The sequence below is a fragment of the Flavobacterium sp. genome, assembly GCF_965657075.1.
Lineage (GTDB): Bacteria > Bacteroidota > Bacteroidia > Flavobacteriales > Flavobacteriaceae > Flavobacterium.
Map to the genome: position 1 here is coordinate 1 of NZ_CBFHMV010000005.1, position 55,906 is coordinate 55,906.

At 30.7% G+C, this 55,906-nt stretch carries 71 protein-coding genes (1 of these 71 cut by a window edge); 13 read left to right on the forward strand and 58 right to left on the reverse strand.

All coding sequences use genetic code 11. From position 1 onward, the window contains the following. Positions 1–226: 226 nt before the first annotated feature. The 19 genes from ACTF56_RS04935 to ACTF56_RS05025 all read right to left on the reverse strand — a co-directional run bounded on the left by ACTF56_RS04935 (position 227) and on the right by ACTF56_RS05025 (position 20,482). Positions 227–808, reverse strand: a complete 582-nt coding sequence (locus ACTF56_RS04935; RefSeq protein ID WP_438965809.1) for a sugar transferase — start codon at positions 806–808, stop codon at positions 227–229. After that, positions 798–1,421: an acetyltransferase gene (locus tag ACTF56_RS04940; RefSeq protein ID WP_438965810.1), complete on the reverse strand. Its 624-nt coding sequence runs from the start codon at positions 1,419–1,421 to the stop codon at positions 798–800. Before ACTF56_RS04940 ends, ACTF56_RS04935 begins: the two co-directional genes overlap by 11 nt. 5 nt (positions 1,422–1,426) lie before the next feature. Beyond that, positions 1,427–2,029 (reverse strand): sugar transferase, encoded by a 603-nt coding sequence (locus tag ACTF56_RS04945; protein WP_438965811.1) that lies wholly within the window; start codon positions 2,027–2,029, stop codon positions 1,427–1,429. Continuing rightward, a complete protein-coding gene (locus ACTF56_RS04950; protein ID WP_438965812.1) occupies positions 2,022–3,179 on the reverse strand; it encodes a glycosyltransferase family 4 protein in 1,158 nt (385 codons plus the stop codon). Before ACTF56_RS04950 ends, ACTF56_RS04945 begins: the two co-directional genes overlap by 8 nt. Then, a complete protein-coding gene (locus tag ACTF56_RS04955; protein ID WP_438965813.1) occupies positions 3,172–4,266 on the reverse strand; it encodes a glycosyltransferase in 1,095 nt (364 codons plus the stop codon). The genes ACTF56_RS04950 and ACTF56_RS04955 overlap by 8 nt, the downstream gene beginning before the upstream one ends. After that, on the reverse strand, positions 4,263–5,138 hold the full coding sequence (locus tag ACTF56_RS04960) for a glycosyltransferase family 2 protein (RefSeq protein ID WP_438965814.1): 876 nt from the start codon (positions 5,136–5,138) through the stop codon (positions 4,263–4,265). The genes ACTF56_RS04955 and ACTF56_RS04960 overlap by 4 nt, the downstream gene beginning before the upstream one ends. Before the next feature lie 120 nt (positions 5,139–5,258). Further along, on the reverse strand, positions 5,259–6,335 hold the full coding sequence (locus tag ACTF56_RS04965; protein WP_438965815.1) for an EpsG family protein: 1,077 nt from the start codon (positions 6,333–6,335) through the stop codon (positions 5,259–5,261). Between the two features lie 128 nt (positions 6,336–6,463). Further along, positions 6,464–7,426 (reverse strand): glycosyltransferase, encoded by a 963-nt coding sequence (locus tag ACTF56_RS04970; RefSeq protein ID WP_438965816.1) that lies wholly within the window; start codon positions 7,424–7,426, stop codon positions 6,464–6,466. 130 nt (positions 7,427–7,556) lie between these two features. Beyond that, complete coding sequence (locus ACTF56_RS04975) at positions 7,557–8,561, reverse strand: glycosyltransferase (protein ID WP_438965817.1); 1,005 nt, start codon at positions 8,559–8,561, stop codon at positions 7,557–7,559. Then, positions 8,539–9,114: an acyltransferase gene (locus ACTF56_RS04980; protein WP_438965818.1), complete on the reverse strand. Its 576-nt coding sequence runs from the start codon at positions 9,112–9,114 to the stop codon at positions 8,539–8,541. Before ACTF56_RS04980 ends, ACTF56_RS04975 begins: the two co-directional genes overlap by 23 nt. A gap of 62 nt (positions 9,115–9,176) precedes the next feature. Continuing rightward, on the reverse strand, positions 9,177–10,655 hold the full coding sequence (locus ACTF56_RS04985) for a lipopolysaccharide biosynthesis protein (protein ID WP_438965819.1): 1,479 nt from the start codon (positions 10,653–10,655) through the stop codon (positions 9,177–9,179). 3 nt (positions 10,656–10,658) lie between these two features. Beyond that, entirely contained in the window at positions 10,659–11,705 is a 1,047-nt protein-coding gene (rfbB, locus tag ACTF56_RS04990) for a dTDP-glucose 4,6-dehydratase (RefSeq protein WP_438965820.1), read from the reverse strand. A gap of 421 nt (positions 11,706–12,126) precedes the next feature. Then, positions 12,127–13,404, reverse strand: coding sequence for a nucleotide sugar dehydrogenase (locus ACTF56_RS04995; protein ID WP_438965821.1), 1,278 nt, complete (start codon positions 13,402–13,404; stop codon positions 12,127–12,129). An 11-nt stretch (positions 13,405–13,415) separates the two neighbouring features. Beyond that, positions 13,416–14,804: a UDP-glucose 6-dehydrogenase gene (locus ACTF56_RS05000; protein WP_438965822.1), complete on the reverse strand. Its 1,389-nt coding sequence runs from the start codon at positions 14,802–14,804 to the stop codon at positions 13,416–13,418. Positions 14,805–14,983: 179 nt separating this feature from the next. After that, on the reverse strand, positions 14,984–15,970 hold the full coding sequence (locus ACTF56_RS05005; RefSeq protein WP_438965823.1) for an SDR family oxidoreductase: 987 nt from the start codon (positions 15,968–15,970) through the stop codon (positions 14,984–14,986). 1 nt (position 15,971) lies between these two features. After that, on the reverse strand, positions 15,972–18,428 hold the full coding sequence (locus tag ACTF56_RS05010) for a polysaccharide biosynthesis tyrosine autokinase (protein WP_438965824.1): 2,457 nt from the start codon (positions 18,426–18,428) through the stop codon (positions 15,972–15,974). 6 nt (positions 18,429–18,434) lie between these two features. Further along, positions 18,435–19,226, reverse strand: coding sequence for a polysaccharide biosynthesis/export family protein (locus ACTF56_RS05015; protein WP_438965825.1), 792 nt, complete (start codon positions 19,224–19,226; stop codon positions 18,435–18,437). Positions 19,227–19,296: 70 nt separating this feature from the next. Beyond that, complete coding sequence (gene recR, locus ACTF56_RS05020; protein ID WP_438965826.1) at positions 19,297–19,917, reverse strand: recombination mediator RecR; 621 nt, start codon at positions 19,915–19,917, stop codon at positions 19,297–19,299. An 88-nt stretch (positions 19,918–20,005) separates the two neighbouring features. Beyond that, positions 20,006–20,482, reverse strand: a complete 477-nt coding sequence (locus tag ACTF56_RS05025; RefSeq protein WP_438965827.1) for a hypothetical protein — start codon at positions 20,480–20,482, stop codon at positions 20,006–20,008. 160 nt (positions 20,483–20,642) lie between these two features. Between ACTF56_RS05025 and ACTF56_RS05030 the strand changes: the two genes are divergently transcribed. Beyond that, a complete protein-coding gene (locus tag ACTF56_RS05030) occupies positions 20,643–22,085 on the forward strand; it encodes a sodium:solute symporter (RefSeq protein ID WP_438965828.1) in 1,443 nt (480 codons plus the stop codon). Here ACTF56_RS05030 and ACTF56_RS05035 read toward each other — a convergent pair. Next, positions 22,062–22,421 (reverse strand): CoA-binding protein, encoded by a 360-nt coding sequence (locus ACTF56_RS05035; protein ID WP_438965829.1) that lies wholly within the window; start codon positions 22,419–22,421, stop codon positions 22,062–22,064. The two genes, ACTF56_RS05030 and ACTF56_RS05035, sit on opposite strands and share 24 nt — an antisense overlap. Positions 22,422–22,519: 98 nt before the next feature. Between ACTF56_RS05035 and ACTF56_RS05040 the strand changes: the two genes are divergently transcribed. The 3 genes from ACTF56_RS05040 to ACTF56_RS05050 all read left to right on the forward strand — a co-directional run bounded on the left by ACTF56_RS05040 (position 22,520) and on the right by ACTF56_RS05050 (position 25,122). After that, the gene (locus tag ACTF56_RS05040; protein ID WP_438965830.1) at positions 22,520–22,942 is read left to right on the forward strand and encodes a hypothetical protein; all 423 of its coding nucleotides are present in this window, start codon (positions 22,520–22,522) and stop codon (positions 22,940–22,942) included. 55 nt (positions 22,943–22,997) lie between these two features. After that, entirely contained in the window at positions 22,998–23,621 is a 624-nt protein-coding gene (locus ACTF56_RS05045; protein WP_438965831.1) for a MarC family NAAT transporter, read from the forward strand. Positions 23,622–23,694: 73 nt separating this feature from the next. Beyond that, a complete protein-coding gene (locus tag ACTF56_RS05050) occupies positions 23,695–25,122 on the forward strand; it encodes an SDR family oxidoreductase (RefSeq protein ID WP_438965832.1) in 1,428 nt (475 codons plus the stop codon). A gap of 80 nt (positions 25,123–25,202) precedes the next feature. Here the strand turns inward: ACTF56_RS05050 and ctlX are convergent, their stop codons facing one another. Beyond that, positions 25,203–26,138 carry a citrulline utilization hydrolase CtlX gene (gene ctlX / locus ACTF56_RS05055; protein ID WP_438965833.1) on the reverse strand — a complete coding sequence of 312 codons (936 nt, stop codon included), beginning with the start codon at positions 26,136–26,138 and terminating at the stop codon, positions 25,203–25,205. Positions 26,139–26,217: 79 nt separating this feature from the next. Beyond that, positions 26,218–27,132, reverse strand: coding sequence for a dimethylarginine dimethylaminohydrolase family protein (locus ACTF56_RS05060; RefSeq protein WP_438965834.1), 915 nt, complete (start codon positions 27,130–27,132; stop codon positions 26,218–26,220). A 153-nt stretch (positions 27,133–27,285) separates the two neighbouring features. Here ACTF56_RS05060 and ACTF56_RS05065 point away from each other — a divergent pair, with 153 nt between their 5' ends. After that, entirely contained in the window at positions 27,286–27,651 is a 366-nt protein-coding gene (locus ACTF56_RS05065; protein WP_438965835.1) for a hypothetical protein, read from the forward strand. Between the two features lie 60 nt (positions 27,652–27,711). Here the strand turns inward: ACTF56_RS05065 and ACTF56_RS05070 are convergent, their stop codons facing one another. From ACTF56_RS05070 to rpsL, 35 genes are all read right to left on the reverse strand, one after another. Then, positions 27,712–28,995 (reverse strand): citrate synthase, encoded by a 1,284-nt coding sequence (locus ACTF56_RS05070; RefSeq protein WP_438965836.1) that lies wholly within the window; start codon positions 28,993–28,995, stop codon positions 27,712–27,714. 207 nt (positions 28,996–29,202) lie between these two features. Continuing rightward, positions 29,203–30,495 carry a phosphopyruvate hydratase gene (gene eno, locus ACTF56_RS05075; protein ID WP_438965837.1) on the reverse strand — a complete coding sequence of 431 codons (1,293 nt, stop codon included), beginning with the start codon at positions 30,493–30,495 and terminating at the stop codon, positions 29,203–29,205. Positions 30,496–30,662: 167 nt separating this feature from the next. Next, positions 30,663–31,781, reverse strand: coding sequence for a glutamine-hydrolyzing carbamoyl-phosphate synthase small subunit (gene carA / locus ACTF56_RS05080; protein ID WP_438965838.1), 1,119 nt, complete (start codon positions 31,779–31,781; stop codon positions 30,663–30,665). A gap of 247 nt (positions 31,782–32,028) precedes the next feature. Continuing rightward, entirely contained in the window at positions 32,029–32,538 is a 510-nt protein-coding gene (rplQ, locus tag ACTF56_RS05085; RefSeq protein ID WP_438965839.1) for a 50S ribosomal protein L17, read from the reverse strand. A gap of 61 nt (positions 32,539–32,599) precedes the next feature. Further along, the gene (locus ACTF56_RS05090; protein ID WP_438965840.1) at positions 32,600–33,592 is read right to left on the reverse strand and encodes a DNA-directed RNA polymerase subunit alpha; all 993 of its coding nucleotides are present in this window, start codon (positions 33,590–33,592) and stop codon (positions 32,600–32,602) included. Positions 33,593–33,612: 20 nt separating this feature from the next. Continuing rightward, complete coding sequence (rpsD, locus tag ACTF56_RS05095) at positions 33,613–34,218, reverse strand: 30S ribosomal protein S4 (RefSeq protein ID WP_438965841.1); 606 nt, start codon at positions 34,216–34,218, stop codon at positions 33,613–33,615. 117 nt (positions 34,219–34,335) lie between these two features. Then, positions 34,336–34,719 (reverse strand): 30S ribosomal protein S11, encoded by a 384-nt coding sequence (rpsK, locus tag ACTF56_RS05100; protein ID WP_438965842.1) that lies wholly within the window; start codon positions 34,717–34,719, stop codon positions 34,336–34,338. An 11-nt stretch (positions 34,720–34,730) separates the two neighbouring features. Beyond that, positions 34,731–35,105 carry a 30S ribosomal protein S13 gene (gene rpsM / locus ACTF56_RS05105; protein WP_438965843.1) on the reverse strand — a complete coding sequence of 125 codons (375 nt, stop codon included), beginning with the start codon at positions 35,103–35,105 and terminating at the stop codon, positions 34,731–34,733. Positions 35,106–35,107: 2 nt separating this feature from the next. Continuing rightward, positions 35,108–35,224 carry a type B 50S ribosomal protein L36 gene (gene ykgO / locus ACTF56_RS05110; RefSeq protein WP_002987490.1) on the reverse strand — a complete coding sequence of 39 codons (117 nt, stop codon included), beginning with the start codon at positions 35,222–35,224 and terminating at the stop codon, positions 35,108–35,110. Positions 35,225–35,234: 10 nt separating this feature from the next. Continuing rightward, complete coding sequence (gene infA / locus ACTF56_RS05115; RefSeq protein WP_008254466.1) at positions 35,235–35,450, reverse strand: translation initiation factor IF-1; 216 nt, start codon at positions 35,448–35,450, stop codon at positions 35,235–35,237. Between the two features lie 5 nt (positions 35,451–35,455). Next, a complete protein-coding gene (secY, locus tag ACTF56_RS05120) occupies positions 35,456–36,802 on the reverse strand; it encodes a preprotein translocase subunit SecY (RefSeq protein ID WP_438965844.1) in 1,347 nt (448 codons plus the stop codon). A 10-nt stretch (positions 36,803–36,812) separates the two neighbouring features. After that, entirely contained in the window at positions 36,813–37,265 is a 453-nt protein-coding gene (gene rplO / locus ACTF56_RS05125; protein WP_438965845.1) for a 50S ribosomal protein L15, read from the reverse strand. Positions 37,266–37,276: 11 nt separating this feature from the next. Beyond that, a complete protein-coding gene (gene rpmD, locus ACTF56_RS05130; RefSeq protein ID WP_438965846.1) occupies positions 37,277–37,456 on the reverse strand; it encodes a 50S ribosomal protein L30 in 180 nt (59 codons plus the stop codon). A 14-nt stretch (positions 37,457–37,470) separates the two neighbouring features. Next, entirely contained in the window at positions 37,471–37,995 is a 525-nt protein-coding gene (gene rpsE, locus ACTF56_RS05135; RefSeq protein ID WP_438965847.1) for a 30S ribosomal protein S5, read from the reverse strand. Positions 37,996–38,001: 6 nt separating this feature from the next. Continuing rightward, complete coding sequence (gene rplR / locus ACTF56_RS05140; protein ID WP_438965848.1) at positions 38,002–38,352, reverse strand: 50S ribosomal protein L18; 351 nt, start codon at positions 38,350–38,352, stop codon at positions 38,002–38,004. An 11-nt stretch (positions 38,353–38,363) separates the two neighbouring features. Beyond that, positions 38,364–38,906, reverse strand: coding sequence for a 50S ribosomal protein L6 (rplF, locus tag ACTF56_RS05145; RefSeq protein ID WP_438965849.1), 543 nt, complete (start codon positions 38,904–38,906; stop codon positions 38,364–38,366). A gap of 12 nt (positions 38,907–38,918) precedes the next feature. Beyond that, positions 38,919–39,317, reverse strand: coding sequence for a 30S ribosomal protein S8 (gene rpsH / locus ACTF56_RS05150; RefSeq protein ID WP_438965850.1), 399 nt, complete (start codon positions 39,315–39,317; stop codon positions 38,919–38,921). Positions 39,318–39,420: 103 nt separating this feature from the next. Then, entirely contained in the window at positions 39,421–39,690 is a 270-nt protein-coding gene (gene rpsN / locus ACTF56_RS05155; protein WP_379739005.1) for a 30S ribosomal protein S14, read from the reverse strand. 3 nt (positions 39,691–39,693) lie between these two features. Continuing rightward, positions 39,694–40,245: a 50S ribosomal protein L5 gene (gene rplE / locus ACTF56_RS05160; RefSeq protein ID WP_438965851.1), complete on the reverse strand. Its 552-nt coding sequence runs from the start codon at positions 40,243–40,245 to the stop codon at positions 39,694–39,696. A 2-nt stretch (positions 40,246–40,247) separates the two neighbouring features. After that, a complete protein-coding gene (gene rplX, locus ACTF56_RS05165; protein WP_438965935.1) occupies positions 40,248–40,562 on the reverse strand; it encodes a 50S ribosomal protein L24 in 315 nt (104 codons plus the stop codon). 11 nt (positions 40,563–40,573) lie between these two features. After that, positions 40,574–40,942 carry a 50S ribosomal protein L14 gene (rplN, locus tag ACTF56_RS05170; protein WP_129436249.1) on the reverse strand — a complete coding sequence of 123 codons (369 nt, stop codon included), beginning with the start codon at positions 40,940–40,942 and terminating at the stop codon, positions 40,574–40,576. 2 nt (positions 40,943–40,944) lie between these two features. Further along, on the reverse strand, positions 40,945–41,202 hold the full coding sequence (gene rpsQ, locus ACTF56_RS05175) for a 30S ribosomal protein S17 (RefSeq protein WP_338378160.1): 258 nt from the start codon (positions 41,200–41,202) through the stop codon (positions 40,945–40,947). 17 nt (positions 41,203–41,219) lie between these two features. Continuing rightward, the gene (gene rpmC / locus ACTF56_RS05180) at positions 41,220–41,408 is read right to left on the reverse strand and encodes a 50S ribosomal protein L29 (RefSeq protein ID WP_026717861.1); all 189 of its coding nucleotides are present in this window, start codon (positions 41,406–41,408) and stop codon (positions 41,220–41,222) included. Positions 41,409–41,420: 12 nt separating this feature from the next. Then, positions 41,421–41,846, reverse strand: coding sequence for a 50S ribosomal protein L16 (rplP, locus tag ACTF56_RS05185; protein WP_338378159.1), 426 nt, complete (start codon positions 41,844–41,846; stop codon positions 41,421–41,423). Between the two features lie 20 nt (positions 41,847–41,866). Beyond that, a complete protein-coding gene (rpsC, locus tag ACTF56_RS05190; RefSeq protein ID WP_438965852.1) occupies positions 41,867–42,601 on the reverse strand; it encodes a 30S ribosomal protein S3 in 735 nt (244 codons plus the stop codon). Positions 42,602–42,609: 8 nt separating this feature from the next. Beyond that, positions 42,610–43,020 (reverse strand): 50S ribosomal protein L22, encoded by a 411-nt coding sequence (gene rplV, locus ACTF56_RS05195; RefSeq protein ID WP_438965853.1) that lies wholly within the window; start codon positions 43,018–43,020, stop codon positions 42,610–42,612. 6 nt (positions 43,021–43,026) lie between these two features. Beyond that, the gene (rpsS, locus tag ACTF56_RS05200) at positions 43,027–43,305 is read right to left on the reverse strand and encodes a 30S ribosomal protein S19 (protein ID WP_026717857.1); all 279 of its coding nucleotides are present in this window, start codon (positions 43,303–43,305) and stop codon (positions 43,027–43,029) included. Between the two features lie 10 nt (positions 43,306–43,315). Then, positions 43,316–44,140 (reverse strand): 50S ribosomal protein L2, encoded by an 825-nt coding sequence (gene rplB, locus ACTF56_RS05205; protein ID WP_438965854.1) that lies wholly within the window; start codon positions 44,138–44,140, stop codon positions 43,316–43,318. 9 nt (positions 44,141–44,149) lie between these two features. Beyond that, a complete protein-coding gene (gene rplW, locus ACTF56_RS05210; protein WP_338378155.1) occupies positions 44,150–44,440 on the reverse strand; it encodes a 50S ribosomal protein L23 in 291 nt (96 codons plus the stop codon). 7 nt (positions 44,441–44,447) lie between these two features. Then, entirely contained in the window at positions 44,448–45,077 is a 630-nt protein-coding gene (gene rplD / locus ACTF56_RS05215) for a 50S ribosomal protein L4 (RefSeq protein ID WP_438965855.1), read from the reverse strand. Beyond that, the gene (rplC, locus tag ACTF56_RS05220; RefSeq protein ID WP_438965856.1) at positions 45,077–45,694 is read right to left on the reverse strand and encodes a 50S ribosomal protein L3; all 618 of its coding nucleotides are present in this window, start codon (positions 45,692–45,694) and stop codon (positions 45,077–45,079) included. Before rplC ends, rplD begins: the two co-directional genes overlap by 1 nt. A gap of 226 nt (positions 45,695–45,920) precedes the next feature. Continuing rightward, positions 45,921–46,226 carry a 30S ribosomal protein S10 gene (gene rpsJ / locus ACTF56_RS05225; RefSeq protein WP_008254495.1) on the reverse strand — a complete coding sequence of 102 codons (306 nt, stop codon included), beginning with the start codon at positions 46,224–46,226 and terminating at the stop codon, positions 45,921–45,923. An 11-nt stretch (positions 46,227–46,237) separates the two neighbouring features. Then, complete coding sequence (fusA, locus tag ACTF56_RS05230; protein WP_438965857.1) at positions 46,238–48,394, reverse strand: elongation factor G; 2,157 nt, start codon at positions 48,392–48,394, stop codon at positions 46,238–46,240. Positions 48,395–48,404: 10 nt separating this feature from the next. Then, positions 48,405–48,881: a 30S ribosomal protein S7 gene (rpsG, locus tag ACTF56_RS05235; RefSeq protein WP_026717851.1), complete on the reverse strand. Its 477-nt coding sequence runs from the start codon at positions 48,879–48,881 to the stop codon at positions 48,405–48,407. A 16-nt stretch (positions 48,882–48,897) separates the two neighbouring features. Next, entirely contained in the window at positions 48,898–49,281 is a 384-nt protein-coding gene (rpsL, locus tag ACTF56_RS05240) for a 30S ribosomal protein S12 (RefSeq protein ID WP_338378150.1), read from the reverse strand. 201 nt (positions 49,282–49,482) lie between these two features. Here rpsL and ACTF56_RS05245 point away from each other — a divergent pair, with 201 nt between their 5' ends. Both ACTF56_RS05245 and rlmB read left to right on the forward strand, forming a co-directional pair. After that, positions 49,483–51,144, forward strand: a complete 1,662-nt coding sequence (locus ACTF56_RS05245) for a hypothetical protein (RefSeq protein WP_438965858.1) — start codon at positions 49,483–49,485, stop codon at positions 51,142–51,144. Between the two features lie 127 nt (positions 51,145–51,271). Further along, entirely contained in the window at positions 51,272–52,006 is a 735-nt protein-coding gene (rlmB, locus tag ACTF56_RS05250; protein WP_438965859.1) for a 23S rRNA (guanosine(2251)-2'-O)-methyltransferase RlmB, read from the forward strand. Positions 52,007–52,122: 116 nt separating this feature from the next. Here rlmB and ACTF56_RS05255 read toward each other — a convergent pair whose 3' ends face one another. Next, complete coding sequence (locus tag ACTF56_RS05255; RefSeq protein ID WP_438965860.1) at positions 52,123–52,881, reverse strand: rhomboid family intramembrane serine protease; 759 nt, start codon at positions 52,879–52,881, stop codon at positions 52,123–52,125. A gap of 254 nt (positions 52,882–53,135) precedes the next feature. Between ACTF56_RS05255 and ACTF56_RS05260 the strand changes: the two genes are divergently transcribed. The 6 genes from ACTF56_RS05260 to ACTF56_RS05285 form a co-directional block, all read left to right on the forward strand. Next, positions 53,136–53,303 (forward strand): hypothetical protein, encoded by a 168-nt coding sequence (locus ACTF56_RS05260; RefSeq protein WP_438965861.1) that lies wholly within the window; start codon positions 53,136–53,138, stop codon positions 53,301–53,303. Continuing rightward, a complete protein-coding gene (locus ACTF56_RS05265; protein ID WP_438965862.1) occupies positions 53,263–53,700 on the forward strand; it encodes a Crp/Fnr family transcriptional regulator in 438 nt (145 codons plus the stop codon). Before ACTF56_RS05260 ends, ACTF56_RS05265 begins: the two co-directional genes overlap by 41 nt. A 159-nt stretch (positions 53,701–53,859) precedes the next feature. Then, positions 53,860–54,264 (forward strand): inner membrane protein YiaA, encoded by a 405-nt coding sequence (gene yiaA / locus ACTF56_RS05270; RefSeq protein ID WP_438965936.1) that lies wholly within the window; start codon positions 53,860–53,862, stop codon positions 54,262–54,264. Between the two features lie 117 nt (positions 54,265–54,381). Next, entirely contained in the window at positions 54,382–54,630 is a 249-nt protein-coding gene (locus ACTF56_RS05275) for a type II toxin-antitoxin system ParD family antitoxin (RefSeq protein WP_338378143.1), read from the forward strand. Beyond that, a complete protein-coding gene (locus tag ACTF56_RS05280) occupies positions 54,627–54,932 on the forward strand; it encodes a type II toxin-antitoxin system RelE/ParE family toxin (protein ID WP_438965863.1) in 306 nt (101 codons plus the stop codon). Before ACTF56_RS05275 ends, ACTF56_RS05280 begins: the two co-directional genes overlap by 4 nt. A 143-nt stretch (positions 54,933–55,075) precedes the next feature. Continuing rightward, positions 55,076–55,906: the 5' portion of a replication-associated recombination protein A gene (locus ACTF56_RS05285; RefSeq protein WP_438965864.1), read on the forward strand. Its footprint extends 447 nt past the window's final position; the window shows 831 of its 1,278 coding nt (coding positions 1–831); its start codon is at positions 55,076–55,078; its stop codon lies beyond the right edge, outside the window.

A 55,906-nucleotide genomic window follows, 5' to 3' on the forward strand; every position in this document is an offset into this window, starting at 1 on the left:
AACTCGGAATTTTTGAAATTTTCTTTTTTGTTGACATATTATTTAATATTTAGTCAACTTTTTTCAGGACAAGACACACCAACAAAAAATCCCCTCTCCCAGAGGGGTGGTCGAAGACCGGGGTGTAAAAAACCATAAACCAAAAACCACCAACCATCAACAACCAACCAAAAATCCCCTCTCCCAGAGGGGTGGTCGAAGACCGGGGTGTAAAAAACAAAGCCCATCAACCATCAATAAACCCATCCACATCAAAAGACAAAGGAATAAAAGTATAAAAAACAATTTTCACATCCATAAAAAAAGTACGATTAGCAACATACCAACGATTAATACGAACCTTATCAGGCCAAATAACGGTATCGTTATAAAATTCAGGATGGATTTGATCAGCTAACAACTGCTCCTCATTTCTATATTTTAACGAGGCTAATCCCGTGACGCCAGGTTTTAGACTTAAAATAATTCGGTCTTCACCTTGCAAAGCATCTGCATAACCAGACACGTCAGGTCTAGGTCCTACAAAACTCATTTGGCCCAATAAAATATTTAAAAGTTGGGGCAACTCATCTAACTTAGACTTTCTTAATAGTTTAGCATAAAAAGAAATACGCTTTGAAGTGTCATTAACCGTTTTTATTTTGAAAATCTTAAAGGTTTTACCAAATTGACCAATTCTTTCTTGAAAGAAGAGGCCAAAGGATTGTGTATCAAAACTGGCCAGAAAAAAGAGAAGTACAACAAACCAACCAATAAAAAGGAGCATGAAAAAGGAAATAAAAAAATCAAATATTCTTTTAAAACGCATCAGAATTTATTTTAATAATCTTTCCAGGATTTCCTACCACCACAGCATAATCAGGAACATCCCTTATTATGACAGCTCCCGCACCAATTGTAACCCATTTCCCAATGGTAATTCCTTGGATAACTACAGCTCCAATTCCTACATGAGTCCCTTCTCCAATAATTACATTGCCAGCTAAAGAAGCATTGGGAGAAACATGAACAAAGTCACCCAAAACACATTCGTGTTCCACTATGCTACCAGAATTAATAATACAATGCTTACCGACTATTGCATTAGCGTTAACGACTGCTTTAGGCATGACCACAGAACCTTCATCTATAGTGACACTTTGCGAAACAAAAGCTTCTTGATGAACCGCTTTAAAATAACTATAATTGTTTTTTTCAACTACTTTTTTTCTAATCCAATTATTTCCAATAGAAATTAAAAAAACAGCCTCTGGACCAACAGATACTTCTGCTGGAATCAAAACAGAAACTGAATTGATATGATCTTCTTTAGAATAATCATCAATTACGGCATTAATTTCAATATTTGGATGGGACGCAATAACATCTAATACGACTCTAGAGTGTCCGCTTGCCCCATACAAGTAATACTTCTTTTCCATACTTATTAATTTCCTTTAAACACTTCCATAGTAGCTTGACCTTCCTGTGAAATTCCCTCACTCACAAATACTTTTTTAAGGGTTAAAAATAGTATTTTTATATCAAGTATAAAATTACAGTGAGTTACATACCAAACATCATATTCAAATTTTTGGTTCCAACTTATAGCATTTCTACCGTTAACTTGTGCCCAACCTGTTATACCTGGTCTTATGTTGTGTCGTTGCTTCTGAAAATCATTATATAAAGGTAAATATTGTACTAACAAAGGTCTTGGTCCAATTAAACTCATATCCCCTTTGATTACATTTAGTAATTGAGGAATTTCATCTAAAGACGTTTTTCGAACAAAAGAACCAATCTTAGTTAATCGCTTACTATCTGACAACAACTCTCCATTACTATCTTTTTTATCATTCATGGTTTTGAACTTGATGATATTAAAAAGTTTTTCGTTTTTACCAGGACGAGTTTGAAAGAAAAATGGTTTCCCTTGATTGGCAAAAAATAAGGCTATCATTACAACTAGAAAAACTGGACTTAATAGGACAAATCCGATTAGGGATGCTATTAAATCTAGTATTCTTTTGAAAATGGTTTTATACATATTTTTCTAAACTTTTATATTCATCTAAAATGGCCTTCCAAACTACATTTTGTTCATAGTTATCTACAATTCGTTTTCGTGAATTTTGTTTAAGATCATTATAAAAATCAACATCTTCAACCATTTTTCTCATGGCATCAAATATAGCTATTGTATTTTTAACTGGAATTACTAAACCGTTGTAGTTTTCAATTATAATTTCATTGCATCCGTTAATGTTTGTTACGATACTTGGCAAACTCATAGCTCCGGCTTGCATTACTACGTTTGGAAAACCTTCTCGATAACTCGGAAAAACAAGAGCATTAGCAATGCTAAAATAAAACCTTACATCTTTTTGAAAGCCAACGCTTATTATATTTTTGTTCTGTGAAATTTCATTTAGAGTTTCACTATGTAATGGATCTAATTTTTCTTCAAATAATCCTACCAATAGTAATTTACTTGTAGAAAATTGTTTACTTACTTGTTTAAAAGCTTCAATTAATTCGTTAATACCTTTATCCCCAACCAATCTACCTACAAAAATAAAAACAAAATCGTCTGTTAATATACCTAATTCATTTTTTAATTGGTTTTGTTGTTCCATTGAAACTTGATTAACATTAAAATAATCTACATCAATACCGTTAACATTACCATTAGCAATTATTTTCAGAGGTTTTGTAGTAATTTTATAGGATAGTAAATCATTTTTAACACCTTGACCTTCAGGATAAATATTCGTGGCATGACAACATAATATTTTATCCATAAATATAAGTATCCTTTGCAATAAACCTCTTTTAGAGGGGAAAATCAGCCCTGTAAATGTATGCATACGAACTGGTACTCCTGCATATTTTGCGGCTATCATAGACAATAAGCCAGCTTTTGGAGTAATGGAGTGAACTATTTGAGGTTGCTCTTTTTTAAAATACAAATACAGTTTTATTAAACTAATTAAATCTTTTAAGGGTGAAATTTGACGTTGCATTTCAATAGCATGAACATGAACTTGTTCTCTTTTTTCAACTTCTTTCAAGTCTTCATCATTTCCAGATACAGCAACAACATTGTAATGATTATTCAAAAAAGACAATTGACCTTTTAGTAAAACGTTTAAAGACAATGCTATTGTTGAAGTTCGAATTATTTTTTTTTTAGGCATTAACTAATGATTTATATAATTCAATATGTTTTTCTATCATTATTTCAATATCATAAGCTTTAGCTCTTTCTTGACATTGAGTTGCTATCTGCTTATAGTAATGTTCGTCTGCCAATAATTTTTTTATATGATTAGCTAAATCAAAATCGTTATTATCTTCAAACAATAAACCTGCTCCTTCAACTACTTCTGTTAATCCTGGCACATTTGATGCAATAAATGGTTTACCTGATGCTAAACCTTCTATGCTTGATAATGACATGCCTTCATGGTGAGAAGATAAAACTACAATATCAGCTGTTTTTAATAATTGTGACACATCCATTCGAATCCCTAAAAAGAAAACCCTACTATTAACTTGATTTTTTTTTGCATAATTTTTCATGTTTTCCATTTCAATACCTTCACCCACAAGAACTAAAATTATATCATCATCTAAATATTTAAGGGTACGTATTAAAGTCTTGTGATCCTTAGGATATTGAAAAGAAGAAACTTGAATAATAATTTTTCTATTTTCATTTATTATGTTAGTGATTTCACTCTTAATTGTAGGTTCGGAATTATTTATTGTAGAAATATCAACGCCATTATTAATATATTGAAATTTATTGTGTTTAATATTTATGCATTTTTTAATCGCAAAATCAACTTCTCTAGAAATGGTAACTATTATATTAAATTTAGAATACACAAAATTATCAACGTGTTTAAAAAAGACATTATTCATACGTCTATTTGACGTACTATGTTCGGTAAAAACTAATTTTATTTTTGAAAAACTAATTATTTTAGCAAATGCAACCCAATACAAAGCAGGAAATAAATGTACGTGAATGATATCGTATCTTTTTAGGAATGGCATTAATTTTAAAAAATTTAGCGGATTGTATGATGACTGATTTCCTAGTATAAAAATTTGACAACAATTTAATTTTTGTAGTTTTTCTAAAAAAGGTTCGTCATTAGCAGTAAATACCAAAACATCAGTTTTGACACCTTTTTTATTATATAATGGCACCGTTTCTAATATTAATTTTTCTGCACCTCCTGTTGCTAATGAATTTATAATTTGTAGAATTTTCATTTTTGTTGGATTTTATCTTTTATGAACAAAAACAGGCCCAAAGGAAAACAAAGTATCGAATATAGTACATTAATCATTTTAATTTTTTTAATAAAATCGAGGTTCGAATTAAAAGAAAACCTCCAAAAATTGATTGTCGCTCTTACTTTTTGATGTAGTGGAATATTGTAAGAAGCCAATTCAGAATAAGTAAGCATAGAAGCAATGGGAGATGTCATTCTTATTTTTACGATTTTTGACGTTAATCCATCGGGCAAATATTGTGTGGTGTAAATACCTTGATTAAAAAAGTACAGATCATATTTTTGTGCAATTCGATTCCAAACTAAAGCTTCTGGGCAAAATTTCTCATTTAAAATTTCTGGAAATAGATTCTCTTTCAAAATTGCTGTTTTAAAAACTTCTACTAAATCTCCTTTAATATTATATTTGTAACGAATATCAATTGAATTTGAAATTAACTCTTCAAAAGTTTTGTTACCAACAATAGAACCATCTTTATAATTTCTTCTTCCTGCAATACCTCCAATTTTAGAATTATTTCTTATTTTATCGTATTTTATTGAAACAAGTTCTAATGCGTTCATTGGCAACTCATCATCACTATCTAAAATAAAAAATAATTCACCATTTGCAATACTAACTCCTTTATTTATAGCAAAGTGCTTTCCTTTGTTTTTTTGTAAAAAATAATTTATTTTTATTTTATTCTCTTTAATATAACTTTCAATTACTGAATTTGTATTATCATTACTACCATCATCAACAACAATCCATTCAAAATTTTGATAGGATTGATTTAATAAACTTTCATACACATTAATCAAAAGATTTGCTCTATTATAAGTTGGTGTAAAAACAGATATTTTCATAGATTAAATATTTTTATATTTTGATTCAAATATTGATTTTTTAATGTAAAATATTTAAAATATAAAATTAATTTTATTGCAATACACTTTTTATAATGTTTACTATTACTTTTAATTCTTTTAACTTCTATATTCTAAAAATTCCCACATTCCATTTCTTTCAAAATCTTCAAAAATAAATTTAAAAGGTATAAGGTCCCCACCATCATAATAAATCAATAGTCTTAAAAAAACCAAACTAAAATAAACATACATAAGCAATTTATAATTACTTTTTAATTGTATTGAAGGTATAAATTTATAAATATTTGATAAAAAAAGAAGTAAAAAGATTAAATAATACCAGCCTATCCTTGTAAAGGTAGCGTTGGTTAAACCCATTAGTTGCATACAAACATAAACAAACATACCATTGTAAATAATAATTCCTTTTTTAAAGGCATAAAATTTTTCTCTATATTTAAAGAGTAAATAAATTAATATTGCAGATTCTAATAAATAAAAAATATTAACTCCTGAAAACTTATCAGAGTAAGCAACATATTTATTGTCTATATTTTCAGCAAAATATAGAGTTAAAAAACTACCCAAGGGACTCAATGCGATAGCTAGAAAAAAAGCAAAAATAGCTAACATTTGCAAATAGGAAAATGTTTTTTTATATATAAATAGAAAAGGAATAAACATTATTGAGGACTTATGAAAATAAAAAGCAACTATCACAAAAAAATAAGTGAACCATTTTTTTTCTTTAAACAAAAAATATATAGCCAACCAGATGATTGCCATACCGATGCCCTGCCTTAAATAAATAAATGTAAATAAAAAAAACTTACAAAAATAAACATAGACCGCTAGATTAGTTAACACTGAAGTTTTTCGTATGAGCCAAATATGAGAAGCTAAAATAATAAAGGCTGTAACAAAAAACATAAACTCTCTGCTAGTTCCAAAAAAATACAATATTCTGAAATAGTAATTAAATCCTAATTCAAAGAGTTCATAATCTCTTATTATATTTTGCTTTTCAAAAACCTCACCATATATATAGACATCAAAACCACCAATCATATCACGTAAACCTGAAATGACAATTAAGAAAAATACAAATAAATTGATCTTAACGTTAGAAGGTTTATTTGAATTGTCAAAATAAACTATAGCACCTAAAAAAAATAAAAAAAAATAAGGAAGCATTAATTATTATTTTTTTAATTGTTGTTGAATATCAATCGAAACTGTTTCAACTGAAAATAAAAAAAGAATAAAAGACATACCAAAAAAAAGATTATTAAGTTATAAAGAAACATAAACTATTATTGGAATTATTTTAATATTTTGTATAATTTAAAAAACAAATAAAACAGTTTTTTATTATTAATTAATTTAAACATGCAAATTAAAGAAAATTTTTCATTTTTAATGGTTTTTAATGGCAGTAATGAATTTTCTTCATAGCGTTTGTAATATTTTTTTAAATCAGAAAAATTATACGGTTGCACTAACAAACTATAAAAAAATCCTGCGATGCTTTTATTAACTATCATTTCTGTAATTATTTTAGGTTTTTTTTTAATGTAATTTTGTAATGATAAATGAACTGTAAAAGAATCTTCAGCTAATTTTATCAAATTTTTACGTGATTTATTTCTAGATGTTGATTGGTCATTTTCATAATAATTGTACAAAACTATTGGAATTATTATTCCTTTTCTTGCTTTATTGAAAAATTTAACACTAAACTCAAAATCTTCAATATTTATAGTACCTTCTAAAAAAGAAAAATTATTTTTTGAAATTAATTGTTTTTTAAACAAATTATTCCATAAATATAAAGCTTCTTGTTTTTCTAATATTTGTACTCCATTAGTAATGGTCTCTTTATTTAAAGTTATTGTATTACAAATTACATTTTCTTTATCTAACTTATTATATCCAAAATGAATAAAATCAAAATTTAAAGAAACAATAAATTTTTCTAATAATTGAAAAGAATTTTGTTCGATAAAATCATCAGCATCAATAAACCAAATATAATTGCCAGTTGCATTTTTTATTCCAACATTTCTTGCAACACTCACACCTTTGTTCTCTTGTGAAAATATCTTAATATTAGAATATTTTTCACCCAGTTTCTTAATAATGGCTAAAGAATTATCAAACGAACCATCGTTTATTATGATAACCTCATAATCAAGATTATTTTGATCTTGATTCATGATTATTGTTATACATTTTTCAATGTATTTTTCGGCATTATAAACAGGTATAATTATAGATAAATTCATTATTATTACTTGTAAAGTTTAATTTCCTCTCTGAAAAAAATAGTTTTTCATTAAAAGTGATTTAAAGAACGAAAACATTTTTTTATCAATTCAAAAAAAATTGTACAAATCTTTGTTTTATTAGTCTTTACTATGACCTTAATTTCAATATTATTTTTAAAAGCCACTCTTGATTAAAGAAAAAACAACTTACTTTTTGAAAATTTGTTTTTAATGCTCCTTTTATTGGGTATAATTCTTTTTCTTTTAACTCCCTTAAACACATTATTTTAAAATCATAATCTACTTCTTTGGGCTTCGAATAAAAACGCCAGATTAGATTCCATATTATTGAATTATAGTTTTTTTGAATAGCAACCTTTAATTCTGTTGAAAAATATTTTTCTATTGTTTTTTTTACATTTATAGCTACTATAATTTCATCTGAAATAAGTTGTTTAATTTTTTCAATTGTTTTTGGTTTTGTGATGGAGCCTTGTCGTTGTAAATAATGGTAAATTATTTTATCTGTAAAAATAATTTTTTTAGCCACAATCATCATTCGTGATGTAAAATCAACATCCATGTGAGTGATTTTTGGTGTAATACGTAAATTATTTTTATTTAAAAAAGATGTTTTAAATAAAAAAACACAAATTGAAGATGGATTAAAGCCTTCAATTAAAGCCTGATGACCTGATATAATAATGTCATGTGTAACGTTTTGTATAGGCCTTTCGCTTAAAACAATTCCATTTTCATTAATATAATCTAATCTATAAGATATGGCATCTAAATTATTATCTATGGCTTTTTGCAAAAGCACTAAAATTTTATTTACTTCTAAAAAATCGTCTGAATCCAAAAACTGTATGTATTGACCTTTTGCCAAATCAATTGCGGTATTTCTTGCTCCAGAAGAACCTTGATTTTCTTGAGTAATAACTGATATAAAAGAATTATTTTTCTCTATTTCTCTTAACAATTCTAAACTATTATCAGTTGACCCATCATTAACATAAATAATTTCAAAACTAACTTTGGAACTATATAGAGGTTTTAGTTTTTCAAAACCACTTATTAAATAGGGCTCGCAGTTGTAAACAGGGATTATTATACTTAATAATTTTTTCTTAGTGTATTCCAAACTTTCCATATAATTTTTCGTTTTTTGTTAAGATATCAAAAACTTTTAAATCTCTATTTGCCACAACTCTTTGTCCCATACCACCAATAATCTCTCCTTTTTTAATGTTTTTGGTTACTATTGTTCCCATACCAATTATTGCACCATCTTCAATAGTTACACCTGGTAAAATACAAACATTCATTCCGATCCATACAGAATCTCCTATTTTTACTTCTTTTTCAATATAAGTATCGTCATATGGTATTAAATCTGTAGATAAATAATTATGATTAGCAGAATATATAGTTACATTTCTTGATAGAATTGTATTATTACCTATTGTAATACCTCCTAATGAATGAAAAAAATAATTATTCCCTATTCTACAATTAGAACCTATTTTTAAATTTTTTGAATTGTATATTGTTCCTCTACCATATATTTTTGTGCTGGTTCCAATTTTTGCATCAACTATTTGTGTATTTGTAATATAAGTATCAATTGATGGCTTTATTATTGATATATATATTTTAGCAATTAATTTTCCAAAAATAATTTTGATAAATTTTGATATTTTCATTTTTTATTTTTTATTTTTTATTTAATTCAATTAATGTTTGTTATTATTCTTCATATCATAAACTACTTTCGTCTCAATAAACTAAATGCTTTTTTTATTAACATTCTATCTTTTTTAAAAAACACTAAATATAGTATAAAAAACATTGTAATTATTGTACTCCTATAAAGTAAGTTATACAAAATATTTGAAAAATCTATAGCGTATTTTCTAAAAAAGAAACCTATTATAATGAAGAAAAATATGAAAAGTGTGTTTTTTTTATGAAATTCAATTACATTTATTGGAGTGTTTTTAAGGGTGAAAAATGCAGAAAAAAAATAAGTAATAATATTGGCAAGTACATAAAACCACGAAAATAAAGTAATTGAATAATTTACACCAATGATAAATGATACAATAATTATAATTGCATTATAGATACCCCAATAAAAATATTTTTTAGATTTTCCTAAAGAAATTAGTACGGTACCAAATGTTCCATAAATTGGTTGAAAGAAAGAGGCGATAGCTAATATCGAAAAAATCTGAGTGGTTATTCCCCATTTTTCTCCTAACATTATTAAAACAATAGATTCTGAATTTACCCACATTAATAAGACTATATAAGTTATCAAAATTCTAAAAATTGAAATAAAAGTGTTATAATAATCTTTATATTTTACTTCATCATTTTTTAATTGACTTAAAGATGGTAAAACTACAGCCATAAATGGTATTCTTATTTGAGAAAGGGGCAGCGACATTATTTGATATGCTCTACTATAAAATCCTAATATAACTGCACCTTTAAATTTTCCAATTAATATATTGTCTAAATTTTTTGAAAAATAATTGATGACATCAAAAAATGTAATAAACTTTCCAAAATGTAAAAATGATTTAATTTCATCAGACCAAATAAATTTTGAAGGATACCATTTAAATTTAAATGTTAAAAAAATTGCTAAAAATAATCCATTTGCTAATATTCCAAAAATTAAAGCCCAATAGCCATAACCTAATTTTGCTAATAATAAGCAAATTGTTAGTTCAATAAGAGATGCTATTATAGTTGCAATAGCTAATGTTTTAAATTCCATTATTTTTTTTAATAAAGCTAAATACTGAGAAGAAATTCCGCTCAAAAAAAAACTTAATGAAGAAAATATTCCTATTAATAATAAACGGTCATCATTGTAAAACCATGCCATTATGGGTGATATAAAAACAAAAAGAATAGTCAGCAATATACCTATCAAAAAATTAAGTATGTAGACACTATTAAACTTCTGACTATCTAAATTATCAGATTGAATAGTAGATGTAGTTAATCCTATATCACTAAAAACTGTTACAAAACCAGAAATTGTGGTACACATAGCTATTAAACCAAAATCTTCAGGGTTTAATATTCTAGACAAAACCGACAATGAAATAAGTTTAAATGAAAAATTAAAAAATTGTGAAATTACACTCCAAAATCCGCTTTTTAAAGATTGGCTTTTTAAATTTTCAATTTTTTGAAAATATTTTGAATTTATTGTATTTGAAAATTTCATTTTTTATTGGTATTGCTCCACATAATACTTCAGATATTCTCCAGAAGTAACATTTTTCAACCATTTTTCATTAGCCAAATACCAATCTATGGTTTTTTCTAATCCTTGTTCAAAGGTTACCGAAGGTTTCCATCCTAATTCTTTATTTATTTTTGAAGCATCAATGGCATATCGTAAATCGTGACCTGGTCTGTCTTTTACGTAGGTGATTAATTTTTCAGATTCTCCAGCTGCTCTTCCTAATTTAGCATCCATCTGTTGGCACAATAGTTTTACCAAATCAATATTTTGCCACTCATTGAATCCTCCAATATTGTAGGTCTCATGATTTTTACCTTCATGAAAAACCAAATCAATAGCAACGGCATGATCTTCAACAAACAGCCAATCACGCGTATATTTTCCATCACCATAAACCGGTAAAGGTTTTTTCTCAATTATATTATTTATAAACAATGGAATTAATTTTTCTGGAAAGTGATTTGGCCCATAATTGTTAGAACAATTCGTAATCACATAAGGCAATCCATACGTCTCTCCATAAGCTCTAACAAAATGATCGGAAGCTGCTTTTGAGGCTGAATAAGGAGAATTTGGATCGTATGCAGTAGTTTCCGTAAACAAACCTGTTTCACCCAATGTTCCATATACCTCATCAGTTGAAATGTGATAAAAACGTTTGTATTCAAAATTATCCTTCCAATGTTTTTTGCATACATTTAACAAGTTCATTGTTCCAATTACATTGGTTTTTACAAAAGCTAATGGATCGGTTATAGAACGATCCACGTGAGATTCTGCAGCTAAATGTAAAACTCCATCAAACTTATATTTAGAAAACAAATTCTCAAGAAAAGCTTCATCTAAAATATCTCCCTTTAGGAAAGTATAATTAGATTTGTGCTCTATGTCCTTAATATTTTCCAGATTTCCTGCATAAGTCAAGGCATCTAAATTATAAATATGATAATCTGGATATTGAGTAACAAATCTTCTTACCACGTGTGAGCCAATAAAACCAGCTCCTCCTGTTATAAGTATATGCTTCATTTATATGAAATTAGTAATAGTAATAAAGTTAATCTACAAAAATAAACTTTATTTATGAGTTATAAAGCTTATTTACAAATTAATAATCTTATTAAAGGTTGTAACTGAAACTTATTGAAGATTATAAGGCAATATGTAAATTAATTTTAAGGTGTTCATATAAATAAAACTTAGTACTAACCGTTAGTTCGAGTGTCCCGATTCATCGGGATGAATCGAGAACCGTTGTTATAAAACAAATCAAAACTAAGACCCACAGATAGCTATAAATCTATAGGACATTTCGTTGACGTTTGTTGTCCGTTGTCTATTTTGAGTTGTGAATAATAAATTAAAAAGAATATAAAAAAATCACTAAACTGTGTTCTATAAAAAAAGCCCTGTAATAAGCAAGGCCTTGTATGTATTGTCTTAAAAACAATTAAAGTTTACCATCTACGTTGTTTCCTAAAATTCCTTTTACATCATATAAAACACTATTCTCTTTTTGTAATGACGGAATATCCAATCCTAAAAATTCTTTGTGAGAAACACCTAACACAACTGCATCAAATTTTTGATTTGGAATTTCATCTGTGCTTGTAATTTTATATTCGTGTTTTACTTCTGTAGGATTCGCCCAAGGATCATAAGTGGTCACTGATATACCATATTCTTGTAATGAAGATATTACATCTACAATTTTAGTATTTCTTACATCCGGACAATTTTCTTTAAAAGTAATTCCTAACATTAATAAAGAAGCTCCATTAACGGTAACCCCTTTTTTTATCATAGCTTTTACTACTTGTGAAGCAACATATTCACCCATACTATCATTTAATCGTCTTCCTGCTAAAATAATTTCAGGATGATAGCCTTTTTCTTGAGCCTTTTGAGCCAAATAATAAGGATCAACCCCAATACAATGTCCACCAACTAATCCAGGTTTAAAAGGTAAAAAATTCCATTTTGTTCCAGCAGCTTCTAAAACATCATGGGTATTGATGTCTAATAAATTAAATATTTTAGCCAATTCATTTACAAAAGCAATATTAATATCTCGTTGCGAGTTTTCAATAACTTTTGCAGCTTCAGCTACTTTGATGGTAGGTGCTAAATGAGTACCAGCTGTGATTACACTTTTATACAAATCATCTACTTTTTTTCCAATTTCTGGAGTAGAGCCTGAGGTTACTTTCAATATTCTTTCAACCGTATGCTCTTTATCTCCTGGATTAATTCGTTCTGGAGAATAACCCGCAAAAAAATCAACATTAAACTTCAACCCACTAACACGTTCTAAAACAGGAATACACTCTTCCTCAGTTACACCTGGATAAACAGTAGATTCATAAATTACTATATCCCCTTTTTTAAGCACTTTCCCAACAGTCTCACTCGACTTATATAATGGGGTTAAATCAGGTCGGTTGTTTTTATCTACTGGAGTTGGGACTGTAACTATATAGTAGTTACAGTTTTTAATATCGTCTAAATTAGCTGAACAATATAATCCATTTGCATCAGAAGGTGTTTTTACTAATACTTTTTGTAATATACTGTCTTTTACTTCCAATGTATTATCTTTACCCGCATTTAATTCATTAATCCTACTTTGGTTGATATCAAAACCTATAACCGGATATTTTGTGGCAAACAATCTTGCTAAAGGCAAACCAACATATCCTAATCCAATAATTGCTATTCTTGTATTCATATATGTATAATTTAAGAACCTATCCCTTGATAAACAAATCCAATACGTTCTAATTCTTTTTTGTTTAATAAATTTCTTCCATCAAAAATAAAGGCAGGTTTTTGCATAGCATCGTAAATTTTTTGCCAATCATAAGTAACAAAAGCGTCCCATTCTGTTAAGACCGCAATAGCATGTGAATCTTTACAAACATCGTAAGGATCATGTGCTACTTTTAAACCATTTCTATTCGCTTCATCTGAACGAGTTTCTAAATAATTCAAATCAAAATAAATCTGATTTTCATTCACTTTAGGATCATAAACAGTAACTTGAGCTTGCTCTGCTAATAAATCATCAGCAACATATATAGCCGCTGATTCTCTGGTATCGTTGGTGTCTTTTTTAAAGGCCCAACCCAAAAAGGCAATTTTCTTTCCAGAAACGGTATTATATAAAGTTTTGATGATGTTTTTAGCAAATCTTCTTTTTTGATGGTCATTCATGATGATGACTTGTTCCCAATAATCAGCTACTTCATTCAATCCGTAGGATTTTGCAATATAAACCAAATTCAAGATGTCTTTTTGAAAACATGAGCCTCCAAAACCTACGGAAGATTTTAAAAATTTAGAACCAATTCTACTATCCATTCCAATAGCTTTTGCTACTTCATTAACATCAGCACCTGTTCTTTCACAAAGTTCTGACATTGCATTTATGGAAGAAACACGTTGCGCTAAGAAGGCATTAGCAGTCAATTTAGACAATTCAGAAGACCAAACATTAGTCGTCAAAATTTGTTCACTTGGCACCCAATTAGCATAAATATTCACAAGAGCTTCAATGGCTTTTTGACCTTCATCACTTGGATCACCACCAATTAAAACCCTATCTGGAGCTAATAAATCTTCCACAGCAGTACCTTCAGCTAAAAACTCTGGATTAGATAAAATTTGAAATTGAACACCATTTCCTGTATGATCTAAAATACTTTTAATAGCACTTGCGGTTCTGACAGGCAATGTTGATTTCTCAACTACAATCTTATTAGAGGTGGCAACTCTTGCAATTTGTCTTGCACAAAGTTCAATATATTTTAAATCCGCAGCCATTCCTTTTCCAACACCATAAGTTTTAGTAGGAGTATTTACCGAAATAAAAATCATTTCTGCTTCTTCAATAGCTTCATCAACGGCTGTTGAAAAAAACAAATTTCTTCCACGAGCTTCTTTTACAATAGCACTCAACCCAGGCTCATATATAGGAATATTATCAACATTTGGATCATTCCATGCCGCAATTCTCTGTTCGTTTAAATCAACAACAGTGACTTTTATATGAGGACACTTTTGTGCAATAATAGCCATTGTAGGACCTCCAACGTATCCTGCTCCGATACAACAAATACTTTTAATCATTTTTATATAGTTATAAATTATATATACAGCTATGGGTCATAAGATAAATCTTTAACTTCATAACCAAAATCTCCAAACCCTAATTTTCTCCAAATCACAAACTCTCAGTCTCCAAATCACACCATCACCAACTCCCCATTCACTCAATCTCCTATTCACCCCATCAACCATTCTCCAGATCACTTAACCTTCAAAAACTCCCAATACCAATCAACTGCTTCTTTCAAACCCTCTCTCATAGAATACTTAGGTTCATATCCTAAAAGTGATTTTGCCTTTTCAATACTTGCTAGTGAATGAGGAATATCTCCTGATCTATTAGGTCCATAAACGACATCAACATTAGCTATCTCAGGATCATAAACGGTCAAAAATTCTTTTATATAACCAATTAAATCGTTTAGAGTGGTTCTATCCCCAAAAGCAGTATTATAAACCGTATTTATTGCGTCTGGATTAGTCGTCAACAAGGCTTTTTCATTCATTTGAATCACATTATCAATATAGGTAAAATCTCTTGAAAACAAACCGTCTCCATTTATTACAGGACTTTCATGATTCATAAATTGAGATACAAATTTAGGAATAACAGCGGCATAAGCTCCATTGGGGTCTTGATTTCTTCCAAAAACATTAAAATAGCGCAAACCAATAGTTTCTAACCCATAGGTGGAATTAAAAATTGTGGCATACAATTCATTCACATATTTTGTTATAGCATACGGCGAAAGAGGTTTTCCAATAACATCTTCTACTTTAGGCAACGCTTCAGAATCTCCATAAGTTGAAGAACTAGCTGCATATACAAATCTTTTTACATTAGCATCTCGAGAAGCAACCAACATGTTCAAAAAACCAGAAACATTAACATCATTAGAAGTAATTGGATCTTTCAAAGAACGAGGCACGCTTCCTAAAGCCGCTTGATGTAATACATAATCAACTCCTTCAACAGCCTTCTTACAAGTCTCCAAATCCCGAATATCACCTTTAATCAAACTAAACCTTGGATTTGAATACAATTTTTCAATATTATATTTATGTCCAGTTGAAAAGTTATCCAAACAAGTTACTTTGTTGTTATTCAATAAAAAATACTCGCATAAGTTAGAACCTATAAATCCAGCTCCACCAGTGATTAATATATTTTTATTAACTAAACTCATTTTATTTTTTTCTTTTCAAAAAGTTAGTCCAAAGGCTTTTCTTTACTACTTTTTCATCATTATATTCCTCGCTGTAAGCACCGTATCCGTAACCATATCCGTAACCATATCCATAACCGTATTTGGCCTTATTTTGAAAGTCATTTAATATGATACTTATATTATGTAATTCTCCACTTTTATGTTTTTCATTTATGATAGAAAGCATTCCTTTTTTAGTTACTCCTTGTCTTACTACAAACAATGTTGCATCACAAAATTGAGCTAATTCTAAAGCATCTGAAACCAAACCTACAGGAGGAGTGTCTAGTATAATATAATCGTATTTTAACTTTAATTCTTCAATTAATTCAGCCATAGCTTCACTCATTACAAGTTCGGAAGGATTTGGCGGAACTGGTCCTGAGGTAATTACATCCAAATTTGGAACATTTGTTTTCTGAGTAATTTCTTCTAAAGTTTTTTGACCAATTAAATAATTTACTGTACCAATAACATTTTGAATATTAAAGTCATTAAAAATTCTAGGTTTTCTTAAATCTACTCCAACAATCACCGTTTTTTTATTACTCATTGCAAAAACAGTTGCTAAATTGATTGTACAGAAAGTTTTACCTTCACCACTAATTGAAGAAGTTAACATAACACATTTTGAACCTTGTACTTTTTGTTTTTTATACAAAAATTGTAATGACGATCTGATTCCCCTGAATGATTCAGATAATGTGGATTTTGGTCTGTTAAAGACTGCTAAATTATCTAAATCCGTTTTATTACCTATTACTCCTATAATTGGAATTTTGGTTTGTTTAGATATATCTTCAATGGTATTAATTGAGTTGTCTAGTAATGTAATGACAAAAACAATTAAAAAAGGAATTGCCAAACCTACCAACAATGCTAAAATATAATTTACGCCTGTTTTTGGTCCAATTAATCCACCACCAACATCTTTAGCTGGATCAATAAAATCAATATCGGATAGGTTAGCTGCCCTAACAATGTCGGCTTCACTTCGCTTTTCTAAAAAAGTGTTGTATATTTTATCTTTTAAATTAAAGTTTCTAGTAAATTTTATATAATCTTGTTGTTGCTCTGGAAGTTGATTTAAAGAACTTTCTAATCTGGCAATTTTTGATTCTAAAGTGGACATATCTAATTGCAAACTAGTTTTTGAACTGGCAATATTATTTAGTAAGACACTTTTTATAGCATTCATTTGCATGTCAAACTCCTTAAACATGTCGGCATTTTTGACTGAATATGCCATTTTTGCTCTATCTGTAGACAATTCAATTAATTTTGAAACTCCTCCAATCACGTTTGGATCTTCAATTCCGGCAACTGATGGTGCTGGTAATTTAGAATAATCATTGTTTTTTTCTAAATAACCTTTAAGTAAATTGTAATAGGCCATTCTTCTGTCCAACATATCTTTTTCTGCATCAAACGATGTTAACTTATCAGAAAGTACACTTCCACCATCTTCTAATTCAAATATGTTTTTATTTTTCCTAAAATCTTTTAATTCTCCTTCAGCAATTTTTATTTGATTTTCAATATCAACCAATGTACTGTCGATAAAATTAATTGTATTTGTAGCAAACTGATTTTTACTTTCAAGTTGTTTTTCTTTTAAAGTGATAACAGTCTCATTCAAATAATCAACTAGTCTATTTTTGTTGGTCCCAGCCATAGCTAACTTTATGACAGATCCACTTTTTATGTCTGCCTCAACACTAATGTTTTTGTAAGCTCCTACAGTACCATTAAAGTCATTGAACTGAATCAAATATTCTTTATTGATGTTATTCAGGTTATTTAAGTCTAAAAGGACTTTAAAACTCAAAAAGGGCAAATTAATTTCTTCGTTAAGATTGAATATTTTTTCAAATTTTCCTACAGGTACATTTACTATACTTGTTGTATTATCTCTATAATGATTTAAAGAAACCATAGGATTAACAAAGTCAATTATTAACTTAAATTGATTTTGATTGACTAGTTTTATCTTGACTGGAATTCCGCTTAATTGTCCTTTGTTATCATCTATTTTTAGTTTAAATGGAGTGTTTCCATAAACATCAACTAGGTTGTATTTTCCTTGTTCTAAATAACTGATATAATACTGCAATTTAGTTACAACATCTTCATTATGTGATCTGGATTTTAGCGTTGTTATTACTGTTTGAACTTTATCTGAAGTACCACCCCAATTAAAAACCAAACTCGTATTTGAGGTAAAAAAAGGATTATTTTCATCTTTAACCACAATTAAAGATTCCATGCCATAGATTTTTTCTTTTCTAATGTTTACTTGATACGCTAAAGTATAAGTGATAATTAAGCAAAGGACAAACCATTTCCAAAACCCAATTAAACGAGATAAAAAACTTTTAAAATCAAAGCTGTTTGATGTAGTGGATTCAAAAAAATTAAAATCTTTGGTATCTAACATAAATTTTTAAATGTTTCTAAATAATAAAATTGATGTTGTTATCAAAGATAAAGCCGAAACAACAGCTCCAACTGTTTGAATAACTGTTGTTCCTGTTCCCCAAGATTTTTGTTTAAGAGGTTTAACATAAACATAATCATTAGGTTGCAAATATAATTTAGGAGAAGTTAACAATGCTCTATCTGTTAAGTCTACATGAATAATTTCATATCCATTTGGATTCTTTCTGATAATTTCAACATCTTTACGATTACCTGTTAGAGCAATATCTCCTGAATTGGCAATAGCTTCTAAAATAGTAACTTTGTCCTGAAAAATATAGGTGATTCCAGGACTACCAATTTCACCATTTATAACATATCTAAATCCCGCTAAATTGACTGTAACATATATTCTGGCATCTTCTGTAAAATATTCAGCCAACAATCTTTTTTCAATAAGATTTCTAATTTCTTCAACTGAAAAACCCAATACATTAATTTCTCCAAGAACAGGAACTCTAATATTTCCATGAGAATCAACTGAATAACCTGTGAAATATAATTCTTGTTCTGTTTGTCCACCACCACCAGAATTTGTGGTTGAGAAAATTTCAACTAATTTTGGATCTAAAGCTTTTATTTTAATACTTATCAAATCATTAACTTGAACTCTATAGGGTTTTGAATCAATTTCGTTGATTTGTATGCCTTCAGTTTTTGTTCCTTTGTCTTGTATGTAAACTAAATCTTTATTAGTTATACATGAAACTGTTGAGCTTAAAATCAGGAATATTACTAAAAATTTTAAAAATTTCATTATTGTAAATTTGTTGCAAATATAAGTTAAATAGCCCTAAATTTAGGGTAAAAAATTGGTTTAATAACTATTAATTATTCTTTATAGAATGTTCAAAAGGAATTCTGTGCATTAAACTTCTACCTAAGGTAACCTCATCTGTATACTCCAACTCGTCACCTATAGCAATTCCTCTTGCAATTGTAGATAACTTAACCTCGTTTTGTTGAATTTGTTTATAAATATAAAAATTTGTGGTATCACCTTCCATCGTTGAGCTTAATGCAAAAATGAGTTCGTCAACTTCTTCGTTTTTTACTTTATTTACTAATGAATTAATATTCAGTTGTGATGGACCAATACCATCAATTGGTGATATTTTTCCGCCTAATACATGATACAATCCTTTAAAAATACCAGTGTTTTCAATCGCCATAACATCTCTAATATCTTCAACTACACAAATTGTTCTTTTATCTCTTTTTGGATTTGAACAAATTTCGCAGATTTCATAATCAGACAAAGTGTTACAATTTGTACAAAACTTTAAATTTTGTCTGACATTTTGCAATGCTTCTGCCAAAAACTGGGTTTGTTCAGCAGGTTGTTTTATTAAATGAAGTACTAATCTCAAAGCCGTTCTTTTTCCAATTCCAGGCAAAAGAGCCATTTCATTCACCGCTTTTTCTAATATTTTTGATGATAATTCCATTGTTACAAATATAAAATATTTAAATAAAAAAGTTAGTAACTAGCGAACTAATTACTAACTTTAAAATACTATTTAAGCAGTACTTGTATTAAATAATTTTTGCTGAAGCAATTGCTTTTTTACCTTCTTGCTCAAATGTTTTTTTAGATTCAGACTCATACATTGACATCACTACAATACAACTGTCTTTTGTTGCAGGTTTTAATAAGATTTCTAACAAAACCAAAACACCAGTTTCATCTGTCATATTTCCAGTAACATAAAATACTTTTTGCCCTTTAATATCTGTTGTGCCGCTTTTTACATTTTTTAATTCTCCAGCAGTGAAATCTTTTTCAAATTCACTAATTGCTGCTTCAAAAGATTGAGGATTAACTGAAGCAAACAAAGCCGCTTTGGGACTTTCTGAAGCATAAGTATTTCCAAAAGCAACCGGATAAAGTGATTTGTTAAAATCCATACTTATTTCAACCGAACTTTCCATAAAATCTTCTTCACCATCTTGTGCAAATACTAAACTAAAATTTGCCACAAGCAACACTACTAATAATTGTAATTTTTTCATTTTAATTTTTTTTTAAATTTTAATTAATTTCATTATTGCTTACTATTATTAGACTTGAAGATCAAAAATAAATAATTTTTAGGCAATTATATTTTTCAAAAGTAGTATAAAAAATAATACTGTTAATTATATTCTGCTATTTTTGTAAAAAAAATATTTCATGCAACCCTTATCTATATTATACCTTGTACTTTCTTATTTTTTAGTTCTAATTGTTTTCTCTTATTTAAGTGGAAAAAAATCAGATTCAGGTAACGATACTTTTTTCAAAGCCAACAAACAATCGCCATGGTATTTAGTTGCTTTTGGAATGATTGGAGCTTCTCTTTCTGGAGTTACTTTCATTTCTGTGCCGGGAAAAGTTGAAGCTGCTCAGTTTGCGTATTTTCAAATTGTTTTAGGTTATATTTTAGGGTATTTTATAATTGGTGTTATATTACTGCCTTTATATTATAAACTTCAACTGACTTCTATTTATACTTACTTGGAAGAACGCTTTGGTGCTTATTCCTATAAAACAGGTGCTTGGTTTTTTATTGTTTCTAGAACCGTAGGGTCTAATTTGAGGTTGCTTTTAGTTGCTGATGTATTACAAACCTTAGTTTTTGATTCTCTTGGAATTCCCTATTGGATTTCAGTTACTGCAATTATTTTTCTGATTTGGGTTTACACTCAAAAATCAGGAATTAAGACCATTATTTGGACTGACACCCTTCAGACCTTATTTATGTTGATTTCTGTAGTTATTTGTATTGTAGTAGTTTCACAAGATTTAGGATTAAATATCAATACTTTAACTTCCTATGTAACGGAAAGTGATTTTTCTAAAACGTTTTTCCTAGACGATGTAAGTTCTCCAAAATATTTCTGGAAACAATTCTTTTCAGGAGCATTTATAGCTATTGTAATGACTGGTTTAGATCAAGATATGATGCAAAAAAACCTAACCTGTAAAACATTAAAAGATGCTCAAAAAAACATGTTTTGGTTTACTATTGTTTTAACTTTTGTAAACTTTCTTTTTTTAGTTTTAGGCCTTTTGTTTACAGAATACGCTTTAAAAAACGGGGTTGATGCACACAAAGACCAACTTTTTGCTGTTTTAGCCAATGGATATTTAGGTACTATTGTAGCTTTTAGTTTTATTTTAGGATTAATTGCTGCAGCATTTTCTTCCGCTGATAGTGCTTTAACATCATTAACAACATCGTTTAGTATAGATATTTTAAATATTGAAAAACGTTATGCGGCTGCAAAACAAGTAACGGTCAGAAAACAAATTCACATTTTATTTGTAGTAGTATCTATATTGGTGATTTTAGGATTTAAATACGGATTTAATGACGCTAGTATCATCGATAAAGTATTGAAATTTGCTGGATTTACTTATGGCCCATTGTTAGGATTATATGCTTTTGGTTTATTTACACAATGGCAGGTAAAAGATAAATTGGTTCCAATTGTAGCCTTGTCTTCTGTAATAATTTCTCTATTGTTAAATGCTTACGGAAAAGTTTGGTTTCACTATACTTTTGGTTTTGAAATTCTTATGGTGAATGGCTTTTTAACTTTTCTAGGGTTAATATTGATTCGTAGAAAGTAATACTAATGTACAAGCTTCTTCATATTTAATTCCGTTTGCGTTTAATAATTGATAAAATTCTGGGTTTTCAGTACCAGGATTAAACAAAACTCTTTTAGGTTTTAATTCTGTAATATAATTGTAATAATCTCTTTGTCTTAATGCATTAAGATATAAAGATACTGTGTGAATGTTTTTTAATGGAATTGTTTTGGTTTGAATACTAACTCCTTCAACTTCACCATTTTTTTGACCAATTGCAACTACAGGATGTTTGTGAGATGACAACATCTTTATGGCTTTAAAACTATATCTTTCTGGATTTGTGGAAGCACCTAACACTAATGTCTTTTTCATTTTTTTTGATAATTTGAACAAAAATACAAATAAACGAATTATAAATATTTCATAAGACTGCTTTTAATTTTAATTTTATGATTAATTTTAAATAAAAAATGCTTTTTAATATTTCACACAACGACAAAAAAACTACTCAAAAAATAAATGATTTGGTAGGAAAAAGTTTTAGCTTTCTGGAAAACATAAAACTAAAAGGAATAGGTTCTCCAAGATTGATAATTACAAAATCAAGTGCTAAAATCGAAGCCATTCTCAATAAAAACAACGCTATAAAATATGCCAACATAGAACTGAGACCTCAAGGCATTATTATAGGTTTTCAATCTCAATTAGAAGTTTATGCCTTAGTCATTCCCTTTTATAAATTAGTTACATTTAAACCAGGAAATTCAATAACTTTTCATGTTGATGAGCATTTTATAAGTATCGATTGTTCTAAAAACTATTCAAAAATTGCCTCATTTTTAGCCAAGGTTGATTCTTTGAAAATGAAACAAGATTATGAATTTATTAATTAAAAACGAAATCAAATAAAATAATTATTTTTTATAGTACCTTTGTAAAAAATAATTAATGGACGTTTTTTTATTATTGTTTGCCGCTTTATTTTCAGTATTAAACCCCATTGGAACCGTTCCAATATTTGTTGGGTTAACCGAAGGCTATACTAAAAATGAACTTTCTAAAACATCTTTATGGACAGCAATTAATGTATTTATTATATTAATGATTGCCTTTTTTATGGGACAATATGTACTTTCTTTTTTTGGAATTACTATTACTGCTCTTAGAATTGCTGGTGGAATTTTAATAACCAATTCTGGATTTGCACTCTTAAATGGTAAATTCAGTAAAAACAAAGGTATTAATAAAAAGGTAGAAGAAGAATCACAAGAAAGAAGTGATATAGCATTAACTCCTTTAGCAATGCCTATGTTAGCTGGTCCAGGTTCTATGTCTTTGTTAATTGCTTTTTATCAAGAACACAATTCTACCAAGGAAATCATTTGGTCTTGCATAGCTATATTAGTTGTTGCAATTGTGATTTTCATCATTCTTAGAAGCGCCTATTATTTATCAAGAATTTTAGGTTCTGCAGGAATTGTAGCTATTTCTAGAATTGTAGGTTTTCTAACCATTGCAATTGGAATTCAATACATTATTAGTGCCATCCTAAGCATAGTTAGAGGGATTTAAACAATTCCCAATTTTTTATAAAAATCGTATTTATCATATCTTTTTTTCATAACTTTAAGAAAATTTGAAATAGATGCGAATTCTCTTAACTGGTGCTAATGGTTATGTTGGCAAAAGGCTTTTACCTGAGTTATTAAATAACGGCCATGAAGTGGTTTGTTGTGTTAGAGACAAAAATCGTTTGGGTTTAGACGCTACAACACTATCAAAAATTACGGTTTGGGAAATTGATTTTCTAAATGAGCCAAACTTTAATAATTTGCCTAAAGCTTTTGATGTTGCATTTTATTTAATTCATTCCATGACTTCTTCCACAGACAAATTTGATGAATTAGAAACCAAAGCCGCTACAAATTTCAACATCTATCTCAATACAATTGGTGTAAAACAAGTCATTTATCTGAGTGGTATTGTAAATCAAGACTATCTCTCAAAACACTTAAAATCAAGATTAAATGTTGAAGAAATTTTATATGAAGGAAATTTTAAAACAACCGTTCTAAGAGCTGCTATTATTGTAGGTTCTGGAAGTTCTTCATTTGAAATTATTAGAGATTTATGTGAAAAACTCCCAGTAATGATAACTCCAAAATGGGTTTTGACTAAATGTCAACCTATTGCCATTCGTGATGTTATTCAATATTTAATTGGTGTTATGCTGCACGATAAGTGTTATGACAAATCTTTTGATATTGGTGGTCCAAACATTATAACCTACAAACAAATGATGTTGCTATATGCTAAAACAAGAAAAATTAGATTGTGGATTTTTACCATTCCCGTAATGACTCCCAAATTGTCCTCTTATTGGCTTTACTTTGTGACTTCAACTTCCTACAAATTGGCTATAAATTTAGTAGACAGTATGCGAATGGAAGTAGTTTGTAACGACAATCGTTTGAGAAATATACTAAACATAAAACCCATTTCTTATGTAGATGCAATAAAATTGGCTTTCTTAAAAATCGAACAAAATTTAGTAATTTCAAGCTGGAAAGATAGTTTAGTTAGTGGAAGATTTAAAAAAGAACTTGCTGGTTATGTTCAAGTACCCACTTATGGTTGTTTAAAAGACGAAAAATCAATTAAAGTTGAAAATATAGATAAAGTTTTAGAAAACATTTGGTCTATTGGTGGAGAAAAAGGGTGGTATTACGGCAATTGGATGTGGGAAATTAGAGGTTTTATGGATAAATTAGTTGGTGGTGTTGGCTTACAAAGAGGAAGAACTCATGCCAATGAAATTGCAACTGGAGATTCATTAGATTTTTGGAGAGTATTATTAGCTGATAAAGAAGAAAAAAGATTATTGCTTTTTGCAGAAATGCGATTACCAGGTGAAGCTTGGTTAGAATTTAGAATCGACAAAAATAATGTTTTACATCAAATAGCAACTTTTAGACCTAAAGGGTTGTTTGGAAGGTTATATTGGTACATTTTAGTTCCTTTTCATTATTTCATTTTTGGAGGAATGATTAGAAATATTGCTAAAAACACTTAAAGAACTTCCCGAAAATAAAAATTCCAAATTCCAATAAAAAACATTGAAATTTGGAATTTTAGTATTGACTATTTTTAAATTTATTTTTTTGGTAAAAATATCTCAGCCATCATGCAACGCGCACTTCCACCGCCACAAGCTTCAATAGTATCTAAACTTGAACTTAAAATAGTAGCATGTTTTTCAATAGTTGTAATTTGTGCTTTGGTTAAACTTTCATGAGCAGATTTACTCATAACTAGATAACTTTTGTCATCTGTTCCCTTTAATTGCAACATGTTTCCAGCGAAATTATTAACTTGAGCTTCTGTAATTAAAATGATTTCTTTTCCATCTTCTTTCAAGCTTTGCAACACTTGTTTTCTTTCACTTTTATCATCTATACAATCGGCACAAATGACTGCAAAAGTTTCACCTAAACACATCATTACATTGGTATGATAGATTAATTTTCGTTCCCCATCAACGGTTTGAAAGGCTTCAAAAATAACAGGACCCATGTCAAAATCTTCACAAAATTCAATCATCAACTCTTCATCAGCTCTAGGAGATAAGGCACAATAAGCCTTTCCGTTTGCTCTATCCAACAATAAACTTCCAGTTCCTTCTAAAAAAATATCATCTTCTTCTGCAGAAGTATAATCCACAATATCATTTAGTTGGAATCCTTTTTCTTCTAATAAATCTAAAACATCTTCTCTTCTTTCTGCACGGCGATTTTCCGCAAACATAGGATACATAGCTACATCGCCATTTTCATGAAAAGAAATCCAATTGTTTGGAAAAATACTGTCTGGTGTATCTGGCGTTAGAGTATCGTCGACTACAGTTACATCTATACCAACCATTTTAAGTTTTTGTACAAAAGTATCAAACTCCTCTTGAGCTTTTACGTTTACATTTTCTGGAGTTAATCCATCTAATACTTTTTGATAATAATTATTTACCGCTGTTTGCTCATTCATACGAAAAGCAACCGGTCGAATCATCAATATTGAATTTGTAGTTTGTTTCATTTTTTTATTTGTTGTCAGTTGTTTTTTTGTTTGTTGTTTCGTTTAACTATAAACCATAAACTTCAAACTATAACCTCTTTTAATCCCTAATCAACGGCAAAGTTGAACATCTTAATAAACCTTCTTGTTTTGAGATTTCGGCATACGGAATTTCTTCTACAGTAAAACCTTTTTCTCTTAACCATGCATTTAATCTTGTGAAGTTTTTTTCAGAAACCACCACATCAGGTGCTATTGAAAATACATTGGAGTTCATGTGATACATTTCATCTCGTGTAATATGAAATAGATTTTCTTTACCAAAAAGCTTTACCAAGTACATATAATCTGCTTCTTCACGAAAACCACTTTTGTAAATGATTCCTTTATCTATTCCAACAGGTTGAAAGCAACAATCTAAATGTAAAGCATTGTCTCTAGCTTCGATTTTTGACTTTACTAAATCAAATTCCTTTACAATTTTGTTAGGAAATAATTCTTTAATGTATTGAACACCTTGCCAATTTGTTCGTGCAGTAATGTAATCTTTATAATCTGAACCTTTATAAGTTCCAATGAAAATATAATCATTCCAAAGCATCACATCACCTCCTTCTATGTGAACTTCTTCTGGTGGACGCACCACTTTTTTAGGATCAATTTGATCAATAACATACTGAATCGCATCCAATTCTCTCTCTCTATCAGGAAGAATATTGGCTTTAACAAAAACATCATCTATAACAAAACCGATATCTCTTGTAAAAATTTGATTGTAATTTTCAATCCTATTAGGTCGAAAAACTTGAACACTGTATTTTTGAAAAACTTGATTAAAAGCTTCCATTTCTTTTACCATATCCTCTTCAACAGGATAAGTTCCCGCTAAAATATGTTCTAATGATTTTGGATCATAGGCTTCTTCAACTGAAGGTGTAGGGCCATTACTTAACGCTGAACCTAAAACAACTGCTCTTAATCTTGACGATTCATTTTTTACATTTAATTGTAACATAAATTTACTATTTAGCATCTTTACAAAGATAAAAAGTCTAATTGTATTTGAACTATAAATGAACAATATTAATCGTTTATTCTATTTAGATTGCTGGTCTGATCAAAAGTTTTTTATACTTTTGATTTTCAAAACAATAACAAACAATAAATTATGGGAATTTCAAATTTTTTTAGTTCACTTTTTGGAAAAGCAAAAGGAACTATGGACAGCGTATCAGAAACTGTAAGTGATGTTGCTGAAAATGCAATTGATAAAGCTACAGAAGTGGCTGGTGATTTAAAAGAGAAAGCATCAGGATTAATAGATGATGCTACTGAAAAATTAGACAAAATGGGTGTTGGAGAAAAAGTATCTGAATTTGTTGATGCTGCCAAAGAAAAATTGGAAGATGCTTCTGAATGGGTCGAAGAAAAAGCAGAAGATGCAAAAGAAGCTGCTTCAAATTTTGTAGACAAAGCGGAAGATAAAGTAGATGAATTAAGAGGTAAAAAAGAGAATTTCGAAGAAGCTGATTAATTCTTACTTAATACTATAAAAAAATCCCGTTTAGCATTTACTAAACGGGATTTTTAACTTTTATCTATCTTTAATTTCTTTAAAAGGTCTTAAATTATAACCTGTATAAACTTGTCTAGGTCTACCTATTGGCTCTTTATTGATTCTCATTTCTTTCCATTGAGCAATCCAACCTGGTAAGCGTCCAATAGCAAAAAGAACCGTGAACATTCCAACAGGTATTCCCATAGCACGGTAAATAATTCCAGAGTAGAAATCTACATTTGGATATAAATTTCTTGATTTGAAATATTCGTCTTCTAAAGCTACTTTTTCTAATTGTTTTGCAATGTCTAATAATGGATCATCAACACCTAAAGCAGTTAAAACATCGTCTGCTGCTTTTTTAATGATAGTAGCTCTTGGGTCAAAGTTTTTATAAACTCGGTGACCAAATCCCATTAAACGGAAAGGATCTTCTTTATCCTTTGCTTTCAATACAAATTTAGCAACATCACCTCCATTGTTATGAATTTCTTCTAACATTTCTAAAACTGCCTGATTTGCACCACCATGTAATGGACCCCATAATGCAGAAACTCCTGCAGAAATAGAAGCAAATAATCCAGCATGTGAAGATCCAACAATTCTTACAGTTGAAGTAGAACAATTTTGTTCGTGATCTGCATGAAGAATGAATAATTTATCTAAAGCATCAATTACTTTTTTGTCAAATTTATAAGGTTCAGTAGGCAATTCAAACATCAATCTCATGAAGTTTTCTACATAACCTTTTGTATTATCATAATTATTTAACGGATAACCCATTGATTTTCTGTAAGTCCAAGTTGCAATAACTAAAAATTTAGCCATTGTTTTACAAACAGCATCGTACATTTCTTTTTCGTTATGCGGATTAACCGATTTAGGATTAAAAGCTGTTAATGCAGAAGTTAACGAAGCTAAAACGCCCATTGGATGAGCTGTTTTTGGAAAACCATCAATGATGTTTTTCATTTCTTCATTAACCAATGTGTGTTTTCTAATGTCATTTTCAAACTTTTCTAGCTCTTCTTTTGTAGGCAACTCTCCAAAAATCAACAAAAAGGAAACTTCTAAAAAATCAGCTTTATCTGCTAATTCTTCAATAGAATAACCTCTATAACGAAGGATTCCTTCTTCACCATCTAAAAAAGTAATTTCACTTTTACATGAACCGGTATTTTTGTAACCTGGATCAATTGTTATTGCTCCAGTTGCACCACGCAAAGTATCCACTTCGATAGCAACTTCATTTTCAGTCCCTACAATAACAGGAAACTCATATTTTTTACCATCTAATTCTAATGTAGCCGTTTTTGACATAATATTGTTAGGTTTTTTAATCTTAAAAATTTTATTTCACAAAGTTAAGGAATAACTTATTAAATTAAAAAGAATTAAGAAAAGGTTTTCGTTAATAAAATTATAAAATTGCAAAGTTGGTATACACATATTTTATATAACTATAAAAAACAAACCCTTCTAGAGTTTTGAACTCTAGAAGGGCTTTAGAATATAATTTAAAAAATCTTACTTCTGCTTAAAAGCTTTCATTCCTGGAAAATAAGCTACTTCTGCTAATTCTTCTTCGATTCTTAATAATTGGTTGTATTTTGCCATTCTATCTGAACGGGAAGCTGAACCTGTTTTGATTTGTCCACAGTTTAATGCTACAGCCAAATCTGCAATAGTATTGTCTTCTGTTTCTCCAGAACGGTGACTCATTACTGAGGTATAACCTGCATTGTGAGCCATATTTACAGCTGCAATTGTTTCAGATAAAGTTCCAATTTGATTTACTTTAATTAAGATTGAATTAGCAGTATCATTTGCAATTCCTTTAGCTAATCTTTCAACGTTTGTAACGAATAAATCATCACCCACTAATTGCACTTTATCACCAACTAATTCTGTTAATGTTTTCCAACCAGCCCAGTCATTTTCGTCCATTCCATCTTCGATTGAAATGATTGGGTATTTTGTAGTTAATTCTGCTAAATATTCAGCTTGTTCTTGTGAAGTTCTTATTTTACCTGTTGGACCTTCAAATTTTGAATAATCGTATTTTCCATCTACAAAAAATTCAGCGGCTGCACAATCTAGAGCAATCATCACATCATCACCAAAAGTATAACCTGCATTTGTAACGGCTAATTTGATTGAATCCAAAGCATCTTCTGTTCCACCTTCTAAATTGGGAGCAAATCCACCTTCATCACCTACAGCCGTTGACAAACCTCTGTCGTGTAATACTTTTTTAAGGTTATGAAATATTTCAGTTCCCATTTGCATTGCATGTGTAAAGTTTTTCGCTTTCACTGGCATAACCATAAATTCTTGGAAGGCAATTGGAGCATCAGAATGTGATCCACCATTGATGATGTTCATCATTGGAACAGGCAAAGTGTTAGCAGAAACACCACCAACATATCTATATAAAGGCATTCCTAATTCATTTGCAGCAGCTTTTGCTACCGCTAAAGAAACTCCCAAAATTGCATTAGCTCCTAAATTGGATTTATTTGGAGTACCATCTAATTCAATCATCATTTTGTCAATGGCATTTTGTTCAAAAACAGACATTCCAACTACTTCTTGAGCAATCGTTGTGTTTACATTTTCAACCGCTTTAGAAACACCTTTTCCCATGTAAGCTTTTCCACCATCACGTAATTCAACAGCTTCATGTTCTCCAGTAGAAGCTCCACTAGGTACAGCCGCTCTTCCTAAAATTCCATTTTCTGTAATTACATCAACTTCAACTGTTGGGTTTCCACGAGAGTCAAGTATTTGTCTTGCGTGAACTTTAATAATTATGCTCATTTTTAATGATTTTTTAAAATTAGTATAACAAAATTAAACATTCTATATTTTAAACCCCAAAAAACTTATAAACGATAACGTTTTAGTTATATTGGCATCATCTTATTCTTTTTAAAGTTTTTAAAAAAACCTAACAGGTTTAGAAAACATGTTAGGTATAAATATTATTAAACTTCTTGCAAATTCTGTTTCTTTATATTCTCAATAAAAGTATCAAACAAATATTCAGAATCATGTGGTCCGGGACTTGCTTCAGGATGATATTGTACCGAAAAACAGTTTTTAGATTTCATTCGCATTCCAGCTACAGTATCATCATTTAGATGTAAATGTGTGATTTCCATATTAGGGTGCTTTTCTAATTCATCTTTATTTACTGCAAAACCATGATTTTGTGATGTAATTTCACCTTTTCCTGTCAATAGATTTTTTACAGGATGGTTGATTCCTCTATGACCGTTAAACATTTTGTAAGTCGAAATTCCGTTGGCTAAAGCAATAACTTGATGTCCTAAACAAATACCGAATAAAGGTTTGTTTTTGGCAATAATTTCTTTAGCTGTAATTTGGGCTTGGTGCAATGGTTCTGGATCACCAGGACCATTGGATAAGAAATATCCATCTGGATTGAAACTACTTAAATCTGCGTAAGAAGCATCAAAAGGAAATACTTTTATGTAACAATCTCTTTTGGCTAAATTTCTTAAAATATTGGTTTTTATTCCTAAATCTAAAGCTGATATTTTATAAGTAGCATTTACATCGCCATAAAAAAAAGGATCTTTTGTCGAAACTTTTGAAGCCAACTCTAAACCTTTCATGTTTGGAACATTAGCTAATTGAATTTTTAAATCTTCAATTGATGTACCATCTGTTGAAATAATTGCATTTTGAGCTCCATTATCTCTAATATAACTTACCAATGCTCTAGTATCGACATCTGAAACAGCTATGATATTTTGTTTTTTAAAATAATCATACAAACTTTCAGAAGCATCTGTTCGAGAATAATTAAAACTAAAGTTTTTACAAATTAGTCCAGCGATTTTTACACCATTTGATTCTACCTCATTTACATTTACTCCATAGTTTCCAATATGAGGATTGGTTGTAACCATGATTTGTCCGAAATAAGATGGATCAGTAAAAATTTCTTGGTAACCGCTCATTCCAGTATTGAAACAAACTTCTCCAAAAGTTGTACCGCTAATTCCAATTGATTTTCCGTGAAAGACTGTTCCATCTGCTAGTAATACGATGGCTTTTTGTTTTGTAGTATATTGCATTTGTTGTGTGTTGTTTTGCAAATTTAGTATAATTCTTTTTTCTAAAAAAATAAGTTTATAAACAATCAAATGGATTATCTTCTAGCCCTTATGGGTATGGAAATCCTCGAAGAGATTGTAATGGACGGCAGGAAATACATAACCAAATAAAGCCAGAGCCTCAATGCTTCAAAAAAAATAAAACTCAAAAAAAAAGGATAAACTAGTAATTAGCTTATCCTTTTTTGTATTTATGAACTGACATTCATTATTCAGCTTCTTTTTCTGTAGATTCTTCAGATGTTTCAGGAGCAGAAGCTTCTGCAACAGGAGCTTCAGTAGTAGTTTCAGCTTTTTTAGCTTTTCCACCACGACGGCTTCTTCCTTTTTTCTCTTCTTTTTTACCACCGTTGTACAATTCATTGAAGTCAACTAACTCAATCATTGCCATATCAGCATTATCTCCTAAACGATTCCCTAATTTGATGATACGAGTGTATCCTCCTGGACGGTCACCAACTTTAGCAGCTACTTCTCTAAATAATTCAGTTACAGCATATTTGTCTCTTAAATAAGCGAAACAAATACGACGATTGTGAGTTGTGTCTTCTTTTGATTTCGTAACTAACGGTTCTACAAACTGTTTTAAAGCTTTTGCTTTAGCAACTGTAGTGTTGATACGTTTGTGCTCAATAAGTGAACAAGCCATATTCGCAAGCATAGCCGCTCTATGTCCTTTTTGTCTACTTAAATGATTGAATTTTTTTCCGTGTCTCATGACTTTTTATTTAACCTTCATCTTGCTACTATCCACTTTGGAGAGCAAAATATGAAGTAATTTATTCTTTATCTAATTTATATTTTGCTAAATCCATTCCAAAAGTAAGACCTTTTACAGCGACTAACTCGTCTAATTCTGTTAAAGATTTTTTACCAAAGTTACGGAACTTCATTAAGTCGTTTTTGTTAAAAGAAACTAAGTCACCTAAAGTATCAACTTCAGCTGCTTTTAAACAATTTAATGCTCTTACTGATAAATCCATATCCACAAGTTTAGTTTTTAACAACTGTCTCATGTGTAATGACTCTTCGTCATAAGATTCTGTTTGAGCAATTTCATCAGCCTCTAATGTAATTCTTTCATCAGAAAACAACATAAAGTGGTGAATTAATGTTTTAGCTGCTTCAGTTAATGCATCTTTTGGATTGATAGAACCATCAGTTTGGATTTCGAAAACTAATTTTTCATAATCCGTTTTTTGTTCCACACGAAAGTTTTCAATTACATACTTAACATTTTTTACTGGTGTGTAAATAGAGTCAGTATATATAGTTCCAATTGGAGCATTAGGTTTTTTATTTTCTTCTGCAGGCACATAACCTCTACCTTTTTCAATAGTCAACTCCATATTAATAGAAGTTTTACTATCTAAATTACAGATAATTAAATCTGGGTTTAAGATTTGAAAACCTGAGATGAATTTTTGAAAGTCACCTGCTGTTAAAACTTCTTTACCAGATAAAGACATAGAAACAGATTCATTATCAATATCTTCAATTTGACGTTTAAAACGTACTTGTTTTAGATTAAGGATAATTTCTGTTACATCTTCAACTACACCAGGAATTGTAGAGAATTCATGTTCTACTCCTTCAATTCTTAATGATGTTATTGCAAATCCTTCAAGAGCAGAAAGTAAAACTCTTCTTAGTGCGTTACCGACAGTCAATCCGTAACCAGGTTCTAAAGGTCTGAATTCAAACTTACCTTCAAAATCGGTTGAATCGATCATGATAACTTTATCGGGTTTCTGAAAATTAAATACTGCCATAATTCGACTAATGTGTATTTTTATTTGTTATACAACTCAACAATAAGTTGTTCTTTAATATTTTCTGGAATCTGAAGTCTTTGAGGTACAGAAACAAAATTTCCTTCCATTGTATCATTATTCCAAGTCATCCACTCATAAACACGAGAAGAATTAGCTAAAGAATTTTTAATAGCTTCTAAAGATTTAGATTTTTCACGAACTGCAACTTTATCACCAGGTTTTAAGTGATAAGAAGGAATGTTAACTAATTCCCCATTAACAGTAATGTGTCTGTGAGAAACAATTTGACGAGCTCCTCTTCTTGTAGGAGCAATACCCATTCTGTAAACAACGTTGTCTAAACGAGCTTCACATAATTGTAAAAGTATTTCACCAGTAACACCTGAAGCAGCAGATGCTTTTTTAAATAAGTTTCTGAATTGTTTTTCTAAAATACCATAAGTATATTTAGCTTTTTGCTTTTCCATCAATTGGACAGCATATTCAGATTTTTTACCTCTTCTTTTAGACATTCCATGTTGTCCTGGAGGATAATTTCTTTTTTCGAAGGCTTTGTCTTCTCCGAATATTGCCTCGCCAAATTTACGAGCAATTTTTGTACTTGGACCAGTATATCTTGCCATTTCTAATTGTTTAAAATAGAGATTATGAATTCAGGTCAAATCCTTCGATAATCGTAATTCTATCTTGGTTATACTTATAATTATTTTTTAAGAGTGCAAATATAGTAAAATATTTGATTAAACTCTTCTTCTTTTAGGAGGACGACATCCGTTGTGCGGCATTGGAGTAACATCAATAATTTCTGTAACTTCAATTCCACCGTTATGTAATGATCTAATAGCAGATTCTCTACCATTTCCTGGACCTTTTACATAAACTTTTACTTTTTTCAATCCAGCATCTAGAGCTACTTTAGCACAATCTTCTGCTGCCATTTGAGCTGCGTATGGAGTATTCTTTTTAGAACCTCTAAAGCCCATTTTACCTGCTGAAGACCAAGAAATAACTTCACCTTTCTTATTAGTTAAAGAAATAATGATGTTGTTAAAAGTTGCACTAATATGAGCTTCTCCCGTTGATTCAACGATAACTTTACGTTTTTTTGTAGTTGCCTTAGCCATATTATTACTTATTATTTAGTTGCTTTTTTCTTATTAGCAACAGTTTTTCTTTTACCTTTTCTAGTTCTAGAGTTATTTTTTGTTCTTTGTCCTCTTAAAGGAAGACCTGCTCTATGACGTATACCTCTTTGACATCCGATGTCCATTAAACGTTTGATGTTTAACTGAACTTCTGAACGCAATTCACCTTCAATTTTGTAATAAGAAACGGCATCACGGATTGCTCCGATTTCGTCATCATTCCAATCTGAAACTTTTTTGTCTTCGTTTACTTGAGCTTTCTCTAAAACCTCTTTAGCTCTGCTTCTACCTACACCAAATATGTATGTTAGAGCAATAACTCCTCTTTTCTGTTTAGGTATATCTACCCCTGCGATTCTTGCCATAATTATCCTTGTCTTTGTTTAAATCTAGGATTCTTTTTGTTAATAACGTATAATCTTCCTTTTCTACGTACAATAATGCACTCGGCACTTCTTTTTTTGACTGATGCTCTTACTTTCATGTTAATAGCTTTAGTATCTATATGTGATTCTTGCTTTAGACAAATCATAAGGGCTCATTTCTAGTTTCACTTTATCACCAGGTAATAACTTGATATAATGCATACGCATTTTTCCAGATATATGAGCAATTACAATATGCCCGTTTTCTAATTCTACACGAAACATAGCATTTGATAATGCTTCTATAATTGTTCCGTCTTGTTCTATTGCTGATTGTTTTGCCATAAAAATTAAGCTACTGCTTTTCTGTTTTTACCACTTTTCATCAATCCATCATAGTGTTTATTCAATAAATAAGAATTTATTTGTTGAATAGTGTCAATTGCAACTCCAACCATAATCAATAACGATGTACCTCCATAGAAATAAGCCCATGAACCCTGAACTCCCATAACACTAACTGCAACCGCTGGGAACACAGCAATTAAAGCTAAATAAAGAGAACCTGGAAAAGTTATTAATGACATTATTTTATCTAAGAAATCAGAAGTTTCTGAACCAGGTTTAATACCTGGAACAAAGCCCCCACTTCTCTTTAAATCATCTGCCATTTTGTTTGTTGGAATTGTTATAGCCGTATAAAAATAAGTAAATACAATAATTAATAAAGCAAATACTAAATTATAAACTAAACCAAATGGATCTTTAAACATTGTTGCTATGGATTGTGCACTATCTGATTTAGATAAACCAGCTAACGCTGCAGGAACAAACATAATTGCTTGTGCAAAAATGATTGGCATAACACCGGAAGCATTTAACTTTAATGGGATAAACTGTCTGTTTCCCCCCATCATATCTTCTTCAAATTCACCTGACATTGTTCTTCTTGCATATTGAACTTGAATTTTTCTAACTGCCATTACTAAAAGAATACAAGCAATGATTACTAATAACCAAATGATAATTTCTAAAACTATCATTAAAGTTCCACCATTTGATTGATTTAATCTTGAAGTAATTTCTTGAGAGAAAGCTTGAGGCATTCTTGCAATAATTCCGGCCATAATTAATAAAGAAATACCATTTCCTATACCTTTATCAGTAATTTTTTCACCCAACCACATAGCAAATATTGTTCCAGTGGTAAGAATTAAAACTGATGAAAACAAAAAAGCAGGAGAATTACTTCCTAATATGAAAGCTTCTTGTGGTAATGTTTGATAAAGATTATAAATATAACCTGGACCTTGTAAAAGAGTTATCCCAATTGTAAGCCATCTAGTTATTTGATTAATCTTTTTTCTACCACTTTCACCATCTTTTTGTAATTTTTGTAGGTAAGGAACTGCTATACCCATTAATTGCACAACAATTGAGGCAGAAATATAAGGCATGATTCCCAATGCAAATAAAGATGCTTGTGAAAATGCACCACCAGTAAAAACATCAATTAACCAACCAATACCTTCATTAGTTTGGTTAGTTAAATTACCTAATTGAGTAGCATCAATACCGGGAAGAGTGACTTGAGCTCCAAAACGATAAACAAGTAATAACGTAAGTGTTAATACTATTCTGTTTTTCAACTCATCAATTTTCCAAACATTGATAAAAGAATCTATAAATTTCTTCATTGCTACTGAATTATAATGTTATTACTTCGCCTCCAGCAGCTTCAATAGCCGCTTTAGCAGTTGCAGTAAATTTATGTCCACTAACTTTAAGTTTGGCTTTTAGTTCACCTCTACCTAAAATTTTAACTAATTCATTTTTTGTTGCTAATCTAGTTTCAACTAAAACTGTAAAGTCTACAGTGTCAGTCACAACTCCATTATCAACTAACATTTGAAGTGTATCAAGATTGACACCTTGATATTCTTTTCTGTTAATATTTTTAAATCCGAACTTAGGAACACGTCTTTGAAGTGGCATTTGACCTCCTTCAAAACCAATTTTCTTTGAATAACCAGAACGTGATTTAGCTCCTTTGTGACCTCTTGCAGAAGTACCACCTTTTCCAGAACCTTCACCTCTACCTAATCTTTTATTTTGGTTGTGCGTTGAACCTTCAGCTGGTTGTAAATTACTTAAATTCATAACTGTATTTGTTATTTAGTTTCGACAGAAACTAAGTGTTTTACTTTGTTTACCATTCCAAGGATAGCTTGATTGTTATCATGCTCAACTACTTGTCCCATTTTTTTAAGTCCTAAAGCAATTAAGGTTCTCTTTTGATCAAGAGGACAATTAATTTTACTTTTAACTTGTTTTACTAGTATTTTTGCCATTTTTCCTTGAATTATTATCCTTTAAATACTTTTTCTAAAGATATTCCTCTTTGTTTAGCTACAGTGTGTGCACTACGCATTTGCAATAAAGCATCAAAAGTTGCTTTAACTACATTATGAGGATTCGATGATCCTTGAGATTTTGATAGTACATCATGTACTCCAACAGACTCAAGTACTGCACGAACAGCACCACCAGCAATAACTCCAGTACCGTGAGATGCAGGAATTAAAAATACTCTAGCTCCACCAAATTTACCTTTTTGCTCGTGAGGTACAGTTTGATTATTCAAAGGAATTCTAACTAAATTTTTCTTAGCATCTTCTAATGCTTTAGCGATTGCTTCAGAAACATCTTTAGATTTACCTAATCCATGACCGACTACACCGTTTTCATCACCTACGACTACAATTGCAGAAAAACCAAAAGCTCTACCTCCCTTTGTAACTTTAGTAACACGATTAACATTCACCAAACGGTCTTTCAATTCAAGACCTCCTGGTTTTACAATTTCTACGTTTTTATAATTATGATACATAATTTCTTAGAATTTAAGTCCAGCTTCTCTAGCGCCTTCAGCTAATGATTTAACACGTCCATGATATAAATACCCACCTCTATCAAAAGAGATTGTAGAAATACCTGATTTAATAGCTTTTTCAGCAACTAGTTTACCAACTGCATTAGCAGTTTCGATGTTTGTACCTTTAGTAACACCAGCTTCTCTTGAAGATGCAGATACTAAAGTAACACCTCTTTCATCATCTATGATTTGAGCATAGATTTCTTTATTAGATCTAAAAACAGCTAATCTTGGTTGTGCAGCAGTACCGCTGACAATTTTTCTGATTCTGAATTTAATTCTTTGTCTTCTTTCAGTTTTTGTTAATGACATAGTCTTAATTTTTAAGCGGATTTACCTGCTTTTCTTCTTAATACTTCACCTACAAACTTAACACCTTTCCCTTTGTAAGGTTCAGGTTTACGAAAAGCTCTGATTTTAGCAGCAACTTGACCTAATAATTGTTTGTCAAATGATGATAATTTTACTATTGGGTTTTTTCCTTTCTCTGATATTGTTTCCACATTTACTTCAGAAACTATTTCTAGTACAATATTGTGTGAGAAACCTAAAGCTAAATCAAGTTTTTGACCTTGATTTGAAGCTCTATAACCTACACCTACTAGTTCTAATTGCTTTGTAAATCCTTCAGAAACACCAACAATCATGTTGTTGATCAAAGAACGATAAAGACCGTGTTTCGCTCGATCATTTTTGTGATCTGATGAACGTTCAACGATAACTTGGTTATCTTCAATTTTTACTGTTACATCAGAAAACTCTTGAGTAAGCTCGCCTAATTTTCCTTTTACTGTAACTACAGCATCAGCAACATTTATTGTTACACCAGCTGGAATTGCAATTGGATTTTTACCTATTCTTGACATTTTTCTTTTATATTAGTATACGTAACAAATTACCTCTCCACCTACATTTAACTGTTTTGCCTGCTTTCCAGTCATAAGACCTTTAGAAGTTGAAACAATTGCTATACCTAATCCGTTAAGGATTCTTGGTAATTCTGTAGAACCAGCATATTTACGTAAACCTGGTTTACTAATTCTTTGAATATCTTTAATTACAGATTCTTTAGTATCTTTATCGTACTTAAGTGCGATTTTGATAGTACCTTGAACGGTAGTAGTTTCGAATTTGTAACTTAAAATGTAACCTTGATCAAACAAGATTTTTGTGATTTCCTTTTTTAGGTTAGAAGCTGGAATTTCAACCACTTTGTGGTTTGCTCTTACAGCATTTCTAACTCTTGTAAGATAATCTGCGATTGGATCTGTATACATGAGTATAGAATTGCGATTATGGTTTTCAAATAGTACTCACTAATTGAACCTTTAATCAGTTAAATTATTTTTTGGTTTGCAAAAGTACAAACTTTTTTCTTAATTACCAAGATGCTTTTTTAACACCAGGAATTAAACCTTGATTAGCCATTTCGCGGAATGTAACACGAGACAAACCGAATTGACGCATATACCCTCTTGGCCTTCCTGTTAATTTACATCTGTTATGTAAACGTACTGGAGATGCATTTTTAGGTAATTTTTGCAATGCTTCATAGTCACCAGCTTTTTTCAAAGCTTTTCTTTTTTCAGCATATTTTTCAACAGTTGCTTCTCTTTTTACCTCACGGGCTTTCATTGATTCTTTAGCCATATCTTAGTTCTTTTTAAAAGGTAATCCTAGTTCTGTTAATAATGATTTTGCTTCTTTATCTGTGTTTGCAGATGTAACAAAAGTAATATCAAAACCTGAAATTTTATTTACTTTATCAATATCAATTTCTGGGAAAATGATTTGTTCTAAAACTCCTAAGTTATAGTTTCCTCTTCCATCAAATCCATCAGATTTAATTCCGCCGAAATCTCTAACACGTGGTAAAGCTGAAGTTACAAGTCTATCTAAAAACTCATACATTCTTTCACCGCGTAAAGTTACTTTAGCTCCAATTGGCATTCCTTTTCTTAATTTAAAAGACGCAACGTCTTTCTTAGAAATGGTAGCAACCGCTTGTTGTCCAGTAATTTTAGTCATTTCTTCAACTGCATAATCCACTAATTTCTTATCAGATACTGCAGCTCCAACTCCACGGCTTACAACGATTTTTTCAAGTTTAGGAACTTGCATTACGTTTTTGTAACCGAATTCTTCTGTAAGAGCAGAAATTACTCTACTCTTATACTCTTCTTTTAGTCTAGGTATATAAGCCATCACTATAATACTTGATTAGATTTTTTTGAGAATCTTACCTTCTTATCCCCTTCTTGCTTATAACCAACCTTGGTAGCCTCTTTAGACTTAGGATCGATTAAAGACAAATTTGAAATATGAATGGCAGCTTCTTTTTTTACGATTCCACCTTGTGGATTAGTTGCACTTGGCTTGGTATGTTTTGAAACCATATTTACACCTTCAACAATCGCTTTATTTTTCTCACGTTGAATAGTTAAGATTTTACCCTCTTCCCCTTTGTGGTCTCCGGCAATTACTCTAACTAAATCTCCTGATTTTACTTTTAACTTTGTCATCATTTTTAGAATTAAAGCACCTCTGGCGCTAATGATACAATTTTCATGAATTGTTTTTCACGAAGTTCTCTGGCAACCGGACCAAAAACACGAGTTCCTCTCATTTCTCCTGCAGCGTTTAACAATACACATGCGTTATCGTCGAAACGAATATAAGATCCATCAGCTCTTCTCACTTCTTTTTTAGTACGTACAACAACTGCAGTTGATACAGCTCCTTTTTTTACGTTTCCGTTTGGAGTAGCATCTTTAATAGAAACTACAATTTTATCACCTACAGAGGCATAACGACGTTTCGTTCCTCCTAAAACACGGATAGTCAAAACTTCTTTTGCTCCTGTGTTGTCTGCTACTCTTAATCTTGATTCTTGTTGTACCATAATTATTTAGCTCTTTCAATGATTTCAACTAATCTCCAACATTTCAATTTACTCATAGGTCTTGTTTCCATGATCTTTACAGTATCTCCAATGTTACAGTCGTTTGTTTCGTCGTGTGCAACGTATTTTTTAGTTTTTAACACGAACTTACCGTATAATGGGTGTTTTACTCTTCTAGTTTCAGAAACAACAATAGATTTTGTCATTTTGTTGCTAGTAACAACCCCAATTCTCTCTTTTCTTAAATTTCTTTTTTCCATCTTTCAGCAGTGTACAATTATTGTAACTTTTTAGTCAATTCAGTAGTAACTCTTGCAACAGATCTTCTTAAAGCTCTTAGTTGTAAAGGATTCTCAATAGGAGAAATCGCGTGAGCATTTTTTAGGTCAGCGTATGTTTTCTTTAACTGGCTAAGTTTTTCTTGTAACTCAGTTGCTGATAGACTTATAATTTCTGATTGTTTCATAATAAATTTTGATTATGCTTCAAAGTCTCTAGCGACAACAAACTTAGTTTTAACTGGAAGTTTTTGTGCTGCTAAACGTAAAGCTTCTTTTGCAACTGATAGTGGAACACCACCAACTTCAAACATTATTTTTCCAGGTTTAACAACTGCAGCCCAATATTCGACCGCACCTTTACCTTTACCCATACGTACCTCTAAAGGTTTTTTGGTGATAGGTTTGTCTGGAAATATTTTAATCCATAATTGTCCCTCTCTTTTCATAAAACGAGTAGCAGCAATACGTGCAGCTTCTATTTGACGTGAAGTTAAGAACATTCCTTTTTCGTGTACAGATTTAATACCAAACATTCCATTTGAAAGTTCGTGACCTCTACCAGAGTTCCCTTTCATTCTACCTTTTTGTACCTTACGGTATTTTGTTCTTTTAGGCTGTAACATTTTTTCTTTAGTTTAAATAATTACTTTCTTTTGCGATTGTTTGGTCTACCACCATCTCTTTTAGGAGAGGAAGATCCTGAAGATTTAGACTGTTTTTTGTCCATACCTACTAACGGAGAAAGATCTCTTTTTCCATAAACCTCACCTTTCATTATCCATACCTTAAGTCCCATTCTACCATAAGTAGTATGTGCCTCAGCTAATGCATAATCAATATCAGCTCTGAAAGTTGATAAAGGAATTCTACCTTCTTTGAAGTGCTCAGAACGTGCCATTTCAGCTCCATTTAAACGACCAGAAATCATTACTTTAATTCCTTCTGCATTCATTCTCATAGCTGCTGCTATAGCCATTTTAATAGCTCTTCTGTAAGAAATTCTACTCTCAATTTGACGAGCTATACTCATTGCAACTAAATATGCATCAAGCTCAGGTCTTTTGATTTCAAAAATGTTAATCTGAATTTCCTTATCGGTAATTTTCTTAAGTTCTTCTTTTAACTTGTCTACCTCTTGACCACCTTTTCCGATAATAATACCAGGTCTTGCAGTAGTGATAGTAACGGTTACAAGTTTTAAAGTTCTCTCGATAATTATTTTTGATACACTAGCTTTTGATAAACGAGCATGAATATACTTTCTGATTTTATAATCTTCAGCGATTTTGTCACCGTAGTCATTTCCACCATACCAGTTTGAATCCCATCCTCTTATGATACCAAGTCTATTTCCTATTGGATTTGTCTTTTGTCCCATACTGTTTATTAATTGCTTTGTGTGTTATCTACTTGTCCTAACACGATTGTAACGTGATTCGAACGTTTTCTAATTCTATGTGCACGACCTTGAGGTGCTGGACGAAGTCTTTTTAACATAGCTCCACCATCAACTCTGATTTCTTTTACGAATAATCCTGCATCTTCAATACTAGCTTCAGCATTTTTTTGTTCCCAGTTATTGATAGCTGATAACAATAATTTCTCTAACTTTCTTGAAGCTTCTTTTTGACTAAATCTTAAAACATTTAGTGCTCTTTCTACCTTCTGACCTCTTACCAAGTCTGCAACTAAGCGCATTTTTCTAGGTGAAGTAGGGCAGTTATTTAATTTAGCAAAAGCTATAGACTTATTAGCCTCTTTTCTTGCGTCTGCTGTTTCTCTTTTACGAACTCCCATTGCTTCTTATTTTTTACCTTTATTTTTTGCACCTGCGTGACCTCTAAAAGATCTTGTTGGTGAAAATTCTCCTAATTTATGTCCTACCATGTTCTCAGTAACATATACTGGAACAAACTGACGACCATTATGAACTGCGATAGTTTGACCAACGAAATCTGGAGTTATCATTGATGCTCTAGACCAAGTCTTTACAACACCTTTGTTTCCACCTTCAATATTGGCTTGAACTTTCTTTTCTAATTTATAATGAACAAATGGTCCTTTTTTTAATGAACGTGCCATGTCTATCTAATTATTTCTTTCTGCGTTCAACAATATACTTATTACTCGGGTTAACTTTAGAACGAGTTCTATAACCTTTAGCTGGCAATCCTTTTCTTGAACGTGGGTGACCTCCTGAAGAGCGTCCTTCTCCACCTCCCATAGGGTGATCAACTGGGTTCATAGCAACTGGTCTAGTTCTTGGTCTTCTACCTAACCATCTAGATCTACCTGCTTTACCAGATACGATTAATTGATGGTCAGAATTAGAAACAGCTCCAATTGTAGCAGAACAAGTTAACAAAATCAATCTTGTTTCACCTGAAGGCATTTTAATTGTAGCGTATTTACCATCTCTTGCCATTAACTGAGCAAAAGTTCCTGCCGAACGAGCAATAACAGCTCCTTGACCTGGTCTTAATTCAATACAAGATATAACAGTTCCTAATGGAATTTTACTTAATAATAATGTATTACCAATTTCTGGTGAAGCATCAGGACCTGAAACAACAGTTTGTCCTACTTGCATACCGTTTTGAGCAATTACATAAGTTTTTTCTCCATCAACATAAGCTAATAAAGAAATAAATGCGGATCTATTTGGATCATATTCAATTGATTTCACAGAAGCAGGAATACCATGCTTAGTTCTTTTGAAATCAATCATACGATACTTTTGTTTGTGACCACCACCAACATAACGCATGGTCATCTTTCCTTGACTATTTCTACCTCCAGAACGTTTTTTCGGTTCTAATAATGATCTCTCCGGCTTATCAGTTGTAATAGTGTCAAAGCTATTCACAACTCTAAATCGCTGACCTGGGGTAATAGGTTTTAATTTTCTAACTGACATTTTCTTTTATTAAATATTATTATAAAAGTCTATTGCTTCTCCTTCTTTCAGTTGTACAATTGCTTTTTTATAAGCATTTGTTTTACCAACGATTAAACCACTCTTAGTGTATTTAACCGATCTATCAGATCTGTAATTCATTGTGTTGACATTTTCAACAGTCACTCCATAAGAAGCTTCGATTGCTTTCTTAATTTGGATTTTGTTTGCTTTCTTATCAACTACAAAACCAAAACGGTTAAAAATTTCACCGTCTTTGGTCATTTTTTCAGTAATGATAGGTTTAATAATTACATTCATACCCTACTTATTTACTTAAATTAGATTCAATTCCTTCTAACGAACTCTCCATTAATACTAATTTATTAGCATTCAATATACCGTAAGTACTTAATTCAGAGTTTATTACAACACTAGAAGCCTTTAAATTGCGTGACGACAAATATACATTTTTATTTGAATCACCCAACACAAATAAAGATTTTTTATTTTCTAAACCTAAAGCATTCAAAACATTAATGAAATTTTTGGTACTTGGAGATTCAAAATTAAAATCTTCAACTACGATTAAATTTGACTCTTTTGCTTTGATTGAAAAGGCAGATTTTCTTGCTAAACGTTTTAAAGATTTATTCAATTTAAATGAATAACTTCTTGGTCTAGGTCCAAAAACAGTTCCTCCACCTTTAAACAAAGGGTTTTTAGCACTACCAGCTCTGGCAGTTCCGGTTCCTTTTTGTTTTTTAATCTTACGAGTACTTCCAGCAACTTCAGCTCTTTCTTTAGCTTTGTGCGTTCCTTGTCTTTGATTTGCTAAATATTGCTTAACATCAAGGTATACTGCGTGATTATTTGGTTCAATTGCGAATACTGAATCAGAAAGTTGTACTTTTCTTCCAGTTTCTTTTCCGTTTACATCTAATACTTTTACTTCCATTACTTCTGAATGATTACGTAAGAGTTTTTATGTCCTGGCACACATCCTTTTACTACTAAAAGGTTTTTGTCTGCTACAACTTTTAAAACTCTAAGATTCTGAATTGTTACGTTATCTGTACCCATTCTTCCAGCCATACGCATTCCTTTGAATACTCTAGATGGATAAGAAGAAGCTCCAACTGAACCAGGTGCTCTTAAACGGTTATGTTGACCATGAGTTGCTTGTCCAACACCACCAAAACCGTGACGTTTAACAACCCCTTGAAAACCTTTACCCTTAGATACACCTTGTACATCTACAAATTCTCCTTCTGTGAATAAATCCACATTCAACACATCACCTAAGTTGTGTTTTTCTTCAAAATACTTGAATTCAACGACTTTCTTCTTAACATCTGTTCCTGCTTTCTTGAAGTGACCTTCTTCAGCTTTAATAGAGTGTTTGTCAGTTTTGTCATCGAAACCAAGTTGAAGAGCTTCGTACCCGTCAACCTCAATGGTTCTGACTTGGGTAACTACACATGGACCAGCTTGGATTACAGTACAAGGAATGTTTTTCCCGTTCTCATCAAAGATGCTAGTCATGCCAATTTTTCTTCCGATTAACCCAGACATATTAAACTAATTATTAATTACTATTTAAATTTTGTACATAAATATATAAATGCACAATTTTTTTTCAAGGGTGCAAATATATAAATATTATTTAATTAATACAAAATTAATTACTTAACTATTTTTTAATAAACAATTAAGCAACAAAAATGCATTAAAGATTAAAAAAACCGCAGTAAATTAATACTAGCGGTTTTATTTTTAACTGATTGAACAGTGTTTGAAACTATACTTTAATTTCTACTTCAACACCACTTGGCAATTCCAATTTCATTAAAGCATCAATAGTCTTAGAAGAAGAACTATAAATATCTAATAATCTTTTGTATGAACTAAGTTCAAATTGCTCACGTGATTTTTTATTTACGTGCGGTGAACGCAACACAGTAAAAATCTTTTTGTGCGTAGGTAATGGAATTGGTCCAGTTACTACTGCCCCAGTACTTTTGACAGTTTTTACAATCTTTTCAGCAGACTTATCTACCAACATGTGATCGTAAGATTTTAATTTTATTCTGATTTTTTGACTCATTTTCTTTAGAATTAAGCGTTACCTTTTGCTTTTTTAATTACCTCTTCTGAAATATTAGAAGGCGTTTCTGCGTAGTGAGAAAACTCCATTGTCGATGTTGCTCTACCTGATGATAATGTTCTTAATGTTGTTACATATCCAAACATTTCAGATAAAGGCACATCTGCTTTAATAGTTTTAGCACCACTTCTGTCACCCATATCATTAACTTGTCCTCTACGACGATTTAAGTCACCTACGATATCACCCATGTTTTCTTCAGGAGTAATAACTTCGATTTTCATGATTGGTTCAAGAATAACAGCTCCAGCAGCTTTTGCCACTTCTTTGTATCCCATTTTTGCTGCTAATTCGAAAGAAAGAGCATCAGAATCTACAGGGTGAAAAGATCCATCCGATAAAGTTACTTTTAAACTATCCACTGCATATCCTGCTAATGGACCTGTTTTCATAGCCTCACGGAAACCTTTTTCAACAGCTGGGATGTATTCCTTAGGAACATTACCACCTTTTACTGCATTAACAAACTGTAAACCTACAGCTGCTTTTCCATCAACTTCTTCCGCTGGCTCTAATGTAAATACAATATCACCAAACTTACCACGACCACCAGATTGCTTTTTATAAGTCTCTCTGTGTGTCGCTGATCTTGTAAATGCTTCTTTATATTCAACTTGAGGCTCACCTTGGTTCACTTCAACTTTAAATTCACGTTTCATTCTATCCACAAGAATGTCTAAGTGTAACTCACCCATTCCTGAGATAATAGTTTGACCTGAAGCTTCATCAGTTCTAACTGTAAATGTAGGATCTTCTTCAGCTAATTTCGCTAAAGCCATACCCATTTTATCAACGTCAGCTTTAGTTTTAGGCTCAATAGCGATACCAATTACTGGATCAGGGAATTTCATTGACTCAAGAATAATTGGGTGTTTTTCATCACACATTGTATCTCCAGTCTTAATATCTTTAAATCCAACTGCTGCTCCAATATCTCCAGCTTCGATGTATTCGATTGGATTTTGTTTGTTAGCGTGCATTTGGTAGATACGAGAAATTCTTTCTTTATTTCCAGAACGTGTATTTAATATATACGAACCTGCATCTAAACGACCTGAATAAGCACGGAAGAAAGCTAAACGACCAACATAAGGGTCAGTAGCAATTTTAAATGCTAAAGCAGCAAATGGCTCTTTAACATCTGGCTTACGCAAGATTTTAGTTTGATCTTCTTCTAACAAATCAACATCATCAGGGTGAATTCCTTCGATACCTTCCTTATCCATTGGAGAAGGCAAATATTTACAAACAGCATCTAACATGAACTGAACTCCTTTGTTTTTGAAAGCAGAACCTGCAATCATTGGAATAATAGCCATATCAATAGTAGCTGCACGTAATGCTGCGTTAATTTCATCTTCAGTAATAGAATTTTCATCTTCCATATACTTATCTAAAAGATTCTCGTCATAAGTAGCGATTTCTTCGATAAGGATTGAACGATATTCTTTTACTTCATCAACCATATCAGCTGGAATATCAATAATATCAAAAGTAGCTCCTTGTGTTTCATCATGCCATACAATAGCTTGATTTTTCACTAAGTCAACTACACCTCTGAAATCATTTTCTTCACCAATAGGCAAAGTGATAGCAACTGCGTTTGATTTCAACATATCTTTCACTTGTTGACAAACCATTAAAAAGTTAGACCCTTGACGGTCCATCTTATTAACGAATCCCATTCTTGGAACTCTGTATTGATCTGCAAGTCTCCAGTTAGTTTCTGATTGAGGCTCAACACCATCAACAGCACTAAATAAGAAAACTAAACCATCTAATACACGTAACGAACGGTTTACCTCTACTGTAAAGTCAACGTGACCTGGAGTATCGATAATGTTAAAGTGATAAGGTATTGATTCTGGTAAAATTTTACCTTGTTGTGTTGGAAAATTCCATTCACAAGTTGTAGCTGCAGAAGTAATTGTAATACCTCTTTCTTGCTCTTGTGCCATCCAGTCCATTGTTGCAGCACCATCATGTACTTCACCAATTTTGTGTGATTTTCCAGTATAGAATAATACACGCTCAGTTGTTGTTGTTTTACCAGCATCAATGTGAGCAGCGATTCCTATGTTTCTTGTATATTTTAAATCTCTTGACATTTCTTATTTATTAAAATCTGAAGTGAGAGAATGCTTTATTTGCATCTGCCATTTTGTGAGTATCCATTCTTTTCTTAACTGCTGCACCTTCTTCTTTAGCTGCTGCTAAAATTTCTGATGACAATTTTCCAGCCATAGATTTCTCATTTCTCTTTCTTGCATAAAGAATTAACCATTTCATTGCAGTAGAAATTTTTCTATCTGGACGAATTTGCATTGGTATTTGGAATGTAGCTCCACCAACTCTACGACTACGTACTTCTACGTGAGGCATAACGTTTGTTAAAGCGTCTTTCCACAATTCTAAAGCTGATTTTTCATTATCACCTTTTTTAGCTTCTACGATATCTAATGCATCATAAAAAACTTTAAAAGCTGTTGATTTCTTACCATCCCACATTAAGTTGTTCACAAAACGTGTTACTAACTGATCGTTAAATTTTGGATCTGGTAAAAGGGGTCTTTTTTTTGCCGCTCTTTTTCTCATGTCTTTTCTTTAAAAATTACTTTTTAGCGTCTTTTGGACGTTTTGCACCATACTTAGATCTTCTTTGTGTTCTACCGCTTACTCCGGCAGTGTCTAAAGCACCACGTACAATGTGGTATCTAACTCCTGGTAAATCTTTTACTCTTCCACCTCTAACTAATACTATCGAGTGCTCTTGTAGATTGTGTCCTTCTCCAGGAATGTAAGCATTCACCTCTTTACCATTTGTTAAACGAACCCTTGCTACTTTACGCATTGCAGAGTTTGGTTTTTTTGGTGTAGTTGTGTAAACACGTGTACATACTCCTCTTCTTTGAGGACAAGAATCTAAAGCAGCCGATTTACTCTTCTTAGTCATTTGGGTTCTCCCTGTTCTTACTAATTGTTGAATTGTTGGCATAATTAAATACTAATTTTTCTTGTGATTTATTAATCCCGCTTTTTTACGGGTTGCAAATGTATGAATATATTTTAACAAAACAAATCTAATTTATTAATTTTCAAAACATTGTTCTAACTGTTTGTGGTTAATTGTTAATTGTTTATGGTTTGAATCTTTTAAATTGAAATTAATTTCGTTTTTTTGCGTTAGATAATTGCTATGAAATTTAATCTTTCAATATTACTGTTTTTATTCATTCAACTTTCATTTTCTCAACAATTTGAGATGCTTGTGGAAGGAAATTCTGTGCCTGAAACAAAAACAATAGATAGTATTGGATATCTTAAAAAGCATTCAACTGTTGCTTCTGTACTTGAAGAACAAAAATTATTGGAACAAAAACTGCAACAAAAAGGATATTTTGAGAATGAATTACTACTTCAATCTAAACTCAATGATAGCATTTTCTACTTTAAATATCATTTAAAAAAACAAGTGAAATTTATACATATATATGTAGGAGTAATTTCAAAAGATGAAAAACAACTTTTAGGTCTTGAAAATGATTCGATAAAATTACCCATCAGCGAAGTTGAGTCATTTATGCAAAACAAAATTACTATATTAGAAAAGAAAGGTTTTTCATTGGCTCAATTGAAGTTGATGGATTACAGTCAAGTTGATGATAAAATGATTGCTAAATTGGAATTAACTTTAAATCAAAAAAGAACACTTACAAATATTGTGATTGAAGGTTATGAAAAATTTCCATCAGGTATTAAAAAAGCAATTTTAAAAAAAGCTAGACGATTGGATTTCAATCAAGATAATGTTTCTAAAATTTATAAAGACTTTAATGAGTTGCGTTTTGTGACTCAAACTAAATATCCTGAAATTTTATTCACCAAAGATTCTACAAAGGTTTATGTTTATCTTGAAAAAGCGAAACCTAATAAATTTGATGGTTTTATAGGTTTTGCCAATGATGAAAATTCCAATCTTCGTTTTAATGGTTATTTGGATTTACAATTGCAAAATATTTTAAATTCTGGAGAAAAGTTGAGCTTATTCTGGAAAAACGATGGAAAACAACAATCAAGTTTTAATTTAGGAACTGAAATTCCGTACATGTTCAAAAGTCCGATTGGAATTAAAGCTGATTTACGGATTTTCAAACAAGACAGTACGTTTCAAAACACAAAGACTGATTTAAATTTGGGTTACTATTTCAAATACAATTCGAAAATATATTTGGGTTACCAAAAAACAACTTCGGTTGACATTCAAAACACAAATTCGTTTAGTATTAATGATTTTACGAATACATTCATCACATCTTCTTTTGATTTTACAAATTTTAATAATGATGACTTTATTTTTCCAGAGAAGACTAAATTTAACATGAAAATTGGAACCGGAAACAGAACCATAAGTTCTCAAAAAACAAATCAATTTTTTGGACAAGTTAATTTTAGTCATAATTTATATTTGAATGACAAAAACATCATCAATATTAAAAATGAAACTTTTTATTTACAAAGTGATGATTACGTAATCAATGAATTGTATCGTTTTGGAGGCATAAATTCGATTCGTGGTTTTAGTGAAAACAGTTTACAGGCTAATGCTTACAGTGGTATTTTAACCGAATATCGCTACATGATGGCTCCAAGCATTTATGTACATTCAATAATTGATTATGGTTATTTTCAAGACAAAACTTCTGATTTAAAAAATCGTTTATTGGGATTAGGATTTGGATTTGGACTTTTTACCAAAAACGGTTTGTTTAATCTAATCTATGCCAATGGTTCTACTAGGGAACAAGCAATAAAACTTTCCAACTCCATTGTGCATGTGAGTTTTAAGACTTATTTCTAAAATAGATTTTCGGATTTTCAGATATTTAGAATTTTAGACTACTTAATTTACTCAAAAGCTTTTAACCTTATAAACTTTTAAACTCCTAACCTATTTAAAATTCTAATAAAAAGACTATTTTTGCCAAATGGAAAGAGATAATCAAATATTTGGAATTCGTGCTATAATTGAAGCAATTCAATCTAAGACAGAAATTGATAAAGTGTTTTTACAAAAAGAGCTTCAAGGTGACTTGATGAAGGATTTGATGAAAGCTATGAAACAGAACAACGTTAATTTCTCCTACGTTCCTGTAGAAAAATTAAACCGTTTGACTTCTGGAAATCATCAAGGTGCTGTGGCAACGATTTCTCCGGTTTCTTTTCATGATTTGGAAACTTTAGTGGAAAGTGTTTTGGCTAAAGAAAAAACTCCTTTGTTTTTAATTTTAGACCAACTATCGGATGCTCGTAACTTTGGAGCTATCATCAGAACCGCTGAATGTACTGGTGTTGATGGAATTATTGTTCAAAAACAAGGCTCAGCTCCAGTAAATGGTGACACGGTTAAAACAAGTGCTGGTGCTGTTTTTAATGTTCCGATTTGTAAAGTTGACCACATTAAAGATGCGATTTTTCATTTACAAGGAAGTGGAATAAAAACCATAGCTGCTACAGAAAAAACAGATCAAAATATTTATGATTTAACGCTAAACGAACCTTTAGCTATCATTATGGGAAGCGAAGATAGAGGTGTAAACCCTTCTGTGTTGAAAATTGTGGATGAAAAAGCAAAATTACCCATGTATGGAACTATTGAATCTTTGAATGTTTCGGTTGCTTGTGGTGCTTTTCTGTATGAGGTTGTAAGGCAAAGACAGTAAAAGAGTTTTCAGTGTTCAGTTTTTAGTTGGCAGTTTTGATGCTGAATCAAGTTCAGCATGACAAGGTTTAAATAAAACTTCAACAATCATAAATCGTTAATCTACAATCTTAAATCTTATTCTTTTTTGATTCCAATAAAATCATAAATCACTTTTATGGATGAGTTGAAATATTCTTTGACTACTTCTTCTGGTTTTGGTGGTGGAGCGAATTTTCCGTTTTCGTCAAAGTTTTTCATGAAAGGATCATTTTCTGGATTGAAATCTGGACTTTCCCAATCGTAGTGAATGGCTTTGTCAAATTGGGGTGTTTTTAGAAAATAACTTAATACAAATCCAGTTAAGAATCCGAATAAATGACCTTCCCAAGAAATATTGTTTTTGCCAACTTCTGGAAACATGTACCAAACCATTCCACCATACAATAAGATTACCGTTAAAGAAACGGCTACTAATCTAAAGTATTTGGTAAAAATTCCTTTGAAGAAAATAAAACTCACTAAAGCATAAACCAATCCACTAATTCCGATGTGATAACTTGGTCTTCCAATGAGCCATGTGCCTAATCCTGAAAATAAAATTCCGATTATTACAACGGTTACAGATTGCTCTCTATAGAAATATCGCAAGAACAATAGAAGTACAAATAGAGCTACAGAATTATTAAACAAATGTTCCAAATCTCCATGAATAAATGGACTAAAAATAATTCCTTTTAATCCGAAACCTGTTCTTGGGTAAATTCCGTAATGCGAAAAATCAATATGATAATGATGTTCTATCCAAAACACAATCCACAAAAGTAATACTGCCAACAATGGAAACAGAATTACCGAAGGTGTGAATTTGAATGGGTTGTCTTTTATTTTGTTCATGATTTTTTGTTACACAGAGTTACACCAAGCAAACACAAAGTTACACTAAGATTAAATATTTATACTAAACTATTTTAACGCAATGTTTCCACGGTTTTCGCAAAGTTCGGGAAGTTTTGTTTTTGTTGTTATTTCAAAGATAAAGCCAAAATTAATTACATGCTCATTTGTCATAAAAAAGCAAATTTTGTCATAAAAGAGATTTATCTTACGTATTATGTTGTGAAATTATCAAAAAGCTATATATTTAAATCGTGGAAAGATTAAGAATAAAATTAGAAGAAAAAGTAACCATTTCAGAAAGTGAATGGGAATTTATTGTCTCTAGATTAGAAGTAAAAACATACAAAAAGAAGGAGTTTTTGATAAAATCAAATACTATTGAAAATAAGATTCATTTTATTTTGGAGGGTGTTTTTTAGAATGTTTATTGATTTGCCTGAAAAAGATATAACCGTCGATTTTGGTTTTCCTAATAATTTTATAAGCAGTTATTCTTCATTTCTAACACAAAATCCAAGTGTATCTTGTATTCAAAGTTTAACTAAATCAAAAGTAATTTATATAACTCGTGAAGATTTAGATGAAATTTATAAGCAAACTAAAGTGGGAGAATCCATTGGAAGAGTTTTCGCAGAAGAGTTTTTCAGATACAAATCAAAACGTGAATTGAGTTTTTTAATAGAATCTCCTACAGACCGTTATTTAAATTTGGTAAAAGAACAACAACAATTGATTCAGGAAATTCCACAGAAATATTTGGCTTCCTATATTGGTATTACGCCACAAGCTTTGATTAGAATTCGTGGAAAAATTTAAAAATAGCGAATTTGTTAACCGAAGTTCATTGTTTGATGTCTAACATCCTACTTTCTTTGCTTTAGAATTTTAAACTAAAAAATTATGGAAGCAAATCAACTTATTGAAACTGAAAAAACAAGTTACACATCAAAAAACAAAAAACCAGACACTATTATAATGCAAAAACCTACAAGTGCTTTTATTGGTGCATCATGGATTGCACTTTTAACCGGAATGGTTTCTTATTGTATTGGTCTTTGGAATGCGGAAATGTTGTTGAATGAAAAAGGCTATTATTTTGCAATTCTTTTATTTGGATTATTCTCTGTTATTTCAGTTCAAAAATCGGTTAGAGATAGACTGGAAGGAATTCCTGTAACGGATATGTACTATGGAATTAGTTGGTTTACAACAATAATTTCAATCTTATTACTGATAATTGGTCTTTGGAATGCTGAATTACTCTTAAGTGAGAAAGGATTTTATGGAATGTCTTTTTTATTGAGTTTATTTTCAGCAATTACAGTTCAAAAAAACACTAGAGACTTACTTTTATCAACTAATAGCGATAAAAAGGAATAATAGTCACTTTATATGTAGATAAAAAAGGTTTGGAAATAAAATTTCAAGCCTTTTTTGTTAGTCCTATATTTTGATTTTGTACCAATATTTGGTAATTTTGAATATAATTTATGAATTATGGGCAAAAACACGTCTGTTGTATTGGGAAATCATTTTGAAGAATTTATTAAAAAATCTATAAAATCTGGAAGTTACAGTTCTGCTAGTGAAGTTATTAGAGCCAGTTTACGTTTATTGGAAGAAGAAGAACTTGCCAAAGAAGAACTTATTATGCAATTAAAACAAGGAGAAAATAGTGGTTATATTTCTGACTTTGATACTACTCACTTTTTAAATGAGATGAAATCTAAATACAATAATAAATGATAATTTATGAATTATCAAAACTTTCAAAACTAGATTTAGAAGAAATCTGGGTTTGGACTTTAGATAATTTTTCAGAAAATCAAGCTGATTATTATATTGAAAATTTAATTAATAAGATACAAAAGCATTGTAAATATCTTGAAAATGAAATTGTGATTGAACAACATTTTCTTGATTATAAATTTATAATATATCAATCTCACTATATTTTTTATTTAAGAACTTCAGAAAACAAGATATCCATTGTTCGTGTATTACATCAAAACAGAAATATTAATAGAATTTTGAAGAACCATTCTTAAAAAAGCCTTAAGAAAATCTATAGCCCTGATGGGAATGGCATCCTTTTTTGAAAAAAAAGATAGAATGGACAGCAGGAAGAAGCCTTTCTAAAAATGCCTAAAGTTAGTGCTCCAAAAAAATAAAATTATTGTATTTTTACCCCATGGAAGCACCATTAGCTGAGAGAATTAGACCAAAAAAATTGTCAGAATATATTAGTCAACTACATTTAGTAGGTGAACAAGGTTCGTTGACGCATCAGATTGCAAAAGGAATTATTCCTAGCTTGATTTTATGGGGACCACCAGGAACAGGAAAAACGACTTTGGCTCAAATTATGGCTGAAGAAAGTAAAAGACCGTTTTATATTTTGAGTGCCATTAACAGTGGTGTGAAAGATATTCGTGAGGTTTTAGACAAAGCGAAACAAAGTGGTGGTTTGTTCACGGCAAAAAATCCAATTTTGTTTATTGATGAGATTCACAGATTTAGTAAATCGCAACAAGATTCTTTGTTGGCTGCGGTGGAAAAAGGTTGGGTGACTTTAATTGGTGCAACAACTGAAAATCCGAGTTTTGAGGTCATTCCTGCTTTGTTGTCAAGATGTCAGGTTTATGTTTTGAATCCTTTTTCGAAGGATGATTTGGAAGCTTTGTTACATAGAGCGATGGAAACCGATGCTTTTTTGAAAACGAAAGATATTCAACTGAAAGAAACAGAAGCTTTGTTGCGACTTTCTGGTGGTGATGGTCGAAAATTATTGAATGTTTTTGAGTTGGTCATTAATGCGAGTGAAGGAGATTCTATTGAAATCACGAATGAAAAAGTAATGCAATTGGCTCAAAAAAATACGGTTTTATATGATAAAACAGGTGAAATGCATTATGATATTGTTTCGGCTTTTATAAAATCAATTCGTGGAAGTGATCCAAATGGTGCTGTTTATTGGTTGGCTCGAATGATTGAAGGTGGTGAAGATGTTAAATTTATTGCC

Bases quoted from the DNA above. Each gene is read 5' to 3' on its own strand.
- ACTF56_RS04935 (WP_438965809.1), bottom strand. From the start codon at position 808: ATGCGTTTTAAAAGAATATTTGATTTTTTTATTTCCTTTTTCATGCTC.
- ACTF56_RS04940 (WP_438965810.1), bottom strand. From the start codon at position 1,421: ATGGAAAAGAAGTATTACTTGTATGGGGCAAGCGGACACTCTAGAGTC.
- ACTF56_RS04945 (WP_438965811.1), bottom strand. From the start codon at position 2,029: ATGTATAAAACCATTTTCAAAAGAATACTAGATTTAATAGCATCCCTA.
- ACTF56_RS04950 (WP_438965812.1), bottom strand. From the start codon at position 3,179: ATGCCTAAAAAAAAAATAATTCGAACTTCAACAATAGCATTGTCTTTA.
- ACTF56_RS04955 (WP_438965813.1), bottom strand. From the start codon at position 4,266: ATGAAAATTCTACAAATTATAAATTCATTAGCAACAGGAGGTGCAGAA.
- ACTF56_RS04960 (WP_438965814.1), bottom strand. From the start codon at position 5,138: ATGAAAATATCTGTTTTTACACCAACTTATAATAGAGCAAATCTTTTG.
- ACTF56_RS04965 (WP_438965815.1), bottom strand. From the start codon at position 6,335: ATGCTTCCTTATTTTTTTTTATTTTTTTTAGGTGCTATAGTTTATTTT.
- ACTF56_RS04970 (WP_438965816.1), bottom strand. From the start codon at position 7,426: ATGAATTTATCTATAATTATACCTGTTTATAATGCCGAAAAATACATT.
- ACTF56_RS04975 (WP_438965817.1), bottom strand. From the start codon at position 8,561: ATGGAAAGTTTGGAATACACTAAGAAAAAATTATTAAGTATAATAATC.
- ACTF56_RS04980 (WP_438965818.1), bottom strand. From the start codon at position 9,114: ATGAAAATATCAAAATTTATCAAAATTATTTTTGGAAAATTAATTGCT.
- ACTF56_RS04985 (WP_438965819.1), bottom strand. From the start codon at position 10,655: ATGAAATTTTCAAATACAATAAATTCAAAATATTTTCAAAAAATTGAA.
- rfbB (WP_438965820.1), bottom strand. From the start codon at position 11,705: ATGAAGCATATACTTATAACAGGAGGAGCTGGTTTTATTGGCTCACAC.
- ACTF56_RS04995 (WP_438965821.1), bottom strand. From the start codon at position 13,404: ATGAATACAAGAATAGCAATTATTGGATTAGGATATGTTGGTTTGCCT.
- ACTF56_RS05000 (WP_438965822.1), bottom strand. From the start codon at position 14,804: ATGATTAAAAGTATTTGTTGTATCGGAGCAGGATACGTTGGAGGTCCT.
- ACTF56_RS05005 (WP_438965823.1), bottom strand. From the start codon at position 15,970: ATGAGTTTAGTTAATAAAAATATATTAATCACTGGTGGAGCTGGATTT.
- ACTF56_RS05010 (WP_438965824.1), bottom strand. From the start codon at position 18,428: ATGTTAGATACCAAAGATTTTAATTTTTTTGAATCCACTACATCAAAC.
- ACTF56_RS05015 (WP_438965825.1), bottom strand. From the start codon at position 19,226: ATGAAATTTTTAAAATTTTTAGTAATATTCCTGATTTTAAGCTCAACA.
- recR (WP_438965826.1), bottom strand. From the start codon at position 19,917: ATGGAATTATCATCAAAAATATTAGAAAAAGCGGTGAATGAAATGGCT.
- ACTF56_RS05025 (WP_438965827.1), bottom strand. From the start codon at position 20,482: ATGAAAAAATTACAATTATTAGTAGTGTTGCTTGTGGCAAATTTTAGT.
- ACTF56_RS05030 (WP_438965828.1), top strand. From the start codon at position 20,643: ATGCAACCCTTATCTATATTATACCTTGTACTTTCTTATTTTTTAGTT.
- ACTF56_RS05035 (WP_438965829.1), bottom strand. From the start codon at position 22,421: ATGAAAAAGACATTAGTGTTAGGTGCTTCCACAAATCCAGAAAGATAT.
- ACTF56_RS05040 (WP_438965830.1), top strand. From the start codon at position 22,520: ATGCTTTTTAATATTTCACACAACGACAAAAAAACTACTCAAAAAATA.
- ACTF56_RS05045 (WP_438965831.1), top strand. From the start codon at position 22,998: ATGGACGTTTTTTTATTATTGTTTGCCGCTTTATTTTCAGTATTAAAC.
- ACTF56_RS05050 (WP_438965832.1), top strand. From the start codon at position 23,695: ATGCGAATTCTCTTAACTGGTGCTAATGGTTATGTTGGCAAAAGGCTT.
- ctlX (WP_438965833.1), bottom strand. From the start codon at position 26,138: ATGAAACAAACTACAAATTCAATATTGATGATTCGACCGGTTGCTTTT.
- ACTF56_RS05060 (WP_438965834.1), bottom strand. From the start codon at position 27,132: ATGTTACAATTAAATGTAAAAAATGAATCGTCAAGATTAAGAGCAGTT.
- ACTF56_RS05065 (WP_438965835.1), top strand. From the start codon at position 27,286: ATGGGAATTTCAAATTTTTTTAGTTCACTTTTTGGAAAAGCAAAAGGA.
- ACTF56_RS05070 (WP_438965836.1), bottom strand. From the start codon at position 28,995: ATGTCAAAAACGGCTACATTAGAATTAGATGGTAAAAAATATGAGTTT.
- eno (WP_438965837.1), bottom strand. From the start codon at position 30,495: ATGAGCATAATTATTAAAGTTCACGCAAGACAAATACTTGACTCTCGT.
- carA (WP_438965838.1), bottom strand. From the start codon at position 31,781: ATGCAATATACTACAAAACAAAAAGCCATCGTATTACTAGCAGATGGA.
- rplQ (WP_438965839.1), bottom strand. From the start codon at position 32,538: ATGAGACACGGAAAAAAATTCAATCATTTAAGTAGACAAAAAGGACAT.
- ACTF56_RS05090 (WP_438965840.1), bottom strand. From the start codon at position 33,592: ATGGCAGTATTTAATTTTCAGAAACCCGATAAAGTTATCATGATCGAT.
- rpsD (WP_438965841.1), bottom strand. From the start codon at position 34,218: ATGGCAAGATATACTGGTCCAAGTACAAAAATTGCTCGTAAATTTGGC.
- rpsK (WP_438965842.1), bottom strand. From the start codon at position 34,719: ATGGCTAAGGCAACTACAAAAAAACGTAAAGTTATCGTTGAATCAACG.
- rpsM (WP_438965843.1), bottom strand. From the start codon at position 35,105: ATGGCAAGAATCGCAGGGGTAGATATACCTAAACAGAAAAGAGGAGTT.
- ykgO (WP_002987490.1), bottom strand. From the start codon at position 35,224: ATGAAAGTAAGAGCATCAGTCAAAAAAAGAAGTGCCGAGTGCATTATT.
- infA (WP_008254466.1), bottom strand. From the start codon at position 35,450: ATGGCAAAACAATCAGCAATAGAACAAGACGGAACAATTATAGAAGCA.
- secY (WP_438965844.1), bottom strand. From the start codon at position 36,802: ATGAAGAAATTTATAGATTCTTTTATCAATGTTTGGAAAATTGATGAG.
- rplO (WP_438965845.1), bottom strand. From the start codon at position 37,265: ATGAATTTAAGTAATTTACAACCAGCTGAAGGTTCAACGCACAACCAA.
- rpmD (WP_438965846.1), bottom strand. From the start codon at position 37,456: ATGGCAAAAATACTAGTAAAACAAGTTAAAAGTAAAATTAATTGTCCT.
- rpsE (WP_438965847.1), bottom strand. From the start codon at position 37,995: ATGTATCATAATTATAAAAACGTAGAAATTGTAAAACCAGGAGGTCTT.
- rplR (WP_438965848.1), bottom strand. From the start codon at position 38,352: ATGTCATTAACAAAAACTGAAAGAAGACAAAGAATTAAATTCAGAATC.
- rplF (WP_438965849.1), bottom strand. From the start codon at position 38,906: ATGTCAAGAATAGGTAAAAATCCAATTGCAATTCCAGCTGGTGTAACA.
- rpsH (WP_438965850.1), bottom strand. From the start codon at position 39,317: ATGTATACAGATCCAATCGCAGATTATCTTACAAGAGTTAGAAATGCT.
- rpsN (WP_379739005.1), bottom strand. From the start codon at position 39,690: ATGGCTAAAGAATCAATGAAAGCCCGTGAGGTAAAAAGAGAAGCAACT.
- rplE (WP_438965851.1), bottom strand. From the start codon at position 40,245: ATGGCTTATATACCTAGACTAAAAGAAGAGTATAAGAGTAGAGTAATT.
- rplX (WP_438965935.1), bottom strand. From the start codon at position 40,562: ATGACAAAGTTAAAAGTAAAATCAGGAGATTTAGTTAGAGTAATTGCC.
- rplN (WP_129436249.1), bottom strand. From the start codon at position 40,942: ATGGTACAACAAGAATCAAGATTAAGAGTAGCAGACAACACAGGAGCA.
- rpsQ (WP_338378160.1), bottom strand. From the start codon at position 41,202: ATGGAAAAAAGAAATTTAAGAAAAGAGAGAATTGGGGTTGTTACTAGC.
- rpmC (WP_026717861.1), bottom strand. From the start codon at position 41,408: ATGAAACAATCAGAAATTATAAGTCTATCAGCAACTGAGTTACAAGAA.
- rplP (WP_338378159.1), bottom strand. From the start codon at position 41,846: ATGTTACAGCCTAAAAGAACAAAATACCGTAAGGTACAAAAAGGTAGA.
- rpsC (WP_438965852.1), bottom strand. From the start codon at position 42,601: ATGGGACAAAAGACAAATCCAATAGGAAATAGACTTGGTATCATAAGA.
- rplV (WP_438965853.1), bottom strand. From the start codon at position 43,020: ATGGGAGTTCGTAAAAGAGAAACAGCAGACGCAAGAAAAGAGGCTAAT.
- rpsS (WP_026717857.1), bottom strand. From the start codon at position 43,305: ATGGCACGTTCATTAAAAAAAGGACCATTTGTTCATTATAAATTAGAA.
- rplB (WP_438965854.1), bottom strand. From the start codon at position 44,140: ATGTCAGTTAGAAAATTAAAACCTATTACCCCAGGTCAGCGATTTAGA.
- rplW (WP_338378155.1), bottom strand. From the start codon at position 44,440: ATGAATGTAATTATTAAACCTATCATTACTGAAAAAATGACCAAAGAC.
- rplD (WP_438965855.1), bottom strand. From the start codon at position 45,077: ATGGAAGTAAAAGTATTAGATGTAAACGGAAAAGAAACTGGAAGAAAA.
- rplC (WP_438965856.1), bottom strand. From the start codon at position 45,694: ATGTCTGGGTTAATCGGAAGAAAAATTGGCATGACTAGCATCTTTGAT.
- rpsJ (WP_008254495.1), bottom strand. From the start codon at position 46,226: ATGAGTCAAAAAATCAGAATAAAATTAAAATCTTACGATCACATGTTG.
- fusA (WP_438965857.1), bottom strand. From the start codon at position 48,394: ATGTCAAGAGATTTAAAATATACAAGAAACATAGGAATCGCTGCTCAC.
- rpsG (WP_026717851.1), bottom strand. From the start codon at position 48,881: ATGAGAAAAAGAGCGGCAAAAAAAAGACCCCTTTTACCAGATCCAAAA.
- rpsL (WP_338378150.1), bottom strand. From the start codon at position 49,281: ATGCCAACAATTCAACAATTAGTAAGAACAGGGAGAACCCAAATGACT.
- ACTF56_RS05245 (WP_438965858.1), top strand. From the start codon at position 49,483: ATGAAATTTAATCTTTCAATATTACTGTTTTTATTCATTCAACTTTCA.
- rlmB (WP_438965859.1), top strand. From the start codon at position 51,272: ATGGAAAGAGATAATCAAATATTTGGAATTCGTGCTATAATTGAAGCA.
- ACTF56_RS05255 (WP_438965860.1), bottom strand. From the start codon at position 52,881: ATGAACAAAATAAAAGACAACCCATTCAAATTCACACCTTCGGTAATT.
- yiaA (WP_438965936.1), top strand. From the start codon at position 53,860: ATGCAAAAACCTACAAGTGCTTTTATTGGTGCATCATGGATTGCACTT.
- ACTF56_RS05275 (WP_338378143.1), top strand. From the start codon at position 54,382: ATGGGCAAAAACACGTCTGTTGTATTGGGAAATCATTTTGAAGAATTT.
- ACTF56_RS05280 (WP_438965863.1), top strand. From the start codon at position 54,627: ATGATAATTTATGAATTATCAAAACTTTCAAAACTAGATTTAGAAGAA.